Raw genomic sequence first — 56,005 nt, 5'->3', positions numbered from 1 at the left:
GCGCGAGCTGGCACTCCGGCTGGCTGACGAGGCGGATCTCGAGCGGATCGACCATCGTTTCCGGGTCGTAGCCCGCCAGCATGGAGACCACGGCGCCGCCGCGTTTTTTGAGAAAGTTCAGCGAATTTTCGACGCCGGCGAAGGCCGCGTATTTGAGCAGTGTGGTCATCTTGGCCGGTCCTGCGACACCGACATGGACCGGGAACCTGTTGCCCCAGGCGCGAAGCTCGTCCAGCCACAGGCTGACGCGGTGCGGATCGAAGCCGAACTGGGTGACAATCCGGAATTCCGCGTCGCTGTTCACGGCGATCTCATGTTTGCGGCTGAGGAACGACCTGATCACCTCGGGACTGATATCCGGTGCGCCCTCGGGGTGACCTGCAACCGCGATCTTGCGAATGCCAAGCCTGTCGAAAAGACCCGATTCCAGCATATCGACGGATGAGGTGAGGGGGCCGGGAGTTTCCGCCTCGCCGGCGATCGCCAGCACTTCGGTGACGCCGGCTTCCCGTGTGAGACGCTTGATCCGCGTCTCGAATGCCTCGAAACTCGGATAGCGGCGCGCGGCCATATGCGGAACGGCGATGAGGTTGTTTTCGCTCAACGTGCGGGCGGCGGCGACGATCATGTCTTCCGGCGCGTTGCCCAGATCGGTGACATAGACCTGAGTGCCTGCCGGGATATAGGCAAGCAGTTCGGTCTTTTCGACCACCTGCCTGGGTGACATTTCGGTGGAGGCGGCAAGCCGCCCGGTCGCTGACGGGCGCTGATCACTCATTTTCCGTGCCTCCGCTTGCAAGCAGGGTTTTCAATCGCTCTTTCGGATAGGCGGCGGTGAGCTCACTCAGGGCCGTTTCCGCTTCCGCTTCAAGATCGTCCGAGACGTCGACAGGGTCGGCGCGGCGCCATTCGGCCATATAGGCCTCGCTGTCCTTCGCGCCGATGCGCATGGCGCAGGCGTCGATCGCTTCCATGAAAACGGGTGGCATTTCCCGGCGCGCGGATTTCCGCCCCTTCTTCACCAGGATCTGTGCCGGGATATCCCGCCAGTAGACGATGATCTTCTGTGCCATGGTCTGTTGGTCCTCTTGGGAATATCAATGCAGGAAACCGGGTTTTCCGGTCGGCCCGATAGCGGCAGAAACACGTGAAAAACCGACTTGTCCCAAAGGGATTGCAGGATGTTTCAGGTTTTGGCTTCAGTTCCAAGAAACGGGGCCAGCAGCCCGTATCCCGTGCGGCGCATTTCAAACGGCAGCGACAGCCGCTCCGCGGCCCGGCGCGCGGCGTCTTCCAGCGCAGGGTCGTCGGTCTGCGCGAGGTACAGAACCCGCGTATAATGGGCGAAATACATGTCCCTGAGATCCGGGTGCCAGTCGAGACCGAGCGGTTCGATCACCATGGTCTGAAAATGCCGGGCGAGGAAATCCGTCAGGTAGAAGGTTCCCAGCTGGTCCTCCTCCATCCGGTCGAAGGCGTCCGGACCGGAGAAGAAGGCATAACAATGCGCGCCTTCGATCCGGCGCGCGCCGGTTTCCTCAAGCACCCTGTCCAGAAGACCGCCGGTCCCGCAATCCCCATAGGCGACCAGAATGTCCGAATAGATATCCCGGTTCATGAGGATGACGCGGCGCACCTCGTCGGGGATTTTCTCCGGCGAATTGTGCAGCTTGGCGGGAAGGCAGGTGAGATCGACATGGTCGAGCCCGTTGATGTCGCGGATGGCGACGATTTCGCGGGCCAGGGCGCCGCAGGCGATGACCAGAACGCGGCCGATCCTGTCGTCCGCGCTGTCATCGGTCTCCAGCGGAAAGAGAGGCTCACCCGCACGCATGTCGGCAGCCTCCTGGAACATGGCTGTCAGCCCTTGTTGGCAAGCTGGTTGTGGCGGCGGGCGATCAGGTCCTTCGCCATCTCCACCGCGACCGCCGCATCCCGGCAATAACCGTCAGCACCGACAGCATCACCGAATTCCTGGTTCAGCGGCGCACCGCCGACGAGCACGATATAATCGTCCCTGATGCCCTTGGCCTTCATCTCGTCGATGACGACCTTCATGTAGGGCATCGTCGTGGTCAGAAGGGCAGACATGCCGACGATGTCGGGCTGGTGTTCTTCAATGGCGGCGAGATAGTTTTCGACCGGATTGTTGATGCCGATATCGATCACTTCGAATCCGGCGCCTTCCATCATCATCGACACCAGGTTCTTGCCGATGTCGTGGATGTCGCCCTTGACGGTGCCGATCACCATCTTGCCGACCTTCGGCGCACCGGTTTCGACCAGCAGCGGGCGCAGGATGCCCATGCCCGCTTTCATGGCATTGGCTGACAGAAGAACTTCGGGCACGAATAGAATGCCGTCCCGGAAGTCGATCCCGACAATGCGCATGCCTTCCACGAGAGCTTTGGTCAGAACGTCGTAAGGTGTCCAGCCGCGGCCCAGAAGGAGATTCACTCCTTCTTCGATTTCCTCCTTGAGACCGTCGTAAAGGTCGTCATGCATCTGTTCGACGAGTTCGTCGTCGGACAGGGAGGCGAGATCGATATCGTCTTCGTCAGACATGGGCAGCTCCAAGGGGCGCGAGGGCCGGCAATCGTGATAAAACCTTATGCTGCAAGCCGGATTAGGCGATATCTCCAATGCGACACGGCAAGTCGTTTACGCGACAGCAGGGCTCCGGGGGCTTGTTCCCCAAGGGGTGCCGCGAGCAGTATGGGAAGTGTCGCCGGTTCATTTGATGACGCCGGCAATCGGTCGACTGGTGGATGATACGGATGAAGTGCAACCGCGTGAGAGGCTGTCGGGCTGAAAGACGTGACTCGGCTTACAGGAGACGGTCACCAGGAGGCTACGGATGCATCACGCGTGGGTTCCGTAACGGCTGTTCCCGCTAACGGCTACGGAGGCTTCCCCTATCCCGGCGACAGTGACCAGCTACGATCCCAATGACGCGCTTCGTGCGCGGCAGTTCAACCGCTGCCTGACGCAAAAGGGATATGAAGTCATTTCCCGTCCGGTCTGCGCCGACGAGCGTGATGCGCTTGCCTGTACGAGCCGCGCCGGACAGGCGCGGGCGGCCCGGATGAGCTGTGTCTCCGACGAACCAGGCATCGCCAGCCGATGGCTCAGGACGCGGTGAGCGTGACCAGGGAGACCTTGTGGGCGGAGCGGCTGGAAGCCGACAGCGCTCTCACAAGGTGTTCGTCAGGGTGACACCGCGAAGCTGGCGGCCCAGGTGTTCTTTCCGCTTCGAGGTGAATTGATGATCTTAAGCTCCAGATTCGAGCCGCCGAGGCACCTGCGGACCCAGTCCGCAAGGGAGAACGCATAGTTCATGTTCATGTCCCTTCCAGGGTGATCTGTAAGACTTTGTATGGTGTTGTTGAATTTTGAACTGTTTCTGCCCGATGCAAACCGCATTTTCACCTTCGTAAGGGACCCGTCGAATTTCAGAGCCCAGCCAAGGCACTCCTCTTGGCGGCTGCCGGCAAGAGCGCAAAGGCTCCCGTGTGCCTGGCCGTCAATGAGACTGCTGATCTGTGCCATCCAGTCCGGATCGTTTGTGAGAGGGTTGAACGGGTTTGCCGGAAAATTGTAAATCGGTATGTCTTTGTCGATGCTCAGGATCTGACTTGCGGTAATCTCAGGGTTCATGTTCATGCTAGCCTGAGGATGGATGATATTCATGACGCCATCGTCCTCAGGACCGTAGTTTTCTATATAATTCTCCGCGGCTCGGCTGTTTCTTGGCGGTTTCCGGCAGTAAGCCGGAGCCATGTAGCAGCGCATCGTGGTCAGGTCAGTGATGCCGACATAGGAGACGAGCGGAAGCCGGCGCCGGAGCGCCCACATCCTTGCCATTAGCGGTGTGCTGCTGAGCGCATTCCTGAAAGAGTTCGCACGCAAGCGTGTCATCACCAACTGGGCGCGGTTGTCGTTCTGGTATCTCCTCACAGTGACACCAGCGCCCACGTAACCGCTCACTGCAGCGTCATCTAGATCGAGATCGCGCCGTCCACTTGTCTGTATCTGCCGCTCCAGTTTTTCCAGCAATTCGCCGTATTGATCCTGTTTGCCCCTGGAAGCCAGCACTCTCACCTTGGCGATAGCAGTGAGAACCGCAAAGTTGCGTCCTGGACCAGCCGGCATCTTCATGGCTTCAGTCACAGGCTGCATCGTGAGGGATTGGCGAAAGCCTCGCCCGTACCAGTGCTTCGTCTCGTAATTTTTAAGATAGATGAGATACTGATCGTAACCCATTAACGGCATGCGAAAGCTTCCTTTGGCAGTTGTTGCCGGGAACATCCCGAGGCCCGCTGTTCAGGCGCTCCGCAGCCAGGCGGAGCGCTTCCCGAACGAGGCATCTGCTCCGGCAAGCTTGATATTCTGGTCGCGTGAAATCTCTCTTCGAGATCATCAGCCAAAGGTTACGACAATTGACAGAGGGCCACCTGTGCCGCAGGGCACAGCAAAAACGGCAGTGCGCGTAAGAGGAAAGCTCGCCTGTTTCGAAGCTGAGGGTGGACCTGACGCCTCGCAGTTGTTTCGCGGTCAGGAGCGAGGCGGGGTTCGTGCCCTAGAACAGCCCCTCGATCTGCCCGTTGTCATCCAGCCGGATGTGATTGGCTGATGGCACGCGTGGCAGGCCGGGCATGGTCATGATGTCGCCGCAGACGGCGACAATGAAACCGGCGCCGGCGGCCAGGCGCACTTCGCGCACCGGGACGCTGTGGCCGGTCGGGGCCCCGCGCAGTTGCGGATCCGTCGAAAAGGAATACTGGGTCTTGGCCATGCAGACCGGCAGATGGCCGAACCCGTCTGCCTCCCACCGCCTGAGCTGATCGCGCACGGACTTGTCCGCCAGGACCTCGTCAGCCCGATAGATCCGCTTGGCGATGGTCTCGATCTTCTCGAACAAGGACAGGCTGTCTTCATAAAGCGGCGCGAACTGGGCCGTGCCACTTTCGGCAAGCGCCGCGACGTGTTCCGCCAGCGCTTCCGTGCCCGCCGAACCGTCGGCCCAATGGGTGGCGAGGATCGCCTCGACGCCGAGTTCGGCGCAATAGTCCTTCACCGCCTGGACCTCCGCCTCCGTGTCCGCCGTGAAGTGGTTGATGGCGACAACCGCCGGAACGCCGAACTGTTTGATGTTCTCGATGTGCCGGCCAAGGTTGGCGCAGCCCTTGGTCACGGCCTTGACGTTTTCAGCGCCCAGATCGTCCTTGCCGACACCGCCGTTCATTTTCAGCGCGCGTATAGTGGCGACGATGACGACGGCATCCGGATGGAGCCCGGCCTTGCGGCATTTGATATCGAAGAACTTCTCCGCACCGAGATCGGCGCCGAAGCCGGCTTCGGTGACGACGAAGTCCGCCAGCTTGAGGGCGGTTGCGGTTGCGGTCACGGAGTTACAGCCATGGGCGATATTGGCGAAGGGGCCACCGTGGATGAAGGCGGGATTGTTTTCAAGCGTCTGGACCAGGTTCGGCTGCAGCGCTTCCTTCAGGAGAACGGTCATCGATCCGTCGGCTTCCAGGTCCCGGGCGGTGACTGCGGAGCGGTCGCGGCGGTAGGCGACGATGATGTTGCCCAGGCGCCGCTGCAGGTCGTCGAGGTCGGTCGCCAGGCAGAGGATTGCCATGATTTCCGAAGCCACGGTGATGTCGAACCCGGATTCGCGCGGAAAGCCGTTGGCAACCCCGCCGAGCGAGCAGACGACAGACCGGAGCGCCCGGTCGTTCATGTCGATGACCCGCCGCCAGGTCACCCGGCGCTGGTCGATTTCGAGCTCGTTGCCCCAGTAGATATGATTTTCGATCAGTGCCGCGAGCAGGTTGTGCGCCGAGGTTATGGCGTGGAAATCGCCGGTGAAATGCAGGTTGATGTCTTCCATCGGCACCACCTGGGCATAGCCACCACCGGCCGCGCCGCCCTTCATGCCGAAACACGGCCCGAGCGAGGGTTCGCGCAGACAGATCATCGCGTTTCTGCCGATCCGGTTGAGACCGTCGCCGAGGCCGACCGTCGTCGTCGTCTTGCCTTCACCCGCCGGTGTCGGGTTGATTGCGGTGACGAGGACCAGCTTGCCGTCCTTGCGGCCATTGAGGGTCTTCAGGAAGTCAGCGGAAATCTTGGCCTTCGTCCGGCCATAGGGCAGAAGCGCTTCTTCGGGGATATCCAGCCGTGCGCCGATCTCTGCGATGGGTTTCATGCTGGCGGCACGGGCAATGTCGATATCGCTGGCCATTGGCTCTTGCTCCAAGCGTTTTCTGATTTATCGGGGATTGAGTGGATTGAGACCGCTGTGCCCCCTTTGCATGAACGCTACGGGTGAGGGCGGTGCAGCAATTGTTTCATATGCGACAGGATGGGCCCCGGAAGCGACGGTTTCACGGCATCCCCGGGCGAGACCGAGATCTTCGGTTACTGTGAGAGGGGTATGCTGCGGTGCACCCGCGGCATAGGCGGCGTTCGGACGTAGCCGCGACGCGGAAAGATTGAACTTCTCTGTGGCGCAGGATCGTGACGAAAAACAGCAGCACGGTCAAGATGGCGAGCACGAAGCCGATCCTTATCATGACTTCACCGTCCTGGTGGATTGCCTGCACGATGCCGGGGATCAGGAGGGCACGCAGGACACTCAAGCCGTACAGCATAAATGCCGGTTTTGTACGGCCTGCGCGAGGCGTCGCATCGCGCCGCGCGCGGCGGATCATCCGGCCCCGGGATCATTTTTTCGTATTGGTCTATTGTTCGGTGTTGTGCATTTTAACGGACATGAGGAACGCGCCGGCCGCAACCAGAACCATTCCCCCCGTTTCCCGCGCTGTGGGCAACTCGCCAATCAGGATCACACTCCAAAGAGCAGCAAACAGAAGATATGTCGTGTCGAAGACGCCTACGGTCGGCGACGGCGCCAGTCTGTAGGCCTGTGCGACGGCTGTGGCGATGATCGCGAGAAAAACGCCGAGCACAGCGAACACAAACCAGTCTTCAGGCATCAACGGCTGCCAGACCGCAAGGGCGAATGCGTCCTGTTCGTCAGGCATAAACTGCGCAATACCGAGAAGGACCGCGCCACTGGAGATTACGAGTGTCACATTCAGGTTCCATGCCAGAACCATAGGGGCTTCTGACTGGCATCTGCTGCGGGTGAGGATGGCGGCAATCGCATAAAAGAGAGCCGCGAGCAGAGGCAGGAGTGTCACCAACGTCAGAGTGCCGACATCCGGTGACACCGCCAGCGCCACGCCTGCAAGTGTGAAAAGAACCGCGATCCACTGCTGTCGGCCTATCTTTTCCCGAAGCAGGAAATGCGACATGACCGCCATCCAGGCCGGGGACGAATAATAGCACGCTGCAGCGAGGGGAAGTGACATCGAGGGGAGCGCTGCATAATAGCAAAACCACATTCCGGTGAGGCAGAGGCTGCGGGCCCAGACCCAGGTCGGCCGCCTGGGAAGTAGGTTTGCCGGATGAGACAAAGTGCAAATCGCGGCTGCGATCACGGCACCAGCCACAAGCGAGCGCAGAAAAACGATCTGTCCGAGACCGAAGCGGTCGCCCGTGATTTTCACGAAGGCGTCGGAAAGCGACAGCAAAAAGACCGCAAACAGAATCGAGACGATGCCGAGCGTGCGGGAATCCATTCGGTTCAAATTTGAAGCTATCCATTCCATAATAGATGAAGAACAGACATCAACATGTTAGAAAATCGAATTATCGTCTAAAATAGATGAGATTTTGGAATGGAAAACATCACGCGAGCCTTGCCTCATCTCGGCCGTCTTCGCCCGTTCGAGGCGGCGGCGCGTCTGGAGAGTTTCACGGAGGCGGCGGTCGAACTGCGGCAAACTCAGACCGCAGTCAGTAAACAGATTGCCGCCTTGGAAGAGGATCTGGGCGTTCGTCTGTTTGAGCGCCGGAACCGGGCCGTGTTTCTGACCGAAGAAGGACGCCGGTTCGGAGAGGTGGTGAGTGCTGCGCTGGGCGACATAGCGGCCGAAGCGGCCGAGCTCCGTGGAGGCGGGCGTCCGGGCGGACTGCTGCTTCATTGTCAGTTATGTGAGGCGTTCTACTGGCTTATGCCGCGCCTGTCGCGTTTTCACGAACGCAATCCGGGTATTGAACTTCGGGTGGTAAGCTCCCTGGCGCCATTGACTCAAGCTACCGAGCCCTTCGACGTTGCAATTCAGACTTCCGGGCGCGCTTCGGGCAGTGCCCGTCTCGCTTTCACGGCATCTGACGAGATTTTCCCGGTTGTGTCCCCCAGGCTGATTGAGGGAAAACAGCTTCCTCTGTCCCTGGGGGACCTGGCAGACTTTCCCTTGCTCTCACACAGAGTGCTTCCGAAGGACTGGATGGATTGGCCGGATTGGTTCAACGTGGTTGGTACGCCTTTGCGGCGCGACATCCGCACGATCACCTTTGACAGCTTTCCGCTTGTGCTTCAGGCCGCTGTTGCAGGTCAGGGCATGGCCTTAGGCTGGGGACGGACCGTGGAGAGCCTTCTGGACGAAGGCAAGTTGATACGGCCCTGTCGGGAAATCGTAGAGCGCCCGACCGAAATTTCGGTTTTTCGGGGCACCAGATCCGGTAATCACCGGGAAATTCAGGGGCTCCTTGACTGGCTCCGGGATGAATTTTCAAGACCGGTCTGATTGTGCCCGTAGTCTCCCAAAAAGCGACATTGCGATTGCAATGTCTGCCCAAACGGATTTTAGTTCCGTCATGACAGATAAGCATATCCTCGCGCGATTGCCTGCGCGCCTCAAGAAAGCCCGGCGGGCACAAGGGCTGTCGCTTGAAGCGGTAGAAAAGCTTTCGGGCGTCTCGCGCTCCATGGTGAGCCAGATCGAACGCGGCGAATCCAATCCCACCGTCGCGACGCTGCTCAATCTGACCCGGGCGCTGAATGTCGACTTTGCCGGCCTGCTGGGTGAGGAAACAGCGGAGGACCGGGTCGAAATTCTGCATGAGCATCAGACCCCTGCGCTGGACCGTGCCGGAGACGGCTGCAAGATACGCATTCTCTCGCCGCCGCAGGACGCAGGCCGCCACGAAGTTTATGAGCTGATATTCACGCAGGGCGGTGTGCTCGACAGCAGGCCGCATGAACGGGGCACCCGCGAGCAGCTGATCGCCGAGGACGGGCAACTGCAGGTGACCTCCGGTGTCGCCAGCGGCATTATCAGCAAGGGCGACACCGCCCGCTATGCCGCCGACGTGCCTCATTGCATCGAGGCGGTCAACGGACCTGCGCGGGCCATATTGCTTGTGGTGAAGTTCTAGGAACGCCCCGGAAACAAATTTCCGTCATACTGGAAAGTGAATCTTTTATTCCGAATGAAAATCCGGCATAGTGGATGAAAGATCCATTTTGCCGGAGAAGCCCCGTGTCCGACGCTTTCCTGACCTATATCACCGAGACCCTGAAAGAGATCGAAGCCGAGGGACTTTACAAACGAGAGCGGCTGATCACCTCGCCGCAAGGCGGGCGTATCACGGTCGGGGGCAGGGAAGTCATCAACCTTTGCGCCAACAACTATCTTGGCTTGGCCGATCATCCGGCCCTGGAAGAGGCGGCGCGCAAGGCGCTCGGACCCAAGGGCTACGGCATGGCGTCCGTGCGTTTCATCTGCGGCACCCAGGACATTCACCGCGAACTCGAGCAGCGTCTGGCAAAATTCCTCGGCAAGGAGGATTCCATCCTGTTCGCCGCCTGTTTCGACGCGAATGGCGGGCTGTTCGAGCCGTTGCTCGGCCCCGAGGACGCGATCATATCGGACGCGCTCAATCACGCCTCGATCATCGACGGCATCCGCCTGTGCAAGGCAAAGCGCTACCGCTACGCCAATTCCGATATGGCGGACCTCGAGGAAAAACTGAAGGAAGCACGCGCGGCAGGCTGCCGCCACATCATGATCGCCACCGACGGCGTCTTTTCGATGGACGGCTATCTGGCCAATCTCCCCGGCATCACCGAACTCGCCAGACGCTATGACGCCGTGGTGATGGTGGACGATTGCCACGCGACCGGTTTCATGGGCCCGAAGGGCGAAGGCACCCCCGCCCATTTCGGCGTCGATGTCGACATCCTCACCGGAACGCTCGGCAAGGCGCTGGGCGGCGGCATCGGTGGCTACATCGCCGGACCGCAGCCGGTCATCGACCTTCTGCGCCAACGGGCGCGGCCCTACCTCTTTTCCAACTCCCTGCCGCCTGCGGTCGTCATGAGCGGCCTTGAGGCGATCCGGCTGGTGGTGGAGGGCGACGAGCTGCGCCGGGCCCTCTTCGACAATGCCCGCTACTGGCGCGCCGGGCTGGAGCAGCTTGGTTTCACGCTGTTGCCGGGCGAACATCCGATCATACCGGTGATGCTGGGCGAAGCGCATCTGGCGCAGGCGATGGCCTCGCAACTCTTCGAGGAAGGCGTCTATGTTTCCGGCTTCTTCTTCCCGGTGGTGCCACGGGGACAGGCGCGCATCCGGACACAGATGAACGCAGCGCTGACCCGGGACGATCTCGACCGCGCGCTTGAAGCGTTCGAAAAGGCCGGCAAGGCCACGGGAGCCCTGTCATGACCAGCAACCAGATGAAGGCCCTTTGCAAATCGGAGCCGAAGGAAGGCCTTTGGATGACGCGGGCGCCGGTGCCGGACATCGGCCCGGACGATGTTCTCATCAGGATCAACAAGACCGGTATCTGTGGCACCGATATTCACATCTGGAATTGGGACGAGTGGGCGGCGCGCACCGTTCCCGTGCCGATGATCACCGGTCACGAGTTCGCCGGTGAGATTGTCGAACTGGGCAGAAACGTCAACGACTTCGAGATCGGCCAGCGCTGTTCCGGCGAGGGGCATCTGATCGGCAAGAACTCCCGTCAATCGCGGGCGGGAAAGTTTCATCTCGATCCGGAAACCCGCGGCATCGGCGTCAACGAACAGGGCGCTTTCGCCGAATATCTGCGCTTGCCTGCGTTCAATGTCGTACCGCTGCCGGACGAAATAGACGATGAGATCGGCGCCATTCTCGATCCTCTGGGCAATGCGGTGCATACCGCGCTCAGCTTCGACCTGATCGGAGAAGACGTGCTGATCACCGGTGCGGGGCCGATCGGGATCATGGCGGCAGCGGTTGCCCGCCATGCCGGTGCGCGCAATGTTGTCATCACCGACATCAACCAGGCACGGCTCGATCTGGCTGCCAGGGTCGCGGACGTCTTCCCGGTGAATGTCGCCGAAGAAGATCTCAAGGGCGTTGAAAAGAAACTCGGCATGCGCGAGGGCTTCGACGTCGGGCTGGAAATGTCCGGAAGCCAGGTGGCTCTGGATCAAATGGTCGAAAATCTCGTCATGGGAGGGCGGATCGCGCTGCTCGGCATTCCTCCCGGCAAGTCACCGGTGGACTGGTCGAAGATCGTTTTCAAGGCGATCACCATCAAGGGCGTCTATGGCCGCGAGATCTTCGAGACCTGGTACAAGATGATCGCCATGCTGCAGAACGGCCTCGATGTGCGCAAGGTCATCACGCACCGCTTTGGTGTCGATGATTTTGAAAAGGGCTTTGCCGCGATGAAATCCGGCGAGGCCGGCAAGGTCGTTCTCGATTGGAGATAAGGACGGCTTCGCAGCGTCTCTGCGCGGCCACTCGCGTGCCGAGATTTCTCAAACCCGATACGCCTCCCACCAGAGAGTGCTCCGATTTTTATCCATCGGTCTTGTTTGTCGTCCCTGCGAAGGCAGGGACGACAAGACGTGAAATGCCTATCCGTTTCGTCAACTGACACCTTTGGAGCGACGGGTTTCCGCCTGAGGTCGGAAGCTCCGCTACCGGCTTTATGTCAGGAAAAACCCGCTTTCTGCGGCAGACCGATCTTCTTCAGGATCATCACGACCGGGCAAAAGCCGGTGAAGGACGCCACGATCAGGTGTGCACCCAGGATTCCGGTCAGCCAAAGCCAGTTGATGTTGACGTAGACGGCCAGCAGCACCGAGGCGAGAACCAGCACGCCGACGACCAACATAATTCCACGTTCCACTGTCATGACAGCCTCCGTTTGATGAATAATTTCGATATTATGAAACTATTCCTTTTTACGGAGAAATGCCAGTGGAACTGCGCGCCATTTCAGCGCAGCCAGCCGGTCTCGAAGGTGATGTCCGTGCAGTTCGAAAACCGCGCGGCTCTGGCCAGTTCGGCGTCCAGCCGCGCAAGGCGGCCCTTGGTCATGCGGACGCCGTCTTCCGGCCAGAACGCACGGACGTTCAGCCGCCCTTCAGCCCTGAAGACCTTCATGTCGATGCGGCCGATCATCCTGTCGCGTTCCAGAACAGGAAAGACATAATAGCCGTATTTGCGTTTGGGTTCGGGAACGAAGATCTCGATGCGGTAGGAAAACCCGAAGAGGCGCTCGGCGCGCTTGCGGTCACGCAGTGCCGGGTCGAAAGGTGACAGGATGCGGATGCGCGCCGGTGGTTCGGGCAGGGCGTCCAGCGTCTCCAGCGTTTCGGGAAAGGCGAACGCCTTGCGCGGCGGGCCGTCTATGCACTCGATCTCGATCTCCATGATGGAGCCCGTCTCAAGCGCGCGCTGACACCAGAGTTTCGCTTCCTGCGGCGTTATCAGGTCCCAGAAGGCGGCAATTTCCCCCGAGGTGGCGAACCCGAGGCGCTCAAGCGCGGAGCGAGCTGCCCAGTCGATCGTCTCTTCGGTGTCGATACGCGTGGCCAGATGCTCCGCCGGAATAACGCGTTCGGTCAGGTCATAGACCTTCTTGAACCCGTCCCGGCCGCAGACGGACAATTCACCCGTACGCCAGAGGAACTCCAGCGCGGTCTTCGACGGGTGCCAGTCCCACCAGCCGCCACTGCTGCGCTTTTCGTCTTCGCCGACCGTCGCGGAGGTAACCGGGCCGTGCGCGCTGACCTGTTTGAGGATCTCGTCGAATTTTTCCTCAAATCCGTCGCGCCGCCAGTTTCGCCAACGCCCGATGAGCCTCTCCCTGTCGCGCGAAAACCGAAGGCGCCAATGGGGGAAAAAAGCCGTCGGGATCACGGCTGCGTCGTGGGTCCAGTGCTCAAACAGATGACGGTCACGTTCCAGCAGCCGTTTCAGGTTCTTTTCCTTGTAGGCAGGCCTGCGGGCCGCAAGGATCATGTGGTGGGCACGGGCGACCGTGTTGATGCTGTCGACCTGCACGAACCCGAGTTCGTCGATGACAGCCGCCAGGTCGTCGCCCTTGCCGCTTCCCTTCGGAGTGCTGCCAAGGCCGTGCTTGTCGAGGAAGAGCCGCCGCGCGGAAGCGTTCGGCAGCCTGGGAAGCTTTATGGACGTCATGGCAGGACGTTAGCAGTTTCATTCCAGGGGTGAAATGCCGCCGGGCCTTCGTCCAGAGCATCTTTTGCGGTCCGCACTTTATCAATCCGCGGGTTGGTTCTATTGAGGAGGTTCTGCATTTCCGAACCGCCGATTGGACGATCTGGAAAAATACAGCGCCGAAATCCATGAGGAGGCAAGGATGAGACGGAGGACCGGGTCGTGACGGGGCAGATGGCGGTCTCACCGGAGCTTGTTCTCGTCGCGGTCCTGGTCTTCATCTGGGCGGGGTTCGTCAAGGGACTGGTCGGCTTCGGACTGCCGACGATCGGTCTCGGTCTGATGACCGTGTTCGTCGGTGTCGAGAAGGCCATGGTGCTGATCCTCTGGCCGGCGTTTCTCGTCAATGCCTGGCAGGCACTATCCGGCGGATATCTCAGATCGCTGCTGCGCCGCTTGTGGCCGTTTCTGCTGGCAGCCGTTGCTATGCTGTCCGCCGGTACCTTCATCCTGACGCAGATACCGGGCGGCGCGGCTGATCTGCTGCTCGGCGTGCTGATGGTCGCCTATGCGGTTCCCATGCTCATCGGCGTTGTCTTGCGGCTTCCAGCAAGGCTGGAAATCCCTGTCGGAGTTGGGTTGGGGCTGCTCAACGGCGTCCTTTCCGGATTGACCGGGTCCTACTCGGTGCCCGGCGTCATGTATCTTCAGTCGCTGGGGTTGAAACGGGACGAGCTCATCCAGGCCATGGGGCTGCTGTTCCTGCTGTCGACCATTGCTCTTGGGGCATCATTGGGCGGTTTCGGACTGATGGGCGGGCGCGAAGCCGTGGCATCTCTGGCACTGGTGGTGCCCTCGCTCGCCGGCGTCCTGGCAGGCCAGATGATCCGCCGGCGGATTTCCGAAACCGCCTTTCGCAGGCTGATCCTCGCCTCGATCCTGCTGCTCGGCCTGTACCTCATTCCCCTGGGGCTCTGGCGGCTGATGCATTAGGAGACTTCAGCGCGACAAACAGCATCCATCGAGCTGTCCCGGCCTTGCGCCGGGTCTCGCAATCGGCAACGGGACCCCGGCTCAGGGCCGGGGCGGCCGTTGCCTCTTACGGTACTTTCCAATCAGGAAAGCGGTGAGCGCTGCCTACTTTGCGACGAGCCGCATTGGAGTTGCCGTGCCCACACCGGAGGTCGGCTTGGTGTTGGCCCATTGATAGGACTGGCGTTCCTCGGTCGGCGTGCACAGGAAGCGCTCGCGGTAGCATTTGGTGAAATGCGAGGTGGAGGCAAAGCCGCAGGCAAGGGCAACGTCCAGAACCGGACGGCTGGTCCGGCGCAGCAGGTCGCGGGCCGTTTCCAGACGCAGACGCAGGTAATACTGGCCCGGCGTGCAATTGAAGTGACGGCGGAACAGGCGTTCCAACTGGCGCGGAGACAGATTGACTGTCATGGCAAGCTGCTGGCAGCTCAGCGGGTCCTCGATATGCAGGTCCATGATGCGGATAGCATCAAGGATCTTGGCATTGGAAATGCCGGTGCGCGCCTCGATGTCGTGCCGCTGCGCGGACTCGCCTGACCGCATGTTCTGGTAAAGCGCGACCTCGGCCACTTCATGGGCGAGATAGGCACCATGCTGAATGGCGATCAGCCGCAGCATCATGTCGAGGGACGCCATGCCGCCGGCGCAGGTGATGCAGTTGCGGTCGATCGCGAAAATGTCGGAAGTGACCTCCACGTCCGGGAACTCCTCCCGCAGCGAGCGCAGATTTTCCCAGTGAATGGTGCAGCGCCGGCCGTCGAGAAGATTGTAGCGGGCAAGCAGGTAAGCCCCGGTGCAGATCGCGCCGAAGGTCCGGCCCATCGCATTGAGGCGGCGCAGCTTGCTGCCAAGGTCGGGATCCAGCGGAAGCCGCTCCACGTCAATACCAGTACAAAGAAGCGTAATATCGGCGTCGTGAAGTTCGCGAATAGATTTATTTACGGTAACTTCGCAAGAGTTACTTGCCTGGACTGAATTCCCATCCAGGGAATAAGTTGTCCATGCATAATAATCTCTGCCGAGCAGCCTGTTTGCTATTCGGAGGGGTTCAATGACGCTGGCGAAAGCGTTCATGGAAAACCGGTCCAACAACACGAATGCTATTGTCTGGCCTGTTTCTTCGTGGGCGCGTCCGGACATTTACTTAGCCTCGTTGGAAGGTATTATTTCTTATTATCTTTTGTTAGCAGTAAGTTTTGCAGTTTGTATTTATCTGTCAAATAAAAAACGACGCAATTATGAATATTCTTGAAATTGTCACAATTAAACGTGCCCGTTTGCACATGCCGTCCTCCTGATGAGAAACTTTTCATCAAGCGCTGCCGATTATCTATGCGCGCAAGCATGTCCGCACCGGGAAAGGTGGTCTCCCGTCCGTGTGAAGGTTTTGCGCGATCTTCGGGTCGGGTGGAGGGAAACCGCTGACAGAGCTGCCCGGACACCGCAAAAGGGGCATATTCAGAATGTTTTTTTTGCGAAAAGACGATTTCGTGGATCAAGGTTGCTTCAAGTCAAGGCGGGAGTGGTGGTACATGAGGCAGGACGTAACTGATGCGATGACCCACGGAAGCCGATTGAAATGAATGTACTTGCCAAACCCGCAGACCTGGAAGCCGCTGCACCAGCCGGTGTGTTTGTGGAAGAAGTGAAGACCGTCCAGCATTACACGGACCATCTGTTCCGCTTCCGCATGACCCGCCCGGCAAGCTTCCGGTTCCGGTCCGGCGAATTTGTCATGATCGGTCTGATGATCGACGGCAAACCGCTCTACCGGGCTTATTCCATCGCCAGCCCGGCATGGGATGAGGAGCTGGAGTTCTTCTCGATCAAGGTTCCGGATGGGCCGCTGACGTCGCATCTGCAGAAAATCCAGCCCGGCGATGCCGTGCTGATGAAGAAGAAGTCGACCGGTACGCTCGTCAACGACGCGCTGGTTCCCGGCAAACGCGTCTATATGTTCTCTACTGGAACCGGCATTGCTCCCTTTGCCAGCCTGATCCGCGATCCAGACACCTATGAAAAGTTCGACCAGGTCATCCTGACCCATACGTGCCGGGAAGTTGCCGAGTTGAAATACGGTGAAGACCTCGTCCAGGAAACTCTCAACGACCCGCTGATCGGCGAGTTCGCAAAGGACAAGCTGGTGCATTACACCTCCGTGACGCGCGAGGACTTTCCGCGCAAGGGACGGATCACCGACCTGATCAAATCCGGAAAGCTGTTTGAAGATCTTGGTGTGCCGCCTCTGGATCCGGCCATCGACCGCGGCATGATCTGCGGCTCCATGGACATGCTCCGCGACACGAAAGCGCTTCTGGAAGAAGCCGGTCTGACGGAGGGCGCCAACAACAAGCCTGCCGAATTCGTCGTCGAACGGGCGTTTGTCGGCTAGTCGCAGCCTGAATGGCAGAATCACCTGAAGGCCGGATCCGTCCGGCCTTTTTCGTTTTTTCGCTCTCCGGAAACGTCCCGCAAACCGGCTTGCCGCCGTGTTTGGGAAAAATGCGTGCAAAATTGCGCGCTTATCTGTGGAAGGTGCGCCGAGGGGCGCCCGGATCAATATCAACTGCTTGGGCCTTGCAATACTCTCCGGTCAAACTGCTTTGAAAAACATGGGTCCCAACTCTGTGGTGCGTGTTTTGGTTTGGGTTGCTTGAGATGAAAATCATTGCTGAACTTGGCATTAACCACCGCGGGTCTACCGAAATTGCCGGACAGCTCATAAAAATCGCCGCGGACGCCGGTGCCTGGGGAGCGAAATTTCAGTACCGGGCAAAGCACGGTTTCTATCAGGCGACGAATGAGATCGGCGACGAGATCCTGTCGAGGGAGATCGACGACAATTACATCCCGCCCGAGCGCGTTCTGCAACTGGTGGACCTGATAAAGCAGCAGGGAATGGCTGCGGGGATCAGTTTCTTCAAGTCCGGGGACGCCTCTGATTTCGGCGATGACATCGCCCGCTTCGATTTTTTCAAGGTCCCTTCGGCGGAACTGCTGAACGAAGACCTGATTTCCGCCATGGCAGGCTTTGGAAAACCCTTGATTCTGAGCACCGGCGGCCACTCGGAAGAAGATATCTTCAGCGCGATCGACCGCACTCGCGACATTCCCGATGTCATCTATCTTCACTGCATCTCCAATTATCCGGTCCTGCTCGGCAACCAGCAGATGGGTTTTCTTCGGACCCTGAAGGAACGGACCGCATCGCCTGTCGGCTATTCCAGCCACGATCAGGACTGGGAAGTGTGCCTGATTGCAGCGGCCAACGGGGCGACCGTTTTCGAACGCCATCTGACCATGGACAAGTTGGGCAAGGGCATCGACGACAGCTCGAGTTCCGATCCTGAAGAATTCCGCCGCATGTGCAAACTTCTCAACGCCTTTGAGACGGTTCAGGGCAGTGGACGGCGCGAAGTCAATCAGGGTGAGCGCATCAACATGCAGAACCTCGGCTCGTCGCTTTATGCCAGTCGGGACATCGCGCCGGGCGAAACGCTGAATGCGCAGAACACCGTCATCAAGGCGCCGCGGAAAGGCCTGACTTGGGCGGATGTGAAACACCGCGGGTTGAAAGCAGTCAAACGGCGGATAACCGAAGGCGCCGCCATTTCGGACCTGCATTTCAGCGATCCCAAACCGCCGCTGAGCGAGAAGCTGATCGCGTTCTGCAATGAAAAACAGCTTTCAATCCCGGTTCGCCTGCATGACGCCAAGACCCTGCAGACCCGTTTTCCGATCAAGAACTACGAACTGCATCTGTCGTATGAAGAGGTCGCCACCTTTGGCGGCACGATGGAGGAGGGGCTCGCGCGGCTTGACCTGTCGCGGCACTATTCCATTCACATTCCCGACTATATCGACAGCAAGACGCTGATCGATCCGCTCTCAGGCGACGAGGCGACATTCGCGGGCAGTGATCGCGTGATCAGCACCTGCGTTGATCTGGCGCTCGAACTGGAAGCAAGAACCGGCGCGCCGGTTCCTGTTGTCGGAAGCTTCTCCAGACTGCTGGAGGAGGGCAAACGGGAAACTTACAGCCGCCTGCAGGACTATCTGGACCGGACCGGCCGGCAAAGGGGCATACCTGTCTATCCCCAGTGGCTGCCACGCATTGCCTGGTATTTCGGCGGGGCTGATATACTGGACATGTTCTGCGGAGCGGACGACATCGAGATCCTCAATGACATCGGCATGGAGCTGTGCCTGGATCTGTCGCATCTGATCCTGTCCGCGAACTACGCCAAGCAGGACTGGCATGGCTGGTACGACAAGCTCGTGCCGCTCGCCCGGCACCTGCATATAGCCGACGCCGTCGGCATCGACGGCGAGGGCATCGAATTCGGCAAGGGCGATCTGGGAGATCCGGGAGCCTATATCGACGGTCCGGGCCGCAAGGTGCTGGAAGTTTGGCAAGGTCATCTGTCCGAAGGTGACGGATTTGAAAAAGCGATCCTGCAACTGGGAGAACAACATGGCTAAGGTACTGATCACCGGCATTTCCGGTCAGGACGGTGCTTTTCTCGCGCGCGCCCTTCTTGAGCGCGGCGACGACGTTTACGGCGCCATGCGGCGCGGCAGCACGTCCAAGACGGGGCGCCTGAAGGAACTCGGCATCCGTGAGAAAGTGAAACTGTGCACGCTCGAGGTCACGGAATTCGCCAATGTGCAGAATGTCCTGAACGAGATCCGTCCGGACATGATCTTCAATCTCGCGGCCCAGAGTTTCGTCGCGGACAGTTTTCAGTTCCCACACTACACGTCCGATGTGAACTACATGGGCGTGTTGAACATTCTGGAGGCCATGCGTCTTCTCAAGCTGGATGCGAAGCTCTACCAGGCATCGACATCGGAAATGTACGGCGACGTTCTGGAAAAGCCGCAGTCGGAAAAGACGCCCTTTAACCCGCTCAGCCCTTATGCGGTGTCAAAGCTGGCCGCTCATTCGCTGGTGGTGAACTACCGGCAGGCTTATGACATGTTCGCGACCTCCGGCATTCTCTTCAATCACGAATCCGAGCTGCGCGGTTATGAGTTCGTCACCAGGAAGATCACCAGTTGGCTCGCCCGCATCAAGCTGCAGGACGCCGAAGCCATGCCGCTGGGAAATCTCAGCAGCGTGCGTGACTGGGGCTATGCGCCTGAATACACGGACATGATGATCAAGATGCTGGATCATGGCGAGCCGGACGACTTCGTCATCTCGACCAATACCGAATACACCGTTCGGGAATTCCTCTTCATGGCTGCGCAGGAAGTGGGGTTCGACCTCTACTCTGAAGGCGAGGGCCTTGAGGAGAAGTGCTACAATCGCAAGACTGGCAAACTGGTCGCCTATGTCGACCCGCGCTATTTCCGGGCTTCGGATGTTGTCTATCTGCGCGGCGACAACAGCAAGGCGCAGAAACTTCTTGGCTGGAAGCCGGAGATCCTTGCCCCGGAGATTGCCCGGCGCATGGCGATCTACGACCTGAAAAAGGCAGCCGTCAGCAACCCCGGCCTTTGAGGGAGCGCGGATTGAACGCCATGAAGCGCGCAGTTGCGATCATTCCCGCACGGGGCGGGTCCAAGGGTATTCCGGGAAAGAACGTCAAACCCTTCCTGGGAGAGCCCCTTATTGCCCATGCCATACGCGCTGCTCTGGCCGCCGAGACCGTTAGTGATGTCGTCGTTTCCAGCGATGATCCCGGGATTCTTGATGTTGCCGCCAGATATGGCGCGACCTGCGTGTTGCGGCCGGCGGAGATTGCCGGCGACGAAGCCTCCTCGGAAGCAGCGCTGTTACACGCGGTTGGAGCCCGCAGGGAATGTGAAGACGCCGAGACGATCGTCTTCCTGCAATGCACGTCTCCGCTGACCACGCCGGACGAGATCGATCTGGTGGTGCGCACCGGCGAGCGCCTGGCCGCCGATACGGCGTTCTCAGTCGTTGAAGTGCATGCGTTTCTTTGGGAGATCGCTCCCGACGGCACGGGGATCGGCGTCAACCACGACGCTTCGAAACCTCGCCAGCGCCGTCAGGATCGGCCGGAACAATTCAGGGAAACGGGAGCGATCTATGCGCTGCGCAAAAGCGGGTTTATCGAAGCAGGGCAGCGGTTTTTCGGAAAAAGCGTGCCGGTCGTTCTCCCCGACGCAACGGAAATCGATCTCGACACGCCGCGCGATTGGCTCGCTCTAGAAGCTTTTGCGGTGGCGTGCGGCCGCAAACCACACCTGGGATAGACCCTTTAAACCGAACGCCCGGCGAGGCCTGCTGCGATGACGAACATATTCGAGACCCTGTCGGAAATCGGTGCGGCAAGCGAGGCGCATCGGGAAGTCTTCGCGACGGGCACCCGCGACCGTGACGATGTGACCGTTTACCGGGACCGCCAGTCGGGCGTCATCTATATCGACGGCTTTTACGGCGGCGACGAAATCTACGAGGAGGGGGAATATCGGGACGTCAATCTGGCGAAAACCGGATCTCGCGATTACGAAATCACTCGCGATGCCACCCGCCGCTCCACCGCCTGCAAACCTTTCGTCTGCGGACGGAATATCGTCGACTTCGGGTGCGGCGACGGCAGCTTTCTGCGTTACGTTCAGAACGAGACCGCGTCCTGCTGCGGTGTGGAACTGCAAAGGGACTATGTGCGGGCACTCCGGGACGAAGGCATCGCATGTCACACGTCCCTGGCAGATCTCGAAGACGGCAGCATGGACACGGCCGTCAGTTTCCACGTCCTGGAACATCTGCCCGATCCGCTGCCGGTGCTGCGGGAGCTGAAACGTGTGCTCAGGCCCGGCGGAACCCTGATCGTTGAAGTCCCGCATGCCGGAGACATGCTGCTGCGCGAGCTGAAATGCGATGCCTTCAAGGGCTTTACCTTGTGGAGCCAGCATCTGGTTCTGCACACGAGGGACAGTCTGCGACGTCTCCTGGCGGCTGCAGGATTTGAAAACCCGGTTGTGGAAGGGGTTCAGCGGTATCCGCTGTCAAATCATCTTAACTGGCTCTCGGTCGGCCGCCCCGGCGGCCATAAATCGACGCTCGCTGCGCTCGATACGCCGGATCTCCTGTCCGCTTACGAGGCAGCCCTGAACAGGATCGATGCGACGGATACGCTGATGGCGGTCGCCAGAAACCCTGGCTGATCAGATAGCAGACCTTTAAAGGCCGAGGCGCTTATTCCTCGGCTCCGGCGTCCAGTTCTCCATCTGGCGATCCAGTTCCGCGATAATTTCCGGAACGAATTCCGCGCACGGCCGGTCCGTATAGGGCCGCATATAGGTCATGGACGGATACCAGGGCGGGTTTTTCTGCCCGAGAAGCAGGGCCGGTTCCTGCTGACCGAAGCGGATGCAGGGGATGTTGAGGATACCCGCCATATCGGCAACGCTCGTATTGGCCGAAACGACAAAGTCGCAGATAGCAGTCAGGGCCGCCGCGCCGAGCAGGTCGTCGAAAAGATCGACATCCTCGAAAAACTCGAACTTTCCCGGAAACTTCGTCCGGAAGAACTCGATTTCCTTCTGAATCGCCTTGTACTGCAGGTTCACGAAGATCGCGTCGCGCGATTCCAGGACAGGCGAAATCGCCGGTGCGGAGAGATAATATCTCGCCCGGTGCGCGGCCAGGTTCTTGGACCGCCAGGAAAAACCGATCACCGGTTTGTCCCCATAACCCTGCAATCGCTCCAGATACGCCCGGGCCCGGTCTTTCTGGAAGGAATAGACGGGGCTTGGGGCGGCCTTGAACGACTCCAGATCCGGGCGGAAGAACTCGACCAGATCGCTGATATTGGCGGTCACGTCGAAATCCGAAGCGGTCGCTTCGAATTGTGCATTCATCCGGGCAGCACGGCATTCGATTTCGGGAAAGGAATGCTGCATGAAGGTCGCGCCCTTTTGCGAAACCTCGACGATAACCTTTCCTGCCTTTTCGGCCAGCTGCGGCAGCATTGTCCCGGCTTTCAGGGCATCGCCGAGCCCCTGATCGGCCCACACGAGAACCGTTTTGTCGGAAATGTCCTCGCCTTCCCAGGCGGGCACCTCGAACTTCCTGCGTGTGACCTGGGCAGCGGGGTCGTCGAAACGGGCCGTGTGCAACCGCCAGCCGTTTTCCAGATCGCCATTGGCAAGATAGGAGAGCGAGAGGTTCCAATTGACCGTCTGGTTCGTCCCTCCGGAGAGTTTTTCAGCCAGCTTCATCATCTCGAGCGATTCCGCCTGATCGCCGTGCATCAGCAAGGTGACGCCCATGGTCACGCACTTGTGGAAATTGTTCGGGTCGGTTTCAAAGCTCTTGCGCGCGTACTGAATGGCTTTCGCGGTCTCGTTCATGCTGAACAGCAGCCGCGCGGCCTCGTGCTGGATATCGCTGTTGTCGGGAAAACGTTCCAGCGCTTCGCTCAGCTCATATTGGGAAGGCTCGAATTGCTTGAGTTTCTGCCTGCAGCGCGATCTGTGAATGTAATTGATGGGGTTGTCCGGATCGAGCATGATCGACTTGGTCAGGAAGGTGATGGCATGCTCCGGCCTTTCGGCATTCATGAGCAGCATCGCGTAGTTCTGATAAGCCTCCAGATAGTCCGGATCCTCGACGAGGAGGGACTGCAGGATCAGTTCGGCTTCCTCGTATCTTTTCAGCTTCGTGAGCGCGATGGACTTCATGTTCCGGGCTTCGCGCTCTTTGGGGTTGATCGACAGGGCCTTGTCGCACACGAGCAGCAGGCTCTCCGAATCCGTCCCTACATCCATCATGGCCCGCGCCAGATTGGCGTAAAACGGGGCATGGTTGTTGTTTGCCGCGATGGCTTTCTGAATGTAGTCAATCGCCCGCTTCGGATTGCCCAGTTGCCGGTAAGTGACCCCCAGCAGATTGAGCGCATCGGGATTGTTGGGCGTTTTCTTGAGGACCTGCTTGTAGCAACGCTGCGCTTCCTTGACCTCGCCTGCCTTTTGCAGAGCAAGACCCTTCAGCATTTTCTCCCGGAGAGGGTTCGCAGCGGTTTGCGTGGCCATCTTGTCTTTATCCTCATGGAATCACGATCCGAAGAATAGCAGGAGCCCGGGCGAAACAAAGGTTCGCCGCACAATTGAGCCAAATCGTCTGGGGATTGCGGGCAAGGCGATTTGCCATTCACCGGATGCTTGCGGCCCGGGCTTCGCTTGCTGGCCAAACTGCAGCTTTTGCAACGGCCGCCGTCTGGGCCACAACACGCTGCTGCCTGATCTGCCGCTGTCCGAGATCTGGAGGATCGTATTGAGGTCGCGGGTACAGAGAATGGTGGGCGATACTGGGATTGAACCAGTGACCCCTCCCGTGTGAAGGGAGTGCTCTCCCGCTGAGCTAATCGCCCCAAAATCCTGTTTTGGATGGCGGGTGTCTAAGGGATGCAGCGGGACTTGGCAAGGTCTTTTTGCGGCCCTTGGCACTGCTCCTGGCCTGTTCGGTGTTTGGCTCCCCCCTCAACAGCTCGCAGGCCCGTTACTCGTAGAATAGCCGTAATTTCTGCCTAACGGATGAGACGTTCCTTCTGCTCTCCCCGAGTGATTTCTGGAGTGGTTTTAATGGTTTTCCGCAAGTCTTCCGCAGCATTGTTTTCGCCTGCCGCCATATTTTTCCTGTGTTTGCCAGCCGCCGGCTTGGCTGCCGGCAACGGGCCGGTCACCTCCATCACGCTGTCGTCCGGCGGCCTTGCCGAGGTGGTGCGCAAGGCCGATATCGACAGCACCGGCTTTATCGAGATGACGCTGCCACTCGACCAGGTGAACGATGTCCTGAAAAGCATCGTCGTTTATGACGGCAAGGGTGTCGTTGAGGGGCTGACGCTGCCTGGTCCAGATCCACGCGGCGAAACCTTCAAGAACCTGCCGTTCTCGCAAGACGATCTTCAGTCTCCGGCGCGTCTGCTGGCGCAACTGCAGGGGACCCGCGTGCACCTGGAAAAGGCGGGCACGACGATCGAGGGCCTTGTGCTGGGAGTCTCCGTTAAGGACCAGGGGGACAAAGGCCAGGCGGATATCGTTTCCGTGCTGAGCGACGGGCGGATCGTCGGAGTGGACCTGAGCCCGGAAACGGAGATTGTTTTTCTGGACGACCAGATCCGCCAGCAGGTTGCCAGGGCTCTGGCGGCGGTCGGAAACGGAAAGTCGGACGGCGCGCGTACGCTCACGTTGAAAGTGGCCGGGGAGGGGGAGCGTGAGGTGGCCGTCTCCTACGTGGTGCCAGCTCCGATCTGGAAAACCGCCTACCGGGTGGTGACCATGCCAGCGGGAAAGGCCCGGCTGCAGGCCTGGGCCGTATTGGAAAACGCCAGCGGCGAGGACTGGGAAAACGTGCGTATCACCCTGTCTTCCGGCGCTCCGGTCACGTTGAAGCAGCGTCTGCATGACCTCTACTGGAAACAGCGGCGCGAAGTGCCGGTCGATGTCTCCGAAGGCTACGTCCCGAGGCCGGACAGCGGCGCCGAACCCGTGTTCGATATGGCCGAGTCCGACAGCCGCCTGAAACGAGGCGGTGTTGCCGCGAGCGCCTTTCTCGCCGCGCCTGTCGCCGCACAGGAAGCGCCTGCCGTTATGGCCGCCGCCAATGTGGGCGAAGCGGTCGAGGGTACGGTCACAGCCGCATTCACGCTGCCTTACCCGGTGACCCTGCAAAGCGGCGATACTTTATCCGCGCCGATTGTCGATCAGGTCGTGAGCGCCGAAACCGTTTCCGTGTTTCAACCGGAAAGCGGCCTGCCGCATCCGGTCGCGGCAATCCTGATCGAAAATGAAACCAATGCCAGCCTGCCGAAGGGCATCCTGACCGTCTATGACGAGCAGGAAGGCTATGTCGGCGATGCGCAGATCGGCGGAATGCCGTCTGGCGAAGGCCGCATGGCGAGCTTTGCCACCGACAGAAAGGTTCGCATCGCTGAGAAGACTGAGCCGGACGACAGGATCGTTTCGATCAAGGTCGCCGACGGTGTCCTGACCGCCTCCGTCCGTCAGCGCGCTGAAACCGTCTATGCGATAAAGGGCGCCCCGGACGCGGAGCGCACGATCATCATCGAACACCCGAAGCGGCCGGGCTGGACATTTACCTCTGCGCAGGAAACGGAGGCAACGGCAACCCATCATCGTCTCAGGATCCAGGTGCCCGAAGGCGGCTCAGAAACGGTGCGCGCGGTTGCCGAGCGTACAATTTCGGAAACCTACGCTCTGGTCTCCAGCGATGAGCACATGCTTCTGACCCTGGCCGAACGGTCTCCGGACGCGAAAACTGCCGGCAAGCTGCGGGAATTGGCTGCACTGCAGGCCGAAATCTCGCAGATCGAATGGCAGTTGCGGCAATTGCTTGAGAAGAAGGACGAAGAGACCAGGGATCAGGACCGCCATCGCGCCAATCTGTCCGCTGTTCAACCGGGCGCCGATCTCTACAAGCGTGCCGCGCGCAATCTAGCGGAGTCCGAAACGCGCATCGAGGAAATCGACACCCGGAGCGCATCGCTCAAGGACAGGCAGGCAGAGATCCGCACGACGCTGGGCGAGGCGATCAGAACGTTCTGAAAGACCCTCAATTGATCCTGTCTTATTTCCCGGGTCACGGGAGTGGGGCAGGGGCAGGTTCAGGCGTCGTGACCTTGTGGTGAAAGCTCTGAAACGGCTGCGGCCAGTTCGTCGAAATGGGAGATCACCCGATCCGGCGCAAGGTCGCGCACCGGCACGGGCGTGTAACCGAAATCGACCGCGATCACCGGAATGCCTGCGTTTCGGGCGGCATTGATATCGGTGCCGCTGTCACCGATCATGATGGAGCCCGCTATCTCACCGCCGGCCCGCTCTATGGCGCCGTGAACCGGTTCGGCATGGGGCTTGGAAACCGCAAAGGTGTCGCCGCCGACAACAGCGTCGAAATATTTGCCGAGATCGAGCGCCTTCAGAAGCGGCAGGGTCAGCCTTTCGGCCTTGTTGGTGCAGACCGCAAGTTTCCAGCCTTCGGTGCGGAAGGCTTCAAGCGCCGGAACCACACCTTCGAACGGTCGTGTCCGAACGGCGATATTGGCTGCGTAGTGCTCGAGGAAATGGTTGAAGAGCGGTGCGATATCGGCGTCTGTCCAGGCAATGCCGTTGTAGTCCAGCCCGCGCTGGATGAGGACCTTGGCCCCCATGCCGACCATGTGGGCGACATCGTCCTGCGGGATGGCGGAGTGGCCGGCCGTGGTCATCACGACATTCAGCGTGGCAACCAGATCCTCCATGGAGGACACCAGGGTGCCGTCGAGATCGAACACCAGAACAGACATGAAAACTCCGGCAAGGACAAAGACGAAACGAAGCTTTGCCTAGCCCCATCGGAGCGCCGCCGCAAGGTCCCATGCCATTTCGTCTTCATTTATGAGTTTACGCCCTAAAGCTTGTAGGCCGTACGGAAACCGCCCCAGTGACGTCCCTCGACGATGATCGGTGCGTCGATCTCCTTCATCCAGACGATTTTACCGCCGCCCATGTCGCGGGCGTAGGACTGGATCAGGAAGGGGCGGGTATTGCGCGCCGCACTGAGGCCGGCCCTGTCGTCGAATATCCGCTTGTTGCGGCAATTGGCGGTGTTCCAGGCCGGGTCGCCGGGCCTCTGCGGTTTCGAATAGGTCAGGTTGTGAACGGGCAGATAGCCGTTCCTGTCGATTGCGGCACAGAAGACCATGCTCTGGCCGGCACCAAGGATTGCCTCCTGGATTTCCGGCAGCACTTTTTCCAGATGAGCGAGGGCACGGTTGGAAACCTGCAAGGGGTCGGTTCCCTCGATCGGCATGTAGTTGGTGTCGAACAGATCGTCCTGACTCAGCTGGCGCTTTGCCAGAAGGTCTTCCATGGCAGCGATGATCTTCGCGGCACCGGACTGCGCCAGATCGACTTCCCTGGCATGGGCGGAATGAACGGAAGCGATTTTCGCGGCAAGTTTTTCCTGGAAGATTGCAGCCTGATTGTCGAAACGGCAGTGGCAGCCATTGTCGGATACGGAAACGACCGAAATGTCGACCGGGCCGATGCCATCAAGTTCGAGGCGGGCCTTGCTGCCCGTACGCAGCAGGCCGTCGCTGTCCGTCTTGAACAGAACGCCGCCTTCCGAGATGTCCAGTGTTTCGATATTTGACGTCGTTCCGCCGTTGCTGACGCTGCCGCCCAGCTTAACGGGGAGCCTGTCATGCTGGCGCCGGTCGCCGATTTCGGTCTGGCGGATCATCATGGTGAAACGTGACTGCAGGGCATGCGCCGCTGTGCTCATGTCCGACCCCAGGGCCCGGGCTCGCGTCCCTCCCTCTTCGGCGGCGGAAGCGGAATCGGTGATGGTGTTGACCTTCCGCACCACCTCCTGAACGAAGCTTGCCGTCTGCTGCGCCTGGTCACCGATCAGATTGGTGGTTTCGACCTGGGTCTGTACGGCGTCTTCGACAGCGGCAAAGCTCGGCCGGATACGTCCGATGACGTCGATGATCCGGTTGACCGAACCGAGACTGTTCTCGGCTGAATGATTGAGCCGGTCGATATTGGCGATGATCTGTTCCGTGGCCGACTGGGTCTCGACGGACAATGCCTTGACTTCGCTGGCCACCACGGAAAAGCCCTTGCCGGCTTCTCCGGCCCTTGCGGCCTCGATGGTGGCATTGAGGGCCAGCAGATTGGTCTGCTTGGCGATGTCCGAAATCAGGTTGACGACGTTGGCGATGTCGTCAATGGCCTGCTTGAGTTCCATTACTCCGCTGTTGGCCTGGTCGGCCACATCCCGGGCTTCTTTGGCAAGCTCGTTGGAAAGCCCGACCTGGTTGCCGATTTCGCCGCTCGACGTGGATAGTTGCTGAATGGAATCCGCCAGGCCGGAGGCGTTTTCTCCTGCGGTCGCCGACTGGTCGGCGAGCGACTGGCTGTCGCTGCGGATGGTTTCCAGCTTGTCCATCTGGCTGTCGAGCTGGTCCTGAACCTTTTCCGCAGCCGAACTGATGGCTTTTGCCGCCACTGTCAGGTCGTCCTCAAGGCTGTCCAGAACGAAACTCATCCGGTCTGAAGAATTTGCCTCTTCAGAAACGGACATGTTTCCTTCGTCAGATGCCTCAGGGGCAGGCAAAATACCATGCGAGAAATTGTCACGTGATTTTTGCCTTGATCCAAGTCGAAGTATGTTCATTTGAATTTTTGCTTTCCAGTCCCCAGACTATTTCCAATATTATGCTTACTCATCCTAAGGTATGGTTAACCAAGTTTGCACGCGTCCGAAGAGCCTGTTTCTCCGGGTGAAAACGGTAATGTCACTGGACCGGCTGAGCCCGGCCATGTTAAGCACCCGGCGGCCAAAACGAGAAAACCTGCCATCCCCGTTTGTTCGGGAAATGGCTGAGGGTGCGGTCCACCGGCAACGGTGCTGGAGGAAGGGTGCCAGAGGAGCGTTGAATGAGCGACCAGTTCAAGAAGCAAGCCGCTGACCGCGCCGCGGAAGACGTCACTTCCGGCATGCGTCTTGGTATTGGTACCGGGTCGACGGCCGAGCTTTTTGTGCATGCGCTTGCCAGGCGGGTCGGGGACGGGCTGGATGTGATCGGCGTGCCGACATCCGAACGGACCGCAAAGCTGGCCTCCAGTCTGGGAATCAGGCTGACAACACTCGACGAGATGCCACAATTGGACCTGACCGTGGACGGAGCCGACGAGCTTGATCCGCGTCTGGTGCTGATCAAGGGCGGTGGCGGAGCGCTCCTGCGCGAAAAAATCGTCGCATCGGCTTCCGCCCAGATGATCGTCATTGCGGACGCCAGCAAGCAGGTTGAATCCCTCGGACGGTTCCCGTTGCCGATCGAGGTCGTACCCTTCGGGCTGGAAACCACAAGGCTCGCAATTCTCAAGGTTCTGGAAGACCTTGACCTGCCTCCGGAGCTGGAATTGCGAGGTGGTCGCGATCAGCCGTTTAAAACCGATGGTGGCCATTTCATTCTGGATGCACGTCTTCAGGAAATCAAACAAGCCGAACTGCTGGCTGACCGCCTGGTCGCGATCCCCGGCGTCGTCGAGCACGGCCTCTTCATCAATCTTGCAACTAAGGCTTACGTGGCCGGCACAGATGGGGTAAAGACCGTCTTGCCCATCCAAGTGGTGTGATTTGGCTTTCCGAACGAGCGATGAAAGCCGCCTAGGAGTAGAAAAATGAAACTTGTCAAGACTTTCCAGTGTGCAGCTGTAGTGGGCGCAGCCATGATTGCCGCCGGATTTCTTTCCACTGCCGTGTCCGCGCAGGACGCTGTTTCCGAAAGCCACATGGCTGCTGCGAAAAAGGTAGCTGCTGCGACCAGGGTACTTGAACCCTTCGACGATATTCTGCCGATCCTCGCCGAACAGACCCGTACCGCGTTCATCCAGACCGATCCGACCCGTGCGGAAGAGATCATCGAGGTCACGCAGGAGGTGGCGCTGACGCTGGCTCCCAAACGCGCCGAACTGAACGGTATGGTCTACCAGGCATGGGCGGATACCTTCACTGAAGCCGAGCTGAATGAACTGGCCGAGTTCTACGGCACGGAGCTCGGACAGAAGCTGACCAATTCCATCCCCGCCATCACCCAGTATTCCGTCGGTGTAGCCCGCGAGTGGCAGGACAAGATCTCCACGGAAATGGTGACGATGGTTCAGGAAGAACTCGCCAAGCGGAACGTCGTGGAGTGAGGGACTGCGTTTCCGGCAATGGCATCGTGCTGTTGCTGAAATGCGGGTGATACACAGGATAGTGAGACTGGTTTGATTGCCGGTCTGCGGGCCGCGAACGCGGCCCGATCCATTCTATGGTGAGCATTAGACCGCCACTTCCGGGGGCAGGCGGTTCCGCGCTGCTCTTGCATGGTGACGGCAACCGCTTATGTGCGGCGGGCCGGGACGCTTTCCGCCGGATCCGAGTTTATCCGGACACGGGACGCACCAAGGCTGTGCAAGACATATCGAGAGGCCGAAAATGAGCGAGTACGACTACGATCTTTTTGTTATTGGCGGTGGCTCCGGCGGAGTCCGCGCCGCTCGCATAGCGGCAACCCATGGCGCACGTGTGGGGATCGCCGAAGAACACAGATACGGCGGGACCTGCGTCATCCGCGGCTGTGTTCCCAAAAAGCTCTTTGTCTACGCGTCCAAGTTCTCTGAGGAATTCGAAGACGCGGAAGGCTTCGGCTGGACTGTCGGCGAGCGCGGTTTTTCCTGGAGCAAGCTGGTTGCCGCCAAGGACCAGGAGATCACCCGCCTGGAGGGCCTTTACCGGCGCAACCTGGAACGCACCAACGTTGAAGTTCATGACAGCCGCGCCGTCATCGAGGACGCCCACCGGGTGCGTCTGCTGACGACCGGCCAGGAAGTCACCGCCAAATATATCCTCATCGCCGTGGGAGCCTCTCCGAATGTCGACACCAGCCTGCCCGGTGTTCAGCATGTCATCACCTCCAATGAGGCGTTTCACCTCAACGAGCTTCCCGAGAAGATCGTCGTTGCCGGTGGCGGGTATATCGCCGTCGAGTTCGCCGGCATCTTCAACGGTCTCGGGGTCGACACCACGCTGATCTACCGCGGCGAGGAAATCCTGCGCGGCTTCGACATGGATTTGCGGACCATGGTTCGCGAAGAAATGGAGAAGAAGGGGATCAGGGTTATCTTGAATGACGTCTTCACCGGCATCGAGAAACACGCCGACGGTTCCCTGACCGGCAAGACCAAAAAAGGTGAGACGCTGGACGCCGGGCAGATCATGTTCGCGATCGGCCGTAACCCGCACACCAGGGACCTTGGCCTTGAAAAGGCCGGGGTGGAAATGGAGGCCTCCGGTGCGATCAAGGTCAGTGCGGATTCCAGGACGAACATCGACTCCATCTACGCGGTCGGCGATGTCACCAACCGCGCCAATCTGACACCGGTTGCGATCCGCGAAGGCCATGCCTTTGCCGACACCGTTTTCGGCGACAATCCGTGGACGGTGGATCACAGCCTGATCCCGACCGCAGTGTTCTCGCAGCCTGAAATGGGCACGGTCGGACTGACGCAGGAAGAGGCTTTGAGTCGGACGGCCAACCTCGATATCTACAAGTCCGCTTTCCGGCCGATGAAGCACACCTTGTCCGGCAGGGACGAGAAGATGCTCATGAAGATGATCGTCGATGCGGACAGCCAGAAAGTCCTCGGGGTGCATCTGGTCGGGCCGGATGCCGGCGAGCTGGCGCAGATCCTCGGCGTAACGCTGCAAATGGGGGCGACCAAGGCGGATTTCGACCGGACCATTGCCGTGCACCCGACAGCCGCGGAAGAACTCGTGACCATGCGCGAGCCGACGGAGCGGTTGCGCGGGTAGGACCCGGAAAGTCCAGAGGCTAAAGGGGCAAGGCTTGCCTCTTTAGCTGGCCTTGGCGGCGCGGGCATAGGGCTTCGGATCCTCAAGGGAAAGCGGAGGTTCCGAAGGGTCGCCTTTGTTGTCGAAGAAATCGGAAAACAGCGTATAGCGGTCGCGACCGAGTTTCTTCGACTTGTAGAGCGCTGCGTCTGACCGGGCGACGAGACTTTCGGCTGTCGAACCGTCGTCCGGGGCAACCGCGATCCCGATGCTCAGTCCTATATGCGCTGATCCCTCGTCGCGGATCTCGATCGGCCTCTTGGCCGTTTCCACCAGTTCCGTGCTCAGGCTGTGCAGGCTGTCTCTGTCCGTCGCCTTCCGGTAGATGATCATGAACTCGTCGCCACCGACACGGCTGACAAGGCCCTCGTTGCCAATCACTTTCTTCAGGCGCCCGGCCATGGTCTTGATGACCAGGTCGCCCGCCGCGTGTCCGAATGTGTCGTTGACGGCCTTGAACTTGTCGAGGTCGCAATGAATGACGGCAAAATGCTTGTCCGGCAGCGATTTCACGGAGGTGGCCAGAACCCGGTTGAACTGGAGTCTGTTCGCCAGACCCGTCAGGGTGTCGTGCAGGGCAAGGTGGCGGTTCTGCTGTTCACTTGCCTGCAGGGAGGAGGTCAACTGGCCGATCCTCCAGGCAATGCCAAACGCCAGCGCCGCCAGGGAAATACTCAACAGCACGATGACCGGGATAATTGTCGGCCAGATGGCATTGCCGATGGTCTGGCTGTCCCATGTGAAGAAGCCGATGGCTTCATCGTCCGGATTGGCGATCATGTGAAATGCGGCGGAGGCCACTGGTGCGTCCTCAACGAACTTGAGCGAGGCAAAATTTAGTTGTGAATTCACCTGTCCGAGCAGGATTTCGTCCAGGTAGTGGGCGGACAGGATAACTGTCGGCGGACCGTCCGGAAGCACAAACTTGTAATCGTCCGGGATGACGGGGACCGCACCGAACATTGCGGGCCTTCCATCTATCCTGGTGAATCCCATGAGGGTGTAATCGCCGGGATCCATCCCCTGCAGGGAGCGGTGGCCGTATCCTCCGGGGACGCGCACCCTGTTTTTTTCAAACAGGGTTTTGGCTTTGCCGAACAGGGTCGCCAGTTCGGGTGTCTCGGCAATCGGCCGCTTCAGAATATGCGTGTAGTGCTGGAAGGATTCCGCCAGAACATCGCCGTTACCGGAGATCACCATGACCTTGCTGTGCCGGTAGTCGGACCACAGTGTGTCGATCGCCTGATATGCGTAGTCGGCGTCGAAATTCAGAACCAGTCCGGCAACGGATTGATCCGATGAGGCAACGGTGACCTGCTCGCGCACGAGGGCGCGCATACGGTCCGCAAGCGTATTTCGGAACAATCGCTGTTCGTTGGCGATGGCCTGCTCGGTGGAGGCCTGAGAAGCGATGAACCCGACAAACAGCAGGGAAGCGGACGTTACGGCAATCAGGAGGCCGGCAAGAAAAAATGCAAGCCGCGAAATATGCTGCCGCGCAACACTCACGGGTTGATCGCTGTATCTCCGCCGAAACTCGGTCAAACTGAAATCCTGTTAGAGTCCGCACCCCTTTGCGGGCTCTCGTCACTTTCTGCCATGTAATAAGAAATATATGGACAAATAATTGATGGAAATATCGGGGGTAATACATAGGTAGTTTGCGAGTGTGTCTTAACGTTTTATAAGTAAATTTTTTATCAACGCCAAACATACCAATGCGGCGTTTAGTGGAAATGACTTGTTTATCTCTCAGTATGATTGCGCGTGAAGGTTGTTGTTCTTGTTTTCTAGCACGACATCAGTGTATTCGGGCGCGGCTCCACGTTCATTCCAAGCGGAACGAAAACCTGCATATATAGGGCCCGATGCCAGTCGTTCGGGCCCCGTCGCGCTGCTTCAGGTGAGATTGCCGGTCGCTTTCACGAATGTCGCAATTTCGGTTTCGGTGTTGAATGCGTGCACGGAGGCGCGCACCACGGCATCGAGATTGCGGTGAGGCAGGTCGATCCTGGCGGAGCTTGCGGTGCTGACAGAGACATTGATCTGCGCCGCCGAGAGGCGGGCTTTTGTCTGAACCGGCGTTTCGCCGGCAACGGTGAAGGTCACAATGCCGCCCTTCCGCTGCCCCTTGTCATGCACGGTGACATCCGTCAGACCGGAAAGCTCCGATCTCAATTGCGCTCCCAGAGCGCACACCCGATTGCCGATCCGTTCCATCCCGTACCCGAGCGCATAGTCGACGGCAACGCCAAGACCTATCTGGCCGGCTACATAGCGTTCCCAGGTCTCGAAGCGCCGCGCATGCGGGACGAGTTCATAGGACGTTTCGTCAATCCAGTTCGCGGCCTGAAGATCGATGAAGGGAGGGTCGAGCTGATCCAGTACTGCGTCGCTGACATACAGGAACCCGGTGCCACGTGGTCCGCGCAGGTATTTGCGTCCGGTCCCGGAAAGTATGTCACAGCCGATCTCGCCGACATTGACGGGTATCTGCCCCGCGGACTGGCACGCATCCAGCAGGTAGAGCACATTTGCCGCCCGGGCGATTTCCCCGACATCCTCCGCCGGGTTGATCAGTCCGGAGAAAGTCGGAATATGGGTCAAGGCAATCAGGCGCGTGCGCGCACCGATGGCCGCTTTTACACCTTTCAGATCGATCTGCCCGTTCTCGTCGTCCTCGACGATATCGATTTCGATGCCTTTGCGGCGTTTCATCTGCAGGAAGGCGACGTAGTTGGACACATATTCCGCCCGGCCGGTCACGATCCGGTCGCCCTCGCGGAAATCGATGCCGTAAAACGCCATGTCCCAGGCGCGGGTGGCATTCTCCACATAGGCGATTTCGTGCGGCTTGCTGCCGATCAGCGCGGCAAGGCTGCTGTAGAAGGCGTCCATGCCCGCGCTCGCATGGGCAGCGGCTTCATAGCCCCCCAGCCGGGCTTCCAGGTCGAGATGGTGTTTCACGGCGTTGAGGGAAGGCGCAAGGGCGAGACCCGTGCCGGCATTGTTAAAGTGGATCAGCTGCCCTACACCGGGAGTATCCTTCCTCAAGGCTTCGACATCGTGTTGGGAAAGGGTGGGAACACTCATGAGACCTCCGAGTTTAGGGTACGGATCCATAAAATTGTACTTCCAGGCATCAACCCGGCAAATAAGGGTTAGGAAAAGCCTGAAGAGCCATGCTGGTGCATGGGGCAAAGGATTTGACGCGGCGCTTCGCAGCCGGATTGATGTCCTTCGGATCGTTCAGAAAGCGACTGTCTCCGGCGTTGCAAAATCTTGAAAACCAGAAAGGTTTCCTGCGATCTTGCGCCTTGGAACCAATCGTTTTCTGAACGACCTGAAAGCATAATTTTATGAGTCCGTACCCTAGCCTTGTTTGCAAATTAAAGAATCAAGTTTAGCGCAACATGACGATCACATATTTTGGTTACGGCTCGCTCGTCAATATTGACACCATTCCCGCCGCCACGCAGGTCGTCCCCGGCAGGCTGAGCGGTTGGATGCGCGAATGGAAGGTCTGCGGCGAGGGGGAGGACGGCCAGGGCCGTTGCGCCTTGAGTGTTCGTGAGCAGCACGGCGTCGAGATCCGCGGTATCATGGCGCGCGAACCGCGCGCCGGGTTGAAGGATCTCGAACTGCGCGAACGGCGCTACCACAAGGTGGAGGCGATAGGCGCAACGTTCCGCTGCGAAGCGGAACAAAAGCCGGGGTCGAACGACATGTTCCTGTTCAAGGCGGCTCCCGGTCATCATCGCTGGGGATCGCGCAGCCATCCCATCCTTCAGAGCTATCTCGATTGCGTTCTCGCCGGATATTTCCGCATCTGGGGGGAAGAGGGCATCGAGCATTTCATCGAGACCACCGATGGCTGGCACGTGCCGGTGCTGAAGGACCGGGATAGCCCACGCTATCCGAGGAAGATCGTTCCCGGCCCGCAACTGGCCGATCTGATCGACACCAAACTGGCGGCACTGGGCGTCAGCTATCTGACGCCCGAAGACCAGTCCTAACCGAGCAGCGTCTGCAATCCGTGTCCGGCGGCAAAGGCGATGCCGGCCGCCAGCATGCCGATCGCCATTGTTTCCAGACCGCAGGAAATCCAGTGTCTCTGCGACCAGTGGGCACGGAAAGAGCCGATGGTGAAGAACGCCAGCGCCGTCATGATGGTGGCGGTCATGGCGCTCGCCGGAAGATCAAATACAAAGGGCAGCAGCGGGATCGAACCGAACACGATGAAGGCGGCGAAGGTGTAGAGCGCTGCTTTCAAGGGGGTGCGGGCCGCATCCGTCATGCCGTATTCCCCCTGCATCATGGTTTCGATCCAGGTCGCCCTGTTGGAGGAGACCAGACGCACCATGGTCTCCAGATCTTCGTCCTCGAACCCTTTGGCCAGAAAGATCTGACGGATCTCTTCGCGTTCTCCGTCCGGCGCGATGGAGATATGTTTTTCTTCCACCGCCTTGAGCCGGGCATAGTCCTCGTTTTCGGATTTGGAGCCGCTGTAATTGGCGGCGGCCATGGAAAAGCCGTCGGCAAGCAGATTTGCAATTCCAAGGATCAGGATGACCTTCGATGACAGGTCGGCCCCCAGCGAGCCGGCGACGACGGCAAACGTGGTCACCGCGCCGTCGATGCCGCCATATATCCAGTCCCTCAGGTAGCTGGCATCCGGTCCCGAGGCCAGCCGGGAGGCGATGTCGGCCGGACGGTGGCTGTGTTCCAGTCTTTTGCTTGGCATGGCTGCGTCCTTGCGAATTAACCTGAATACATTCCCCGTCTGGAAGGCGGGCACCTTGATCAGCCTCAAAACGCCCTGAATTCCGCCATATGGAGGAACTGGACACAACGGCTGAAGATCGAAGTATAATAGCTGGATTGAACGGTGGCCTTAACAGCTTACGGGGTGTATAAGGCCGCACGTTTACTGAGTTTGGGTGGCTTTCTCGCCTGACACTCTAACAGTTGAAAATGTCGCGGACCGCGCGGTTCCAGCTAGGTAAATCATGCGTTCGAGGCGAGCGCGGGCAGTCTGGAACAACCCCGCGGGTCCAGTGAGGAGTAGGAAGTATGTCGCAAAAGTGGAGCCCGGAAAGCTGGAGATCGAAGCCGATCCTTCAGGTGCCGGAATATCCGGATCAGGCAGCTGTGGCGGATGTTGAACAACGCCTTGCGACGTATCCGCCGCTCGTTTTTGCAGGTGAGGCACGTTCGCTGAAGAACCAGCTCGCGAACATTGCCAAGGGCAACGGTTTCCTCCTCCAGGGCGGCGACTGCGCTGAAAGCTTCGCCGAACATCATCCCGATCACATCCGTGACTTCTTCCGTGTGTTCCTGCAGATGGCGGTGGTCCTGACCTATGCCGCCAGCCAGCCGGTCGTGAAGGTTGGCCGGATCGCCGGCCAGTTCGCCAAGCCGCGTTCGTCCAATTTCGAGAAAAAGGGCGATGTCGAGCTGCCGAGCTATCGTGGCGACATCATCAACGACATCAACTTCACGTCCGAAAGCCGCGTTCCCGATCCCGGCCGTATGGCCATGGCCTATCGCCAGTCGGCTGCGACGCTGAACCTTTTGCGCGCCTTCGCCCAGGGCGGTTTCGCCAATCTGGATCAGGTCCACCGCTGGATGCTCGGCTTCATTTCCGACAGCCCGCAGGGACATCGCTACCAGGAACTCGCCGACCGGATCTCCGAAGCCCTCAACTTCATGAAGGCTTGCGGCATCAATTCCGACAGCGTTCCGCAGTTGCGGTCGACCGATTTCTTCACCAGCCACGAGGCCCTGCTTCTGGGCTACGAGGAAGCCCTGACGCGCGTCGATTCCACCTCCGGTGACTGGTACGCGACTTCCGGTCACATGATCTGGATCGGCGACCGGACGCGCCAGCCCGATCACGCGCATGTGGAATTCTGCCGCGGCATCAAGAATCCGATCGGATTGAAATGCGGTCCGTCGATGACACCGGACGGATTGCTCGAACTGATCGACATTCTCAATCCGGAAAACGAACCCGGCCGGCTGACGCTGATTGCCCGCTTCGGAGCGGATAAGGTCTTCGATCATCTGCCGCAGCTTATCCGGGCGGTCGAACGCGAAGGAAAGTCGGTCGTCTGGTCCTGTGACCCGATGCACGGCAACACGATCACGGCAGGCGGATACAAGACCCGCCCGTTCGACCGTATCCTCAAGGAAGTGGAATCGTTTTTCGAGGTCCACAACGCGGAAGGCACCCATGCCGGTGGCGTCCATGTCGAGATGACCGGCCGGAACGTGACCGAGTGCACCGGCGGTGCGCGGGCGCTGACGGCTGAACAGCTCGGTGACCGGTACCACACCCATTGCGATCCGCGCCTGAATGCAGATCAGGCCCTGGAGCTGGCTTTCCTCATCGCCGAGAACCTCAAGAAGGAACGCGATGGCCGCCAGGCAGAGCCCATGGTTGCCAGCGCCTAAGCGGGACTGAACTTCTGAAATACGGAGCGGGGCGGCCTATGCCGCCCCTTTCCTTGGCTCTTGCAGCAAGTTTGCTGCAGAACGAGTTTGACCGGCGGATTTGCCCCCCGTGACGAACTCGCCTGGAGCGCCGCAACAGATATGATGACCACACCAATTTACTCGTAAAAGTAGTTTTTTTTAATGATTCGACCTGTCGGTAAGGCTCATTTAACGCTCACAGCGCATACATTCCTTCCTAGTGATGTCTTACGTTAGGGAAGGGGGTGGAATTTGCGTGACAAGTGGGACCTTTCCGGGATCTCCTGCCTGATTACGGAGGACAATCCTCACATGCGCACGATCCTGCGGTCGGTGCTGTCGGGTTTTGGAGTCCGTACCCTTTACGAGGCAGGCGACGGCGCTGAGGCTCTTGAAATCGTGGTGGACCGCAGGCCGGACATCGTTCTGTGCGACTGGGCGATGAAACTCTTCGGCGGCAGCGAGTTTCTGCGCATTTTGCGCGCCGACCGGGACCGCCAGCTCAATACGACTCCTGTTCTCGTGGTCACCGCGCATACCACGCGGGCCACCATCCTGGAGGCCGTCGACATCGGCATTCACGGCTTCGTCGCCAAACCGATCGCCCCGGTCATTCTCTACCAGCATATCGGTGGCATTCTGGAACGCCAGCGCCTGTATGGCCGCACAAGGGGCATACCCGCTCCCGGAACGGCCTGGACGGAACGCGAGGCTGATACTCTCGACCTGTCAGGCATGACCTCGCCGGCGGCCGGTTCAGGAGATAGCTCGCTGGCGCTGCTTTAGCGGACCTGCAACGGAACCTGCTTCTTGATTGTGTTCTGTGGGCCTGGGTGATTGCAACCGTCTGGCCTTGCGGCTACACCTTGATGAGATGACACTTCCTGGCAAAGCTCCCATGATTTCAGATCGATTCAAACTGGCTGTCGCACAGCTCAATCCGACTGTCGGCGATGTCGATGGAAATGCGAAGCTGGTGCGCGAGGCCCGTTCGCAGGCTGCCGCAAAAGGCGCCGATCTGGTCCTTTTTTCCGAACTCGTCCTTGCGGGATATCTGCCCGAGGATCTGGTGCTGAAACCCGCCTTCGTGCGCCGCTGCATGGATGCAGCCCAGTCTCTTGCGAAAGAGACCGCCGACGGCGGTCCCGGGCTGGTGATCGGAACACCCTGGAAAGGCGAGGACGGCAAGGTCTATAACGCCGCGCTTCTTCTCGATCAGGGGGAGATCAAGGCGGTCCGCTACAAATACGACCTGCCCAATTACAGCGTCTTTGACGAAAAGCGCGTGTTCGCCGCCGGGCCTTTGCCGGGACCGGTCGATTTCCGCGGCGTGCGCATCGGTCTGCCGATCTGCGAGGACATCTGGAACGACGAGGTGTGCGAGTGCCTAGAGGAAACCGGCGCGGAACTGCTGCTGGTTCCCAATGGATCGCCTTACTGGGAAAACCGGGCCGAAGAACGCTTGCAGGTGGTTGTCGCCCGCGTGGTCCAGACCGGACTGCCGCTGGTCTACTGCAACCAGCTCGGCGGCCAGGACGAACTGGTGTTCGATGGCGGTTCCTTCGCCCTTCAGGGCGACCGGTCGCTGGCCTTTCAGATGCCGCAATTCGAGCCGGGTCTCGCCATCACCGACTGGATACGCAGCGGGGAAACCTGGATATGCGAGAACGGCGAGGCCGGGCAACTGCCCGGTCTCGATGAGGCCAACTGGCGGGCTTGTGTCATGGGGCTCGGAGACTACGTGAACAAGAACGGGTTTCCGGGCGTGGTCCTGGGTCTGTCCGGAGGCATCGATTCCGCGATCTGTGCGGCCATGGCTGTCGATGCCCTTGGCGCCGACAAGGTCCACGCGATCATGTTGCCGTACCGTTATACGTCCGAAGAAAGCATCGAGGACGCCGCCGCATGTGCCTCCGCCCTCGGTATCCGTTACGATACGGTTCCGATTGCCGAGCCCGTCGAGGGCTTCCAGGCAGTTCTGAGCGACCTCTTCAAGGGCACGAAAGAAGATACCACGGAGGAAAACCTGCAATCGCGCACACGCGGTGTGATCCTGATGGCGGTTTCCAACAAGTTCGGCTGGATGGTGCTGACCACCGGCAACAAATCGGAAATGTCGGTCGGCTACGCAACGCTCTATGGCGACATGAACGGCGGCTACAATCCGATCAAGGATCTTTACAAGACCCAGGTCTACCATCTGGCGGCCTGGCGCAATGCCAATCGTCCTGAAGGCCTGTTGGGCCCGGCGGGTGAGGTGATCCCGGACAACATCATCACCAAGGTGCCGACCGCCGAACTGCGGGAAAACCAGACGGACCAGGATTCCTTGCCGCCTTATGACGTGCTTGACGACATCCTGGAATGCCTGGTGGAAGAGGAAATGTCGGTCGGCGAGATCGAAAAACGCGGCCATGACCGCGCGTTGATTCACAGGATCGAACATCTCCTGTACATTGCCGAATACAAACGCCGCCAGGCCCCCCCCGGCGTCAAGATTACCGAACGGAATTTCGGCAAGGACCGCCGCTATCCCATCACCAACCGGTTCCGCGACCGCAGCTGACGCGATCCGGGGCTCCTGTCAATGCAGGCCCCATGACCTACTTCACGTTCCTGCGCGAGAATGTGCGCTGGCTGTCGGCCAGCTATCTGCTCGCCATGTTTTCCGGCTTTGGCCAGACGTTTTTCATCTCGCTATCGGCGGGCCAGTTGCGGCTGGAATTCGGTCTCAGCCACGGTGACCTGGGACTGCTCTACATGTTGGCGACGCTCGGCAGCGCGTTGACGTTGCCTTATGTCGGCAAGAGCGTCGACCACTTCCCGGTGCGCACGGTCGCGGTCGTGGTGGTGATTGCACTGGGCCTGTTCTGTCTCGCCATGGCGAGCACCTTTTCCGTCTGGATGATCGCCATGTCTTTCTACGGCCTGCGCCTGTGCGGGCAGGGCATGATGACCCATACAGCGGTCACCGCGGCCGGGCGCTGGTTTTCCGCGCAGCGCGGCCGGGCGGTTTCGATCGCGCTTCTGGGCTTGCCGACGGCCGAAGCCCTGTTGCCATTGTGTTTCGTAACCCTGGCAGGCTTCCTTGGCTGGCGTGGGGCATGGACCGTCGCAGCCCTGGTTCTGCTTCTGGCGGTATTGCCCGTGCTTATGACGCTGCTCGCCAGAAACCGGGTGCCGAGTGCGACAGAAATCGCCTCCATCAAGCCGGAAGGCCGGCAGTGGACGCGCAACGAAGTGCTCCGCGACCCGCGCTTCTGGCTGGTGTCCTGCGGCATCAACGCTCCGGCCTTTATCGGTACGGCGATCTTCTTCCACCAGGTCTATCTTGTCGAACTGCGCGGCTGGTCGCTGGAAGTGTTCGCCAGCGCCTTTCTGGTCATGGCCGCCGGCGTCGTCTGCGCCTCACTGGTGATCGGGCCGCTCATCGACCGGTTTTCCGCGCGCCGGCTCCTGCCGTTCACGCTTATAGCGTTGTCGCTGGCCTGCCTTGTGCTGGCGCAATATCATGCGCCTTTTTCGCCGTATATTTTCCTCGGCCTGATAGGCGTATCCAACGGCTTCAACAGCACGCTTGTCAGCTCCTTCTGGCCCGAGGTCTACGGAACGCGCCACATGGGCGCAATTCGCGCCGCCGCCTTCTCCGTCGCGGTCTTCGCTTCCGCGGCCGGGCCCGGTCTGGTCGGCTGGCTGATTGACCTCGGCGTGCCGTTCGACCTGCAGGTGAGGGTGATGGGGCTCTATTGTCTTGTCTTCTGCGTCGTCCTGACGCTGATGGCCCGGGCGTACCGGGAGAGGGAAACAATCTTGAAAGCGGAATGAGTTTGGGGTTGCCGTGCGGCCGATCCGCAGCTAACTCAAACGCCATGACAGTCATCGTACGTTTCGCGCCGTCGCCGACCGGCCACATTCACATCGGCAATAGCCGTCCTGCGCTCTTCAACTGGTTGTTCGCCAAAAAGGCGGGCGGGCAGTTCATCCTGCGCTTTGACGATACCGACCTGGAACGCTCCAGGCAGGAATATGTCGAATCGATCGAGCAGGACCTGCGCTGGCTGGGGATCGAACCGGACCGGGTGGAGCGCCAGTCGGAGCGTGTTGCCAGCTATGATACCGCTGCGCAGAAGCTGAAGGATGCGGGGCTGCTCTACCCGTGTTACGAGACCCCGGACGAACTGGAACGCCGCCGGTCGCGCCAGCGCGCGATGGGCCGTCCGCCGGTTTACGACCGCGCGGGCCTCAAGCTGACTGTCGAAGAGAGGGCCGCCTTCGAGGCGGAAGGCCGCAAGCCGCATTGGCGGTTCCTGCTGCCCAATCACGACGGCGACCCGTTGCAGACCCGGCGCACGGAAGTTTCCTGGGACGATCTTTGCCGCGGCACGCAGGCCGTGGATCTGGCGTCGCTTTCCGATCCGGTTCTAATCCGCGCCGACGGCACCTTCCTCTATACCTTCACGTCGATTGTCGACGACATCGACATGGGCGTCACCCACATCATCCGCGGTGAGGACCACGTGTCGAACACGGGTGTTCAGATCGCGATCTTCGAAGCGCTCGGAGCAACTGCGCCGGTATTCGGTCACCACAATCTCCTGACGACACAGGACGGAGAAGGGCTGTCGAAGCGCAAGGGCGCACTGTCGATCGGGTCCTTGCGGGACGAAGGCCTGGAGGCGATGGCAGTCGCCTCGCTTGCCGTTCTGACAGGAACGAGCCAGGCCGTCGAACCTGTTGCGACCATGGACGCCCTGGCGCAGAAATTTGATCTTTCCAGCGTTTCCCGGTCCCTGGCGAAATTCGATCCTGACGAACTCCGGAACCTCAATGCCCGTCTGGTCCACGATCTGCCTTATGAGGCGGTCAAGGACAGGCTGGCCGGCATGGATATCCCGGCTGACGCGGACTTCTGGGAAACCGTGCGCGGCAATTGCCAGACGGTCGCGGATGCCCGCGACTACTGGAAGGTTGTAACCGGTCCGGTCGAAAGCCGGATCGAGAATGAGGACAGGGAGTTTGTCGGCAGCGCCAGGGCCCTGTTACCGGACGGGGAGATCACTCCGGATACCTGGGGCCTCTGGACGGCGGCGCTGAAAGAGAAAACCGGCCGCAAGGGCCGCGGTCTTTTCATGCCTCTGCGGCGCGTCCTGACCGGTATGGATCACGGCCCGGACATGAAGGCCATGCTGCCTCTCATTGGGCGACAAAATATTCTGGACCGACTACCCTGACGGACGCCTTGTCGGCAGGGGCCGGGCGAAACCCGGTGTCGTTGCTCTTGAAAACCGGAGCCAGGGGCGAATCCATTGCAGGAGTGTCTCCCGGCGACGCCCGCACGGACAGCAGCGGCAATCCGTTCACGGTTTCCGGCTCAATACCGGGCTGGTTCTGATCGGAAGACAGTCTTGCGGCTGCCTGGCGCAGCGGAACGGTCACGTCAAACCCCTTTTCCAGATTGATCAGGGTGTCCGGGTCCTCGTGAGGCGGCAATTGCGCTCTTCGCAGCGGTGGCCGCGCCAGGGGCGAGGGCGTTTCGCCGGTCTCATCGAATGTTCCACCGCGGCTCGGCTGCAGCGTTCTCCTCGGTAGTCCGGCGCTGATATCGGAAAAGAACACGCGGTTGCCGGATCCCGAGGTCAGCTCCGTCCAGTCTGAACGCATTTTGGACTGACGCGTCGGCCGGCAGCTGCAGCCTTCCACGAATTCCGTTTTGTAGCGGTCCGCGAAGGGTTGTTCCGAATAGAGCGCCCCGGCCAGAGATGTCATCTGCGCCTGGTCACCTCCCGGGTTGCGGTAGACGTAAAGCTCCGTCTGCGCGGCCGGGCAGATTTCCGAACAGCGGGCCTCGTCATAGGCGAACTGGTTTTTGCCGGTCGAAAAGCTCAACGGGAAAAAATAGCCGTCGCAGGTGCGCACGCAAAGGGTGCGAAAGGTGCCACCTGAAGGAAGACGCACGCGCGAGGCCGCACTGTTCTTCCGCGCCCGAACGGCTGCAATTTCCCTGTCCCCTGATTTGGCAGAAGCAAGGTTCACATCCGCTTGTGAGCGTTGCTCCGTCTGCGAGCCGGGATTGAACAGGCGCGACAGCAGGGAACGCGGTTTCTCCTGGGTGCCGTCTTGCCCGGTCTTTGCCTGGCGGGCGGCAGGCGCGTTGCAATTCTGTCTGGCAAGTTGCGAGCGCACCTGTTTCAGCCGCCTGGCATTGCCCGAAGAACCGCCGCCAGCCTTGGCGAGCTGACGCTCGATCGCGGCCAGATTGGACTTCATGCGCCGGATCTTGCCGTTGAGGCTCTGGCAGTTGGGAGAGGCCGCGCTGGCGCAGCCGAAATATCCGGCATCACGCTCCGCCGCCGCAATCGCCTTTTGCTGCTGACTTTTTGCGGAGGTCCATTTTTGCGCGGCGGGTGAGCCTGAACCGGACTCCAGCTGGCGCAATTCGGCCTTCAAAGCGGAACAGCTGGCTGCGGCGGCTGCGTTCAGGGGCAACAGGACTGCCGCGCACACGACAATGGCGCGCACGAAATCATCAGACCTGGCGGTGCTGCGAAACCACATAACCCTTCCCCTGCAGCGTACTGCCTTGCACCGGACCGGTTCCGACATTCGAAAACTCATCCGGGACGCCAGCTTCACTATTGCTGCTGCCCCTACCTATAGCAACGAAAGCTCTGACGTTAGGTTAATACCGGCGTCCGGCAGAGCGTAGGGTTTTCAAGGTTTCTCAACGCGGGGATCAGTTTCTTTCCGAACGACCTGAAAGCGGAATTTCATGTATCCGTATTCTGGGGCGCAGCGGAACTTGCAGCGGTGAGCAAGCGCTCGAAGATGTCGTCAAGCAGCACTTTCTGCTCCTCCGTGAGCGCTTCCTGCAGCCTTGCGGAATAGGCAAGCGCCTCCGGGATCAGTTCCTCATACATGCTGCAGCCCTCGGGGCTGAGCTTTAGCATCTGCTCGCGCTGGTCGTCCGGGTTCCGGCCGCGCACGATCAGCCTGCGCTGCTCCAGCGCGGCCACCGCACGGCTTACCTTGGTCTTGTGCATGGCAGTCGCCTGGCTGATGTCGCGGGCGGTCATGGCGTGATGTTCACCGAGGGTGGCGACCACCCGCCATTCGGGAACGCCGATGCCATATTTGCCCGCATAGATTTTCGAAAACGAGCGGCTGACGGTCTCCGCAAGATGGTTGAGCCGGTAGGGCAGGAACCTGTTGAGCTTCAGAACCTGCCGGAGGTCGTCCGCGTCACCGGTCTCGTCGAGGGGGGGAAGGAGATCGTCGGACATGGGTTGGAAGCTGCCTCGAAAATTCGGTTTTGCGCTGTCACACCCGGCGCGCGTCGGAGCCGGCAGATAAAGTTGCCGTCATCCGGCCATGATCTCTTTCTAGCAAGTATAGCCAACTGAAAAAATCGGAAAAGACAACCTGAGCTGCTTCGAAAAAAACACGATAACGCAAGCAAGGTTGAGGGAGAGCTTGGGCGCATATAGTCGAAAAGCTACGACATTAGCTAACCTATCTGTTGATAAGAAAGGATTAGTTAAGGAATTGGGAAATGAAAGTTTGCGAATCGGGGATCGAAACTGAGACGCTGTAGTCAACGGTAAAAGGCGTTTTTCCGGATGAAAAACAAGAGAAAGCAGACCGTCAGCCGGTAGAAAAGCGAGACCTCTATGACAAAGAACGCGAACAAGTCCGGTGGCGCACCTGGCGAAAACGAGCGGTTCGAGGAACTCGGGCGCGGTTGTTATGCCTACAGCGCAGACGGATGTTCCAATACCGGTGTGATCATCGGCGATAAAGCGGTGCTGGTCGTTGATGCTCAGGCGACGCCCCAACAGGCGCAAAAGGTTCTAAAGAAAATTCGCGACATGACGGACAAGCCCGTCAAACAGGTGGTTCTGACTCATTTCCATTCAGACGGTTGTCTTGGCGCAATGACGTTTGATCCGGGAGAGATTATCGCCTCGGATCTGACCCGGCGAATGATGGACACCCGCGGCAAGGAAGAGATCCGCGTTTCCAGGCAGCGCCTGCCGGATCTGTTTGCGGGACTGCCCGAAAATGCCGGTATCGTCGGACCGACGATGACGATTGCGTCCTCGATGACGATCGATCTCGGTGGACTGGACGTTCGGCTGATGCATCTCGGTCGTGGACACACAATGGGTGATCTCGTGGTCTGGGTGCCGGACCGGGCGGTCCTGTTCGCCGGCGATCTGGTGCAGAAATCTGCGGTGCCTTACTGCGGCGATGCGCATCTGGCCGATTGGCCGCGTGCACTCGACCGTGTATCCGCCTTCCGGCCCGCTGCCCTCATGCCCGGACGGGGACGCCCGGCTATTGGCGCGTCCTCCGTTACCCAGGCCATCGAGACGACACGCGAATTCGTCACAACCCTGCACGATGCCGCCTCCGCCTGCGTCGTCCAGAGCCTCGGCCTGAGGGATACCTTTCTTGCTGTCAGGGATGCACTGGAACCGCAATTCGGAACCATGACCGGTTTTGATTTCAATCTGCCCCTGAGCCTGGCCCGGGCCTATGACGAAGCGCTTGGACTGGACCAGCCCCAGGTGTGGACGCGCGAGCGCCTGGCGGATCTGGAAGATGCCCTGGGGGACCTTTCGTCCATTTCCGACCCCGCCGATGAGGCTGTTGAAACGGCCACGGACACAGCTTCCGGGCAGGCCTCCGACCTGGACGCGCAGGAAACCGGGCCTGAAGCTGCCGGCGAAGACGGCAAGCCGGAGCTTGTCGCCGACAGCGATTTCGCTGCGTCCCTCGAACAGACGGAAGAAGACGGGGATCCGGATCTGTCCGCAGACGACGTCACCGGAACGGAAGATGAGGATGGCGAAGCCGCCAGGTCCGAAGATACGGAAGAGGCGGGCCCGGAAAAGGTTCTGGAGAACGCCCGCTGACAGACTGTTGGCCCTGTCTTTTGCGATTTTTCCTGCGCGCGCCGTTTCGGCGCGCGTTTTGATTTATTTGACAGGGTTGCTTGATCGCCCGAGAGCGAACCCCACATGTCACTCGATTCACACCCGGAGGTCCAAATGCGTTTCCTGACCGCAATCGCTGTCGCCCTTGTCCTGTGCGTTCAGGGAGCAGGAGCATCTTTTGCTGCTGACGAACCCGATCTGATCTTCAAGAAATCGACCGTCTGGAAATTCCTGACGCCCGACCACAAGCTGGCCACCTACGCAATCGACGACCCGGTCGTCGAAGGTGTCTCCTGCCACTTCACGGTTCCTGAAAAGGGCGGTGTTTCCGGCTGGCTGGGCGTTGCCGAAGAAGTCTCCGACGTCTCACTCGCCTGCAGACAGGTGGGGCCGGTGACCATCAAGGAAAAGTTCGAGCAGGGCGAGGAAATGTTCCGCCAGCGCCGCTCCTTTGTCTTCAAGAAAATGCGGATCGTGCGTGGCTGCGACATCAAGCGCAACGTGCTGGTCTATCTGGTCTATTCCGACAAGCTGATCGAGGGCAGCCCGAAAAACTCGACTTCGACCGTTCCGCTGATGCCCTGGGGCGACCAGGTGCCGCCGAAATGCGGTGATTTTCTCACGGATTGAGGCGAGCGGCGCGCTCGCCTCGCGGCGCGGATCACTTCGCTTCCAGGCTTTCCAGATGTTTGCTGACGGGCAGGTCCGAGCCGGCGCAGAAATGCTTGTAGAGCATCGCCATGATGTCTTTGACCGGTTCGCTGGCAAGCCTGTAGTAGATGGTGGTGCCTTCCCGGCGGGTGGTGACCAGTCCCTGAGCGCGTAGCAGAGCGAGCTGCTGGGAAACCGTCGGCATGCGCAGGCCCGTCTTTTCGGCAAGTTCACCGACGCTGCGCTCTTCTTCCAGAACGAGGCACATCAGGAGAAGGCGCGGCGCGGACGCCATCATCTTCAGGAACTCCGCAGCGGATTCCGCCTTCTCTTCAAGTAGATCATAGTCCATCGAGCAACCTTGCCAAACATGCCGGATAACTGCAAGCAGGAGACCTGTCCCGCCCCGGAGCATCCTGCGGTCCGATAATGGCGGACAAGATGCCTGAACGCTTCAAACCCGATCAACTTTTCAGCTTTCACACCACTTTGTATGAAAGTGGAGAAGTTGATCTTCCGTTGCTTTTATATGCGGCTCGCTGCCGTGACAATGATGTTTCCGTTGCCGCAGCCGGTTCCGGACATAAGGCACATGCTTTTCTGCTGCATTTCCTGGCCGAAAGCCTTGGTGCCGTCGGTGATGACGATGATGGCCGCAAACGGTCCTGCCAGTACGATGGCGAGGAAGATGAGGACAAAAAGGCGGTTCAACATGGTCGTCTCCTGAAGGCAATCCGTTTCGATTGCCCGGAGATTACCGGCGCCGCCTTGAACCCATGCTGAGTGGCCCGTTCAGCTAGCGTTCAGTTATCTAAACAAACTGAAAACGTTATTGTAATCAGTGTGTTGATGTCGTCATAGGTTCTGCGTCATGGCCGTTCTGAGCGCTTCCAGCAGGACTTCGTCACGTCCGTAGATGTCCTTTCTGAAATGGGTGGACCCGTCCTTGTTCATCCAGGCGGTCAGATAGGTCAGGTGAACCTCGATAGGACTTTGCAGCGTGACGACCCGTCGCTCTCCGCTGTCGCGCACCTGTTCCCAGTGGCCGGGCGTTGAGTCGATGTCCTGCAGCAGGACATCGGCAAGCGCGAAGGGATCGGAAACCCTTATGCAGCCGTGGCTGAACGCCCGTTCGGAGCGTGAGAACAGCGATTTCGACGGCGTGTCGTGGATGTAGATGTTGAACTTGTTGGGAAACATGAACTTGACGCGGCCAAGCGCATTGCCCTTGCCCGGGTCCTGGCGCAGCCGGAAGGGGAAATTGCCACCCGAATAGCTGTTCCAGGCGACCTGGGTGGCTGGAACCTCCCGGTCGTTTTCGAAGATCCGGATGTTCTGTGAGCTCAGTGCGGACGGGTTTTTCTTCAGCTTCGGAAGATATTCCTTCGTCGCAATGGAGTAGGGCACGTTCCAGTAGGGGTTGATCTCCACATATTCCATTCGGTCGGAAAACACCGGCGTCGCATGATAAGGCTTGCCGACGACGACCCGCGTCGTGTGGACGGTCTGATCGTCGCGCACCACTTTCAGGTTCTGGTCGGCAAGATTGACGAAGACATAGAAGTCGCCGAGATCGTCCCGCATCCAGCGCCGCCGCTCCATGTTGAGCTCCATCTGGATGAGCTTTTCCTGGATGGGAATATTGATGCGCTCCAGCGTGTTCTTGCCGATGACACCGTCCATCTCCAGGCCGTGATAGTCCTGAAAAACCTTCACCGCCTCGACCAGCGCGCCGTCATAAACCTCACCGCTGTGATCTCCGGCGCCCGGAATATCCTCTTCGATCAGCCGGGTGCGCAGCACCGCGACACGCGGGTCGCTCATGCCGGGCTTCAGTACTTCGCCGTCAGGCACCGTCGTGAACCCGCCTTCCGCGGCCTTTTTCCTGTATTGGGCCAGTCGCCGCTTCAGCCTGGCGTAATTGTCGGAACGGGGAGCAAGGGTTTCAAGAAACGCACTGAAATCGACAGCATTTTCCGCCGTTTCAAACAGCTCTTCCGGCTCGGGTCTGTCCGGAAACACATTAAGCGCCTGGTTGACCCTGTTGGGCTGCACACGGCCGGAGGACAGGTGGGTCGCGTAGCGCAGGAACTGATTGGATAGCTGAAGATCGAACTGGGCCCACTCCTCGGGTGTGCGTGCCGTCTCCGACAATTGAACCAGCTCCAGTGGGCCGTAGTTGTTCGGATTGAGCGCATGGTCGTTGGCTGCGGCCATCGCGGCAATCACCAGATGCGCCTTTTCGCTCAAGCCGTTCTTGTCGAACCACACAGGGGCAAAAGCCCTGTTGCCGTAGTAACGCGCCAGCCCGTCCGGGATATCCGTGGATATGGCGATCTGAATGGCTTCCGCGATCGGCGTTTGCGGCTCACCGGCAGCCGGTGGCGGAGCCGTTTCGGTACCCGAAGCCTCGGGCGACGCCGACTGTGCCTGCACAAAACCGGTGGACAGCGCCGGCGGCAGCGCCACAACGCACATCAACAGCAAAGCAGAAGATAAAGAACGAAACGAACGAATGCATTTCACGGGAAAGCCCCCTCTGATTCCCACGCGCAGAAGACTAGAGCACTTTCCGATCATATTGAACCATTTGATGGCTTGAAACGGCTCACTCCGAAAGGCGCGCCGTGAAGCGCGATGCGGTGCATCGTGCAAGCGGCGCAACGCTGCAGATGGGCCGTTTCAAGCCACCCAACGCAAGAAGAAGTAATTGAAAAACAGCTGTCGGGGTCGGACGAAATTGGTCCCTGGCATCGTTGGATTGCGCTTGAGGTGGGCAACACCGCTACGCCCAATCCGCCTCGCCAGGGACCAATTTCGTCTCGATCAAATGATTCAATATGATCGGAAAGTGCTCTGGTCTAAGTCGTGCCGCCCGCCAACGCCGCGTTGGCGGCTTTCAGCATTTGCCGGCAATTGCGGTCTTGACCGGCTTCCGTCTTCCGGTCCATAAAGCCGCCATGATGACGGCCACACGGAACATCATTTCGATCACCATTATTTGCAGCTAGCGACACCGCTGGCTGTGGCCGATCCCTCATGGCATGATTTCCCCTGAGACGGACCGCCCGGCCAGCCGGCCAGGAGACCGTTTGACATGAGCGCCGCCGAGACCGGGCAAACCGGCACCTTCAAGGGTTTGAAGCTCACCAACACATTGACGCGCCACAAGGAAGACTTCCGGGCGATCGATGATGAAAACGTGCGTCTTTATGTCTGCGGGCCGACTGTCTACGACTTCGCGCATATCGGCAATGCGCGGCCCGTCATCGTCTTCGACGTTCTGTTCCGCCTGCTGCGGCATCTCTACGGCGCGGACCATGTCACCTATGTGCGCAACATCACCGACGTTGACGACAAGATCAACGCACGGGCGCTCAGGGATTTCCCGGATCTGCCGCTGAACGAGGCCATCGCCAGGGTCACGAAGAAAACCGCCGACCAGTTCCACAAGGATATCGCCGCGCTCGGCGTTCTGGAGCCGAGTTTCGAACCGCGGGCAACCGGCCATATCGACGGCATGATCGAGATGATCGCGGTGCTTATCGAAAAGGGTCACGCCTATGAAGCGGGCGGAGAGGTGCTCTTCGATACGGCGTCCATGCCGGACTATGGCGGGCTTTCCAGACGCAAGCTGGACGAGCAGTTGGCGGGTGCGCGTATCGCCGTCGATGAACACAAGAAAAATCCCGGCGATTTTGTCCTCTGGAAACAGTCTTCGGGAGACGAGCCGGGCTGGGAAAGCCCCTGGGGCCGCGGACGCCCGGGCTGGCATATCGAGTGTTCCGTCATGAGCGAGCACCATCTCGGCAAGGTGTTCGACATTCACGGCGGTGGGCTGGACCTGATTTTCCCGCACCATGAAAACGAAATCGCCCAGTCCCGCTGCGCGCATGGCACGCAGACGATGGCCAACTACTGGCTTCACAACGGCTTTCTGCAGGTTGAAGGCAGCAAGATGTCCAAGTCGGAGGGCAACTTCTTCACCATTCAGGAACTGCTGGAAACGGAAAATTTCGGCGGCCGCAAATGGCCCGGCGAAGTGCTGCGGCTCGCCATGCTGATGACCAACTACCGCGAACCGATCGACTTCTCGGTACGCAAGCTGGAAGAAGCCGAGAATCTTCTGGCCAAATGGCCGGACCTGGTGGCGACGCAGGCCGAGCCCGCGCCGGAAATCGTCGCCGCCCTGTGCGACGATCTGAATACCACCGCAGCCATTCAGTCCCTGCATGCGCTGGCGGGCGAAGCGGCGAAGGACCCGGAAAAACTGCCGGTCTATTCCGCTTCGGCGGCCTTGCTCGGTCTTACGCCGGTGAAGGCCGATCTTTCAGGCATCGACACGGCGGCGGTTGAAGCCTCCGTCACGGCCCGTCTGGCAGCGCTCGGAAACAAAAACTGGGCGGAAGCCGACAGGATCCGGGATGAACTGACGTCTCAGGGAATTCTTCTAAAGGATTCAAAAGACTCGGAAACCGGCGAACGTATGACCACCTGGGAGGTCAAGAGGTGAGGGCCGTTCTGGCGCACACGCTGCAGCCCCCCCTCTGTCCCCTGCGGGGACATCTCCCCCTCAGGGGGGGAGAGGAGTATATGCGGGGCCACCGTGCTCAAGAAATCCTCGGCGGACTATGGCAGCGTGGCAGTCTGGAAGGTCTTCTTACATCGAATGAATTAAATTTTGCTGGGCGACTGCGACAAACTCCAGTCTCCCCCTTTGCGGGGGAGATGCCCGCCTTGGCGGGTAGAGGGGGGTATACAGCGTCGGCTCCAAATGCTGTCTTCGGGAAACGAAAAAGAGCCTGCCCGATGCCACATCAGAAGATCCCTCAACATCTGCGGCAGAACGCCCGAAAACTCCGCTCGGAAATGACGGAAGCGGAGAAAAAGCTCTGGAACGTATTGAGAGCTCACCGTCTCGAAGGCATCGCTTTCCGGCGTCAGATGCCAATCGCCCGATATATCGTGGATTTTGCGGCGCCGGCCCATCGGTTGATCGTTGAACTGGATGGATCCCCGCACGGCGAGAGCCAGGGGCGCGCCAGAGATGAACGGCGAGACCGGGCCTTGGAACATCTCGGCTGGATGGTGCTGCGCTTCTGGAACACGGAGGTCCTGAGCGATCTCGACGGTGTCTGCCGGAAGATCCTGGACGTCTGCGGCAAGGAAAATTTCTGATGGCGAGTGAAGCAAAAGATCTTACCGGCGGCTGCCAGTGCGGTGCCGTGCGCTACCGGGTGACGGGGGAGGTCGGTTACCCGCATCTGTGTCATTGCCGCATGTGCCAGAAGGCGTCCGGGAATTTCTTTCTGCCGCTGATCGGCGCGGCGAAAGATGATTTTCAATGGACCCGCGGAGAACCCTCCTGGTTCCATTCCTCAAAACCGGTGCGGCGCGGGTTTTGCGGGAATTGCGGCACGCCGCTCGCCTTCGAGACGGTGGGAGACGACTATATCGCCTTCACCCACGGCAGCCTTGACGATGTTGCCGCTGTGACCCCGGTCGAACAGTCCGGGGTCGAGGGAAGGGTGCCGTTCTACGCCGATTTGTTCACTCTGAGCGAGACCCATTCCAATCGGGACGACCTGCCGGGCGGTATCGGCGATGTGGCCACGACGAACCGGCAACATCCCGACCGTGAGACGGAAAACTGGAGCTGCGAAGCGATATGAGTGACGTTCATACAGGCGGGTGCCAATGCGGTGCCGTCCGGTTCCGGGTTTCGGGACAACTCGGCAAGGCGTCCATCTGCCACTGCCGCATGTGCCAGAAGGCATTCGGCGGCTTTTACGCGCCCCTGGTCGGCGTAGTGAACGAGACGGACCTCGTCTGGACGCGGGCCGAGCCGACGCGTTTCCAGAGCTCCAATGTGGTTGCTCGTGGCTTCTGCGAAAAGTGCGGGACACCGCTGACCTATGAAGCGCCGGACGGGATTGCGATCGCGATCGGGGCCTTTGACGATCCGGGCGCCATCGCGCCTGTCATCCAGTATGGCGTGGAAGGCAAGCTTCCCTATGCCGACCACATGGCCGACATTCCGGCGCGCACCACGGAAGACGACTATGAGACTCAGGCCTTTCTGGCTTCGATCGTCTCGAACCAGCATCCCGACCACGACACGGACACATGGCCGCCGGTTCAGCCCGGCGAAACGGACAACGCATAACAAGACAAAAAGAACCGGTTGCGTTGCGCTTTCGCGCTGAGGCAGCCTGGCTCGGGCAGGAAACGCCAATGACCAAGGAACGTCTCTACCTATTCGACACGACGCTGCGCGACGGCGCGCAGACCAGTGGCGTTGATTTTTCGGTCAATGAAAAGATCGTCGTCGCCGAACTTCTGGAGCGGTTGGGGGTGGATTATGTCGAGGGCGGATATCCCGGTGCCAATCCGACCGATACGGAATTCTTCAGCCGGAAACGGACGCAAAACGCGATCTTCACTGCCTTTGGTATGACCAAGCGGGCAGGGCGTTCAGCCGCCAACGACCCTGGGTTTCAGGAGATCCTTTCCAGCAGCTCTGATGCCTGCTGTTTCGTAGCCAAGGCGTGGGATTATCATGTCCGCGTCGCGCTGGGCTGCAGCAATGAGGAAAATCTGGAGTCCATCGCGGACACGGTCGCCACGACAGTCGCCGCCGGCAAGGAGGCGATGATCGATTGCGAGCATTTCTTCGACGGCTACAAGGCCAATCCGGACTATGCGCTCGACTGCGTGCGCACCGCCTATCAGGCAGGCGCCCGCTGGGTCGTCTTGTGCGATACCAATGGCGGCACGTTGCCGGATGAGATCTTCGACATTGTCACGAAGGTTCAGGACGTTGTTCCCGGCTCGCATCTCGGCATTCACACACATGACGATACCGGTCACGCGGTCGCCAACTCGCTGGCGGCTGTCGACGCCGGCGTCCGGCAGATTCAGGGGACCCTGAACGGTCTCGGCGAACGTTGCGGCAACGCCAACCTGATCACGCTGATCCCGACACTCAAGCTGAAGGCCTCCTTCGCGGACCGCTTCGAGATCGGCGTCAGCGACGACCAGCTCAGGGAAATCACCGCGATCTCGCATGCGTTCGATGAAGTCCTGAACCGGTCTCCCGCCAGACAGGCGCCCTACGTCGGTGAAACCGCCTTTACCACCAAGGCCGGAATTCATGCCTCCGCGATCCTGAAGGATCCGCAGACCTATGAACATGTCACGCCGGAAAGCGTCGGCAATCAGCGCCGCGTGCTGGTCTCCGATCAGGCAGGCAAAAGCAATCTGATCGGCGAACTCACCCGTGTGGGCATCAAGGTGGAAAAGTCCGATCCGCGGCTGGACCGGCTGTTGGCGAAGGTCAAGGAGCGCGAGACGGAAGGCTATGCCTATGAGGCCGCCGATGCCTCGTTCGAATTGCTTGCCCGCAAGGAACTCGGCGATGTGCCGCGCTTTTTTGAAGTCAGTTCCTTCCGCGTGATGGTGGAACGCCGCTTCAATGCCATCGGAGATCTGCTCACCGTTTCGGAAGCCGTGGTGAAGGTCGATGTCGACGGCGAGGTCCGCATGTCGGTCGCCGAAGGCAACGGCCCGGTCAATGCGCTCGACATGGCCTTGCGCAAGGACCTCGGCAAATATCAGTCCGCCATCGAGGGGCTCGAGCTGATTGACTACAAGGTGCGTATCCTCAATGGCGGCACCGGCGCCGTAACGCGCGTCCTGATCGAAAGCCACGACACGAAGACCCATCGGAGGTGGTTCACCATCGGGGTGTCCTCCAACATCGTCGATGCGTCCTTCCAGGCCCTGGTGGATTCCATCACTTTTGCGCTTTTGAAGGCCAACGCCAGCTGATACGAAGCAGCCGGGGACAGCGTCTGATCAGGCTGATCGACAGCCGCGCACACACCTGAAGTCCGTTCAGCCACGCCGCGTTCGAAATCGGATGACGGCAGGGTAATCCAGAAAGGGAAATTTCATGTCGCAGACGGTGTCCGACACCGACGCGCAGGCCGAATTGCGCCAGGGTCTCCTGTTCGGCCTCGCTGCTTACGGCATGTGGGGTTTCTTTCCGGCCTACTACAAGCTGACGGAGACGGTGCCGGCCGATATCGTCGTTTCTCACCGTATCCTGTGGTCGGTGCTGTTCGTCGGGCTGTATCTTTACCTGCGCGGCCGCTGGCCGGAAGTGCGCGGGGTCTTTCGAGAGCCGAAGGTGCTCATGGCCTTGA

Annotated in this window: 52 protein-coding genes and 1 tRNA gene (2 of these 53 only partly in view); 31 read left to right on the top strand and 22 right to left on the bottom strand. The window is 59.7% G+C overall.

All coding sequences use genetic code 11. The features are described 5' to 3' along the window. From Q1B40_RS12725 to Q1B40_RS12710, 4 genes are all read right to left on the bottom strand, one after another. A protein-coding gene (locus Q1B40_RS12725; protein WP_299814768.1) for a methylenetetrahydrofolate reductase crosses the window boundary here: on the bottom strand, positions 1-778 show its 5' portion. 116 nt of this gene lie to the left of the window's left edge; the window shows 778 of its 894 coding nt (coding positions 1-778); the start codon lies at positions 776-778; its stop codon lies beyond the left edge, outside the window. Then, on the bottom strand, positions 771-1,073 hold the full coding sequence (locus tag Q1B40_RS12720; protein WP_299814765.1) for a virulence factor: 303 nt from the start codon (positions 1,071-1,073) through the stop codon (positions 771-773). Before Q1B40_RS12720 ends, Q1B40_RS12725 begins: the two co-directional genes overlap by 8 nt. 113 nt (positions 1,074-1,186) lie before the next feature. Then, the gene (locus Q1B40_RS12715; protein WP_299814762.1) at positions 1,187-1,834 is read right to left on the bottom strand and encodes a DUF1638 domain-containing protein; all 648 of its coding nucleotides are present in this window, start codon (positions 1,832-1,834) and stop codon (positions 1,187-1,189) included. Positions 1,835-1,860: 26 nt separating this feature from the next. Next, positions 1,861-2,565 carry a B12-binding domain-containing protein gene (locus Q1B40_RS12710; protein WP_299814759.1) on the bottom strand — a complete coding sequence of 235 codons (705 nt, stop codon included), beginning with the start codon at positions 2,563-2,565 and terminating at the stop codon, positions 1,861-1,863. Positions 2,566-2,929: 364 nt separating this feature from the next. Here Q1B40_RS12710 and Q1B40_RS12705 point away from each other — a divergent pair, with 364 nt between their 5' ends. Beyond that, on the top strand, positions 2,930-3,142 hold the full coding sequence (locus Q1B40_RS12705) for a hypothetical protein (RefSeq protein ID WP_299814756.1): 213 nt from the start codon (positions 2,930-2,932) through the stop codon (positions 3,140-3,142). Positions 3,143-3,207: 65 nt separating this feature from the next. Here Q1B40_RS12705 and Q1B40_RS12700 read toward each other — a convergent pair whose 3' ends face one another. From Q1B40_RS12700 to Q1B40_RS12690, 3 genes are all read right to left on the bottom strand, one after another. Next, on the bottom strand, positions 3,208-4,308 hold the full coding sequence (locus Q1B40_RS12700; protein ID WP_299814753.1) for a hypothetical protein: 1,101 nt from the start codon (positions 4,306-4,308) through the stop codon (positions 3,208-3,210). A 271-nt stretch (positions 4,309-4,579) separates the two neighbouring features. Further along, complete coding sequence (locus Q1B40_RS12695) at positions 4,580-6,250, bottom strand: formate--tetrahydrofolate ligase (RefSeq protein ID WP_299814750.1); 1,671 nt, start codon at positions 6,248-6,250, stop codon at positions 4,580-4,582. Positions 6,251-6,749: 499 nt separating this feature from the next. After that, entirely contained in the window at positions 6,750-7,652 is a 903-nt protein-coding gene (locus Q1B40_RS12690; RefSeq protein ID WP_299814941.1) for a DMT family transporter, read from the bottom strand. Between the two features lie 99 nt (positions 7,653-7,751). Here Q1B40_RS12690 and Q1B40_RS12685 point away from each other — a divergent pair, with 99 nt between their 5' ends. From Q1B40_RS12685 to tdh, 4 genes are all read left to right on the top strand, one after another. After that, on the top strand, positions 7,752-8,663 hold the full coding sequence (locus Q1B40_RS12685) for a LysR substrate-binding domain-containing protein (protein WP_299814746.1): 912 nt from the start codon (positions 7,752-7,754) through the stop codon (positions 8,661-8,663). A gap of 70 nt (positions 8,664-8,733) precedes the next feature. Beyond that, entirely contained in the window at positions 8,734-9,294 is a 561-nt protein-coding gene (locus Q1B40_RS12680; protein WP_299814743.1) for a helix-turn-helix domain-containing protein, read from the top strand. Positions 9,295-9,398: 104 nt separating this feature from the next. Beyond that, complete coding sequence (locus tag Q1B40_RS12675; RefSeq protein WP_299814740.1) at positions 9,399-10,586, top strand: glycine C-acetyltransferase; 1,188 nt, start codon at positions 9,399-9,401, stop codon at positions 10,584-10,586. Beyond that, positions 10,583-11,623, top strand: a complete 1,041-nt coding sequence (gene tdh / locus Q1B40_RS12670) for an L-threonine 3-dehydrogenase (RefSeq protein WP_299814737.1) — start codon at positions 10,583-10,585, stop codon at positions 11,621-11,623. The genes Q1B40_RS12675 and tdh overlap by 4 nt, the downstream gene beginning before the upstream one ends. A 224-nt stretch (positions 11,624-11,847) precedes the next feature. Here the strand turns inward: tdh and Q1B40_RS12665 are convergent, their stop codons facing one another. Together Q1B40_RS12665 and Q1B40_RS12660 are read right to left on the bottom strand one after the other, a co-directional pair. Continuing rightward, positions 11,848-12,051, bottom strand: a complete 204-nt coding sequence (locus Q1B40_RS12665; RefSeq protein WP_299814734.1) for a DUF2892 domain-containing protein — start codon at positions 12,049-12,051, stop codon at positions 11,848-11,850. 83 nt (positions 12,052-12,134) lie between these two features. Then, the gene (locus tag Q1B40_RS12660) at positions 12,135-13,343 is read right to left on the bottom strand and encodes a crosslink repair DNA glycosylase YcaQ family protein (RefSeq protein ID WP_299814731.1); all 1,209 of its coding nucleotides are present in this window, start codon (positions 13,341-13,343) and stop codon (positions 12,135-12,137) included. Between the two features lie 201 nt (positions 13,344-13,544). Between Q1B40_RS12660 and Q1B40_RS12655 the strand changes: the two genes are divergently transcribed. Then, positions 13,545-14,315, top strand: a complete 771-nt coding sequence (locus tag Q1B40_RS12655; RefSeq protein WP_299814728.1) for a sulfite exporter TauE/SafE family protein — start codon at positions 13,545-13,547, stop codon at positions 14,313-14,315. Positions 14,316-14,459: 144 nt separating this feature from the next. Here Q1B40_RS12655 and Q1B40_RS12650 read toward each other — a convergent pair whose 3' ends face one another. Beyond that, positions 14,460-15,428, bottom strand: a complete 969-nt coding sequence (locus Q1B40_RS12650) for a GlxA family transcriptional regulator (protein WP_299814939.1) — start codon at positions 15,426-15,428, stop codon at positions 14,460-14,462. On the opposite strand from Q1B40_RS12650, the gene Q1B40_RS12645 reads away from it, so the two are divergent. Continuing rightward, positions 15,406-15,606: a hypothetical protein gene (locus tag Q1B40_RS12645; RefSeq protein ID WP_299814945.1), complete on the top strand. Its 201-nt coding sequence runs from the start codon at positions 15,406-15,408 to the stop codon at positions 15,604-15,606. The two genes, Q1B40_RS12650 and Q1B40_RS12645, sit on opposite strands and share 23 nt — an antisense overlap. Here Q1B40_RS12645 and Q1B40_RS12640 read toward each other — a convergent pair. After that, positions 15,518-15,853, bottom strand: a complete 336-nt coding sequence (locus Q1B40_RS12640) for a hypothetical protein (RefSeq protein WP_299814725.1) — start codon at positions 15,851-15,853, stop codon at positions 15,518-15,520. The genes Q1B40_RS12645 and Q1B40_RS12640 overlap by 89 nt on opposite strands. Before the next feature lie 80 nt (positions 15,854-15,933). On the opposite strand from Q1B40_RS12640, the gene Q1B40_RS12635 reads away from it, so the two are divergent. The 5 genes from Q1B40_RS12635 to Q1B40_RS12615 all read left to right on the top strand — a co-directional run bounded on the left by Q1B40_RS12635 (position 15,934) and on the right by Q1B40_RS12615 (position 21,494). After that, the gene (locus Q1B40_RS12635) at positions 15,934-16,746 is read left to right on the top strand and encodes a ferredoxin--NADP reductase (RefSeq protein WP_299814722.1); all 813 of its coding nucleotides are present in this window, start codon (positions 15,934-15,936) and stop codon (positions 16,744-16,746) included. Between the two features lie 266 nt (positions 16,747-17,012). Further along, a complete protein-coding gene (locus tag Q1B40_RS12630; RefSeq protein ID WP_299814719.1) occupies positions 17,013-18,836 on the top strand; it encodes an N-acetylneuraminate synthase family protein in 1,824 nt (607 codons plus the stop codon). Continuing rightward, the gene (locus Q1B40_RS12625; protein ID WP_299814716.1) at positions 18,829-19,860 is read left to right on the top strand and encodes a GDP-mannose 4,6-dehydratase; all 1,032 of its coding nucleotides are present in this window, start codon (positions 18,829-18,831) and stop codon (positions 19,858-19,860) included. Before Q1B40_RS12630 ends, Q1B40_RS12625 begins: the two co-directional genes overlap by 8 nt. A 20-nt stretch (positions 19,861-19,880) precedes the next feature. Further along, the gene (locus Q1B40_RS12620) at positions 19,881-20,579 is read left to right on the top strand and encodes an NTP transferase domain-containing protein (protein WP_299814713.1); all 699 of its coding nucleotides are present in this window, start codon (positions 19,881-19,883) and stop codon (positions 20,577-20,579) included. Between the two features lie 36 nt (positions 20,580-20,615). Next, complete coding sequence (locus tag Q1B40_RS12615; RefSeq protein WP_299814710.1) at positions 20,616-21,494, top strand: class I SAM-dependent methyltransferase; 879 nt, start codon at positions 20,616-20,618, stop codon at positions 21,492-21,494. A 15-nt stretch (positions 21,495-21,509) separates the two neighbouring features. On the opposite strand, the gene Q1B40_RS12610 is transcribed toward Q1B40_RS12615, so the two are convergent. Together Q1B40_RS12610 and Q1B40_RS12605 are read right to left on the bottom strand one after the other, a co-directional pair. After that, on the bottom strand, positions 21,510-23,363 hold the full coding sequence (locus Q1B40_RS12610; RefSeq protein ID WP_299814707.1) for a tetratricopeptide repeat protein: 1,854 nt from the start codon (positions 23,361-23,363) through the stop codon (positions 21,510-21,512). Between the two features lie 263 nt (positions 23,364-23,626). After that, positions 23,627-23,701 (bottom strand) — tRNA-Val (locus Q1B40_RS12605). Between the two features lie 211 nt (positions 23,702-23,912). On the opposite strand from Q1B40_RS12605, the gene Q1B40_RS12600 reads away from it, so the two are divergent. Further along, the gene (locus tag Q1B40_RS12600) at positions 23,913-25,895 is read left to right on the top strand and encodes a DUF4139 domain-containing protein (protein ID WP_299814705.1); all 1,983 of its coding nucleotides are present in this window, start codon (positions 23,913-23,915) and stop codon (positions 25,893-25,895) included. A 59-nt stretch (positions 25,896-25,954) separates the two neighbouring features. Here Q1B40_RS12600 and gph read toward each other — a convergent pair whose 3' ends face one another. Together gph and Q1B40_RS12590 are read right to left on the bottom strand one after the other, a co-directional pair. Next, positions 25,955-26,632: a phosphoglycolate phosphatase gene (gene gph, locus Q1B40_RS12595; RefSeq protein ID WP_299814702.1), complete on the bottom strand. Its 678-nt coding sequence runs from the start codon at positions 26,630-26,632 to the stop codon at positions 25,955-25,957. Positions 26,633-26,736: 104 nt separating this feature from the next. After that, positions 26,737-28,416, bottom strand: a complete 1,680-nt coding sequence (locus tag Q1B40_RS12590) for a methyl-accepting chemotaxis protein (RefSeq protein WP_299814698.1) — start codon at positions 28,414-28,416, stop codon at positions 26,737-26,739. A gap of 356 nt (positions 28,417-28,772) precedes the next feature. Here Q1B40_RS12590 and rpiA point away from each other — a divergent pair, with 356 nt between their 5' ends. The 3 genes from rpiA to gor all read left to right on the top strand — a co-directional run bounded on the left by rpiA (position 28,773) and on the right by gor (position 31,695). After that, positions 28,773-29,474: a ribose-5-phosphate isomerase RpiA gene (gene rpiA / locus Q1B40_RS12585; protein WP_299814695.1), complete on the top strand. Its 702-nt coding sequence runs from the start codon at positions 28,773-28,775 to the stop codon at positions 29,472-29,474. A 45-nt stretch (positions 29,475-29,519) separates the two neighbouring features. Then, complete coding sequence (locus Q1B40_RS12580) at positions 29,520-30,035, top strand: DUF2059 domain-containing protein (RefSeq protein ID WP_299814692.1); 516 nt, start codon at positions 29,520-29,522, stop codon at positions 30,033-30,035. 283 nt (positions 30,036-30,318) lie between these two features. Then, positions 30,319-31,695 (top strand): glutathione-disulfide reductase, encoded by a 1,377-nt coding sequence (gene gor, locus Q1B40_RS12575; protein ID WP_299814689.1) that lies wholly within the window; start codon positions 30,319-30,321, stop codon positions 31,693-31,695. A 42-nt stretch (positions 31,696-31,737) separates the two neighbouring features. Here gor and Q1B40_RS12570 read toward each other — a convergent pair whose 3' ends face one another. After that, positions 31,738-33,243, bottom strand: coding sequence for a diguanylate cyclase (locus tag Q1B40_RS12570; RefSeq protein WP_299814686.1), 1,506 nt, complete (start codon positions 33,241-33,243; stop codon positions 31,738-31,740). Positions 33,244-33,633: 390 nt separating this feature from the next. Further along, positions 33,634-34,827, bottom strand: a complete 1,194-nt coding sequence (locus Q1B40_RS12565; RefSeq protein ID WP_299814683.1) for an aminotransferase class V-fold PLP-dependent enzyme — start codon at positions 34,825-34,827, stop codon at positions 33,634-33,636. A gap of 320 nt (positions 34,828-35,147) precedes the next feature. On the opposite strand from Q1B40_RS12565, the gene Q1B40_RS12560 reads away from it, so the two are divergent. Beyond that, the gene (locus Q1B40_RS12560) at positions 35,148-35,750 is read left to right on the top strand and encodes a gamma-glutamylcyclotransferase (RefSeq protein WP_299814680.1); all 603 of its coding nucleotides are present in this window, start codon (positions 35,148-35,150) and stop codon (positions 35,748-35,750) included. Here Q1B40_RS12560 and Q1B40_RS12555 read toward each other — a convergent pair. Then, positions 35,747-36,478, bottom strand: coding sequence for a VIT1/CCC1 transporter family protein (locus Q1B40_RS12555; protein ID WP_299814677.1), 732 nt, complete (start codon positions 36,476-36,478; stop codon positions 35,747-35,749). The two genes, Q1B40_RS12560 and Q1B40_RS12555, sit on opposite strands and share 4 nt — an antisense overlap. 329 nt (positions 36,479-36,807) lie before the next feature. On the opposite strand from Q1B40_RS12555, the gene Q1B40_RS12550 reads away from it, so the two are divergent. From Q1B40_RS12550 to gltX, 5 genes are all read left to right on the top strand, one after another. Then, positions 36,808-38,190 carry a class II 3-deoxy-7-phosphoheptulonate synthase gene (locus Q1B40_RS12550; RefSeq protein ID WP_299814674.1) on the top strand — a complete coding sequence of 461 codons (1,383 nt, stop codon included), beginning with the start codon at positions 36,808-36,810 and terminating at the stop codon, positions 38,188-38,190. Between the two features lie 273 nt (positions 38,191-38,463). Then, positions 38,464-38,997, top strand: coding sequence for a response regulator (locus Q1B40_RS12545; RefSeq protein WP_299814671.1), 534 nt, complete (start codon positions 38,464-38,466; stop codon positions 38,995-38,997). Between the two features lie 112 nt (positions 38,998-39,109). After that, entirely contained in the window at positions 39,110-40,777 is a 1,668-nt protein-coding gene (locus Q1B40_RS12540; RefSeq protein WP_299814669.1) for an NAD+ synthase, read from the top strand. 32 nt (positions 40,778-40,809) lie between these two features. Then, positions 40,810-42,036 (top strand): MFS transporter, encoded by a 1,227-nt coding sequence (locus Q1B40_RS12535; protein ID WP_299814666.1) that lies wholly within the window; start codon positions 40,810-40,812, stop codon positions 42,034-42,036. 44 nt (positions 42,037-42,080) lie between these two features. Beyond that, a complete protein-coding gene (gene gltX / locus Q1B40_RS12530) occupies positions 42,081-43,442 on the top strand; it encodes a glutamate--tRNA ligase (RefSeq protein ID WP_299814663.1) in 1,362 nt (453 codons plus the stop codon). Here gltX and Q1B40_RS12525 read toward each other — a convergent pair. Together Q1B40_RS12525 and Q1B40_RS12520 are read right to left on the bottom strand one after the other, a co-directional pair. Then, on the bottom strand, positions 43,405-44,766 hold the full coding sequence (locus tag Q1B40_RS12525; protein WP_299814660.1) for a DUF2865 domain-containing protein: 1,362 nt from the start codon (positions 44,764-44,766) through the stop codon (positions 43,405-43,407). The two genes, gltX and Q1B40_RS12525, sit on opposite strands and share 38 nt — an antisense overlap. Positions 44,767-44,978: 212 nt before the next feature. Continuing rightward, positions 44,979-45,491 (bottom strand): MarR family winged helix-turn-helix transcriptional regulator, encoded by a 513-nt coding sequence (locus Q1B40_RS12520; protein ID WP_299814657.1) that lies wholly within the window; start codon positions 45,489-45,491, stop codon positions 44,979-44,981. Between the two features lie 387 nt (positions 45,492-45,878). Between Q1B40_RS12520 and Q1B40_RS12515 the strand changes: the two genes are divergently transcribed. Together Q1B40_RS12515 and Q1B40_RS12510 are read left to right on the top strand one after the other, a co-directional pair. Beyond that, on the top strand, positions 45,879-47,126 hold the full coding sequence (locus Q1B40_RS12515) for an MBL fold metallo-hydrolase (protein ID WP_299814654.1): 1,248 nt from the start codon (positions 45,879-45,881) through the stop codon (positions 47,124-47,126). Between the two features lie 135 nt (positions 47,127-47,261). Then, complete coding sequence (locus tag Q1B40_RS12510; RefSeq protein ID WP_299814651.1) at positions 47,262-47,777, top strand: CreA family protein; 516 nt, start codon at positions 47,262-47,264, stop codon at positions 47,775-47,777. Between the two features lie 31 nt (positions 47,778-47,808). Here the strand turns inward: Q1B40_RS12510 and Q1B40_RS12505 are convergent, their stop codons facing one another. Further along, positions 47,809-48,150, bottom strand: a complete 342-nt coding sequence (locus tag Q1B40_RS12505) for a helix-turn-helix transcriptional regulator (protein ID WP_299814647.1) — start codon at positions 48,148-48,150, stop codon at positions 47,809-47,811. Positions 48,151-48,239: 89 nt separating this feature from the next. Between Q1B40_RS12505 and Q1B40_RS12500 the strand changes: the two genes are divergently transcribed. Next, positions 48,240-48,581, top strand: coding sequence for a hypothetical protein (locus tag Q1B40_RS12500; protein WP_299814643.1), 342 nt, complete (start codon positions 48,240-48,242; stop codon positions 48,579-48,581). A 72-nt stretch (positions 48,582-48,653) separates the two neighbouring features. On the opposite strand, the gene Q1B40_RS12495 is transcribed toward Q1B40_RS12500, so the two are convergent. Beyond that, positions 48,654-50,267, bottom strand: a complete 1,614-nt coding sequence (locus tag Q1B40_RS12495; protein WP_299814640.1) for a L,D-transpeptidase family protein — start codon at positions 50,265-50,267, stop codon at positions 48,654-48,656. A 628-nt stretch (positions 50,268-50,895) separates the two neighbouring features. Between Q1B40_RS12495 and cysS the strand changes: the two genes are divergently transcribed. From cysS to rarD, 6 genes are all read left to right on the top strand, one after another. Beyond that, positions 50,896-52,311 carry a cysteine--tRNA ligase gene (gene cysS / locus Q1B40_RS12490; RefSeq protein ID WP_299814637.1) on the top strand — a complete coding sequence of 472 codons (1,416 nt, stop codon included), beginning with the start codon at positions 50,896-50,898 and terminating at the stop codon, positions 52,309-52,311. 296 nt (positions 52,312-52,607) lie between these two features. After that, a complete protein-coding gene (locus Q1B40_RS12485; RefSeq protein WP_299814634.1) occupies positions 52,608-52,976 on the top strand; it encodes an endonuclease domain-containing protein in 369 nt (122 codons plus the stop codon). Then, entirely contained in the window at positions 52,976-53,470 is a 495-nt protein-coding gene (locus tag Q1B40_RS12480) for a GFA family protein (RefSeq protein WP_299814631.1), read from the top strand. Before Q1B40_RS12485 ends, Q1B40_RS12480 begins: the two co-directional genes overlap by 1 nt. After that, positions 53,467-53,964 carry a GFA family protein gene (locus Q1B40_RS12475; RefSeq protein ID WP_299814628.1) on the top strand — a complete coding sequence of 166 codons (498 nt, stop codon included), beginning with the start codon at positions 53,467-53,469 and terminating at the stop codon, positions 53,962-53,964. Before Q1B40_RS12480 ends, Q1B40_RS12475 begins: the two co-directional genes overlap by 4 nt. Before the next feature lie 68 nt (positions 53,965-54,032). Continuing rightward, positions 54,033-55,628: a citramalate synthase gene (gene cimA / locus Q1B40_RS12470; RefSeq protein ID WP_299814625.1), complete on the top strand. Its 1,596-nt coding sequence runs from the start codon at positions 54,033-54,035 to the stop codon at positions 55,626-55,628. A 124-nt stretch (positions 55,629-55,752) separates the two neighbouring features. Beyond that, positions 55,753-56,005 carry the start of an EamA family transporter RarD gene (gene rarD, locus Q1B40_RS12465; protein ID WP_299814622.1) on the top strand. 680 nt of this gene lie beyond the right edge of the window, so 253 of the gene's 933 nt are visible here — the first part of the coding sequence; the start codon lies at positions 55,753-55,755; its stop codon lies off the right edge, out of view.

It is taken from the genome of uncultured Roseibium sp. (assembly GCF_947496995.1).
GTDB lineage: Bacteria > Pseudomonadota > Alphaproteobacteria > Rhizobiales > Stappiaceae > Roseibium.
The sequence above is the reverse complement of the archived record's forward strand: the minus strand, read 5'-3'. Positions and strand labels throughout refer to the sequence as shown.

Excerpts from the sequence above, each read along its gene's own strand:
- Q1B40_RS12720 (WP_299814765.1), bottom strand. The coding sequence starts at position 1,073 with ATGGCACAGAAGATCATCGTCTACTGGCGGGATATCCCGGCACAGATC.
- Q1B40_RS12715 (WP_299814762.1), bottom strand. The coding sequence starts at position 1,834 with ATGCGTGCGGGTGAGCCTCTCTTTCCGCTGGAGACCGATGACAGCGCG.
- Q1B40_RS12710 (WP_299814759.1), bottom strand. The coding sequence starts at position 2,565 with ATGTCTGACGAAGACGATATCGATCTCGCCTCCCTGTCCGACGACGAA.
- Q1B40_RS12700 (WP_299814753.1), bottom strand. The coding sequence starts at position 4,308 with ATGTTCCCGGCAACAACTGCCAAAGGAAGCTTTCGCATGCCGTTAATG.
- Q1B40_RS12695 (WP_299814750.1), bottom strand. The coding sequence starts at position 6,250 with ATGGCCAGCGATATCGACATTGCCCGTGCCGCCAGCATGAAACCCATC.
- Q1B40_RS12690 (WP_299814941.1), bottom strand. The coding sequence starts at position 7,652 with ATGGATTCCCGCACGCTCGGCATCGTCTCGATTCTGTTTGCGGTCTTT.
- Q1B40_RS12685 (WP_299814746.1), top strand. The coding sequence starts at position 7,752 with ATGGAAAACATCACGCGAGCCTTGCCTCATCTCGGCCGTCTTCGCCCG.
- Q1B40_RS12680 (WP_299814743.1), top strand. The coding sequence starts at position 8,734 with ATGACAGATAAGCATATCCTCGCGCGATTGCCTGCGCGCCTCAAGAAA.
- tdh (WP_299814737.1), top strand. The coding sequence starts at position 10,583 with ATGACCAGCAACCAGATGAAGGCCCTTTGCAAATCGGAGCCGAAGGAA.
- Q1B40_RS12665 (WP_299814734.1), bottom strand. The coding sequence starts at position 12,051 with ATGACAGTGGAACGTGGAATTATGTTGGTCGTCGGCGTGCTGGTTCTC.
- Q1B40_RS12660 (WP_299814731.1), bottom strand. The coding sequence starts at position 13,343 with ATGACGTCCATAAAGCTTCCCAGGCTGCCGAACGCTTCCGCGCGGCGG.
- Q1B40_RS12645 (WP_299814945.1), top strand. The coding sequence starts at position 15,406 with ATGACGCTGGCGAAAGCGTTCATGGAAAACCGGTCCAACAACACGAAT.
- Q1B40_RS12650 (WP_299814939.1), bottom strand. The coding sequence starts at position 15,428 with ATGAACGCTTTCGCCAGCGTCATTGAACCCCTCCGAATAGCAAACAGG.
- Q1B40_RS12635 (WP_299814722.1), top strand. The coding sequence starts at position 15,934 with ATGAATGTACTTGCCAAACCCGCAGACCTGGAAGCCGCTGCACCAGCC.
- Q1B40_RS12630 (WP_299814719.1), top strand. The coding sequence starts at position 17,013 with ATGAAAATCATTGCTGAACTTGGCATTAACCACCGCGGGTCTACCGAA.
- Q1B40_RS12625 (WP_299814716.1), top strand. The coding sequence starts at position 18,829 with ATGGCTAAGGTACTGATCACCGGCATTTCCGGTCAGGACGGTGCTTTT.
- Q1B40_RS12620 (WP_299814713.1), top strand. The coding sequence starts at position 19,881 with ATGAAGCGCGCAGTTGCGATCATTCCCGCACGGGGCGGGTCCAAGGGT.
- Q1B40_RS12615 (WP_299814710.1), top strand. The coding sequence starts at position 20,616 with ATGACGAACATATTCGAGACCCTGTCGGAAATCGGTGCGGCAAGCGAG.
- Q1B40_RS12610 (WP_299814707.1), bottom strand. The coding sequence starts at position 23,363 with ATGGCCACGCAAACCGCTGCGAACCCTCTCCGGGAGAAAATGCTGAAG.
- Q1B40_RS12600 (WP_299814705.1), top strand. The coding sequence starts at position 23,913 with ATGGTTTTCCGCAAGTCTTCCGCAGCATTGTTTTCGCCTGCCGCCATA.
- gph (WP_299814702.1), bottom strand. The coding sequence starts at position 26,632 with ATGTCTGTTCTGGTGTTCGATCTCGACGGCACCCTGGTGTCCTCCATG.
- Q1B40_RS12590 (WP_299814698.1), bottom strand. The coding sequence starts at position 28,416 with ATGTCCGTTTCTGAAGAGGCAAATTCTTCAGACCGGATGAGTTTCGTT.
- rpiA (WP_299814695.1), top strand. The coding sequence starts at position 28,773 with ATGAGCGACCAGTTCAAGAAGCAAGCCGCTGACCGCGCCGCGGAAGAC.
- Q1B40_RS12580 (WP_299814692.1), top strand. The coding sequence starts at position 29,520 with ATGAAACTTGTCAAGACTTTCCAGTGTGCAGCTGTAGTGGGCGCAGCC.
- gor (WP_299814689.1), top strand. The coding sequence starts at position 30,319 with ATGAGCGAGTACGACTACGATCTTTTTGTTATTGGCGGTGGCTCCGGC.
- Q1B40_RS12565 (WP_299814683.1), bottom strand. The coding sequence starts at position 34,827 with ATGAGTGTTCCCACCCTTTCCCAACACGATGTCGAAGCCTTGAGGAAG.
- Q1B40_RS12560 (WP_299814680.1), top strand. The coding sequence starts at position 35,148 with ATGACGATCACATATTTTGGTTACGGCTCGCTCGTCAATATTGACACC.
- Q1B40_RS12555 (WP_299814677.1), bottom strand. The coding sequence starts at position 36,478 with ATGCCAAGCAAAAGACTGGAACACAGCCACCGTCCGGCCGACATCGCC.
- Q1B40_RS12550 (WP_299814674.1), top strand. The coding sequence starts at position 36,808 with ATGTCGCAAAAGTGGAGCCCGGAAAGCTGGAGATCGAAGCCGATCCTT.
- Q1B40_RS12540 (WP_299814669.1), top strand. The coding sequence starts at position 39,110 with ATGATTTCAGATCGATTCAAACTGGCTGTCGCACAGCTCAATCCGACT.
- Q1B40_RS12535 (WP_299814666.1), top strand. The coding sequence starts at position 40,810 with ATGACCTACTTCACGTTCCTGCGCGAGAATGTGCGCTGGCTGTCGGCC.
- gltX (WP_299814663.1), top strand. The coding sequence starts at position 42,081 with ATGACAGTCATCGTACGTTTCGCGCCGTCGCCGACCGGCCACATTCAC.
- Q1B40_RS12525 (WP_299814660.1), bottom strand. The coding sequence starts at position 44,766 with ATGTGGTTTCGCAGCACCGCCAGGTCTGATGATTTCGTGCGCGCCATT.
- Q1B40_RS12520 (WP_299814657.1), bottom strand. The coding sequence starts at position 45,491 with ATGTCCGACGATCTCCTTCCCCCCCTCGACGAGACCGGTGACGCGGAC.
- Q1B40_RS12515 (WP_299814654.1), top strand. The coding sequence starts at position 45,879 with ATGACAAAGAACGCGAACAAGTCCGGTGGCGCACCTGGCGAAAACGAG.
- Q1B40_RS12510 (WP_299814651.1), top strand. The coding sequence starts at position 47,262 with ATGCGTTTCCTGACCGCAATCGCTGTCGCCCTTGTCCTGTGCGTTCAG.
- Q1B40_RS12505 (WP_299814647.1), bottom strand. The coding sequence starts at position 48,150 with ATGGACTATGATCTACTTGAAGAGAAGGCGGAATCCGCTGCGGAGTTC.
- Q1B40_RS12500 (WP_299814643.1), top strand. The coding sequence starts at position 48,240 with ATGCCTGAACGCTTCAAACCCGATCAACTTTTCAGCTTTCACACCACT.
- cysS (WP_299814637.1), top strand. The coding sequence starts at position 50,896 with ATGAGCGCCGCCGAGACCGGGCAAACCGGCACCTTCAAGGGTTTGAAG.
- Q1B40_RS12485 (WP_299814634.1), top strand. The coding sequence starts at position 52,608 with ATGCCACATCAGAAGATCCCTCAACATCTGCGGCAGAACGCCCGAAAA.
- Q1B40_RS12480 (WP_299814631.1), top strand. The coding sequence starts at position 52,976 with ATGGCGAGTGAAGCAAAAGATCTTACCGGCGGCTGCCAGTGCGGTGCC.
- Q1B40_RS12475 (WP_299814628.1), top strand. The coding sequence starts at position 53,467 with ATGAGTGACGTTCATACAGGCGGGTGCCAATGCGGTGCCGTCCGGTTC.
- cimA (WP_299814625.1), top strand. The coding sequence starts at position 54,033 with ATGACCAAGGAACGTCTCTACCTATTCGACACGACGCTGCGCGACGGC.